This is a genomic window from Microbacterium sp. MYb54 (assembly GCF_002979515.1).
In the GTDB taxonomy this organism is placed as follows: Bacteria; Actinomycetota; Actinomycetes; order Actinomycetales; family Microbacteriaceae; genus Microbacterium.
In genome coordinates, this window is sequence record NZ_PCPA01000002.1 from 225,809 (window position 1) to 280,714 (window position 54,906).

General features: G+C 68.0%; 60 protein-coding genes (2 of these 60 only partly in view). 33 read left to right on the forward strand and 27 right to left on the reverse strand.

The window, feature by feature from the left end; genetic code table 11:
• Window positions 1-428: the 5' portion of a MerR family transcriptional regulator gene (locus CQ040_RS03875; protein ID WP_105526106.1), read on the reverse strand. It extends 319 nt beyond the left edge of the window; only the first 428 of its 747 coding nucleotides appear in the window; the start codon lies at window positions 426-428; the stop codon falls past the left edge of the window.
• Between the two features lie 67 nt (window positions 429-495).
• Here CQ040_RS03875 and CQ040_RS03880 point away from each other — a divergent pair, with 67 nt between their 5' ends.
• From CQ040_RS03880 to CQ040_RS03900, 5 genes are all read left to right on the forward strand, one after another.
• Entirely contained in the window at window positions 496-930 is a 435-nt protein-coding gene (locus tag CQ040_RS03880; protein ID WP_258131436.1) for a DUF6194 family protein, read from the forward strand.
• Between the two features lie 2 nt (window positions 931-932).
• Complete coding sequence (locus CQ040_RS03885; RefSeq protein WP_105526108.1) at window positions 933-1,466, forward strand: putative immunity protein; 534 nt, start codon at window positions 933-935, stop codon at window positions 1,464-1,466.
• Window positions 1,467-1,563: 97 nt separating this feature from the next.
• The gene (locus tag CQ040_RS03890; RefSeq protein ID WP_105526109.1) at window positions 1,564-2,241 is read left to right on the forward strand and encodes a response regulator transcription factor; all 678 of its coding nucleotides are present in this window, start codon (window positions 1,564-1,566) and stop codon (window positions 2,239-2,241) included.
• Complete coding sequence (locus tag CQ040_RS03895; protein ID WP_258131437.1) at window positions 2,234-3,550, forward strand: cell wall metabolism sensor histidine kinase WalK; 1,317 nt, start codon at window positions 2,234-2,236, stop codon at window positions 3,548-3,550. Before CQ040_RS03890 ends, CQ040_RS03895 begins: the two co-directional genes overlap by 8 nt.
• A 79-nt stretch (window positions 3,551-3,629) precedes the next feature.
• Window positions 3,630-4,463, forward strand: a complete 834-nt coding sequence (locus CQ040_RS03900; RefSeq protein WP_105526110.1) for a hypothetical protein — start codon at window positions 3,630-3,632, stop codon at window positions 4,461-4,463.
• Between the two features lie 68 nt (window positions 4,464-4,531).
• Here the strand turns inward: CQ040_RS03900 and CQ040_RS03905 are convergent, their stop codons facing one another.
• Both CQ040_RS03905 and dgoD read right to left on the reverse strand, forming a co-directional pair.
• A complete protein-coding gene (locus CQ040_RS03905; protein ID WP_105526111.1) occupies window positions 4,532-5,173 on the reverse strand; it encodes a bifunctional 4-hydroxy-2-oxoglutarate aldolase/2-dehydro-3-deoxy-phosphogluconate aldolase in 642 nt (213 codons plus the stop codon).
• Entirely contained in the window at window positions 5,167-6,309 is a 1,143-nt protein-coding gene (gene dgoD, locus CQ040_RS03910; protein WP_105526112.1) for a galactonate dehydratase, read from the reverse strand. Before dgoD ends, CQ040_RS03905 begins: the two co-directional genes overlap by 7 nt.
• A gap of 113 nt (window positions 6,310-6,422) precedes the next feature.
• Here dgoD and CQ040_RS03915 point away from each other — a divergent pair, with 113 nt between their 5' ends.
• The 3 genes from CQ040_RS03915 to CQ040_RS03925 are packed head-to-tail and all read left to right on the forward strand — an operon-like array spanning window position 6,423 to window position 8,694.
• Complete coding sequence (locus CQ040_RS03915; protein ID WP_219844673.1) at window positions 6,423-7,232, forward strand: SDR family NAD(P)-dependent oxidoreductase; 810 nt, start codon at window positions 6,423-6,425, stop codon at window positions 7,230-7,232.
• Entirely contained in the window at window positions 7,232-7,915 is a 684-nt protein-coding gene (locus CQ040_RS03920; protein WP_105526114.1) for a FadR/GntR family transcriptional regulator, read from the forward strand. Before CQ040_RS03915 ends, CQ040_RS03920 begins: the two co-directional genes overlap by 1 nt.
• Window positions 7,912-8,694: a hypothetical protein gene (locus CQ040_RS03925; protein ID WP_105526115.1), complete on the forward strand. Its 783-nt coding sequence runs from the start codon at window positions 7,912-7,914 to the stop codon at window positions 8,692-8,694. Before CQ040_RS03920 ends, CQ040_RS03925 begins: the two co-directional genes overlap by 4 nt.
• A 50-nt stretch (window positions 8,695-8,744) precedes the next feature.
• On the opposite strand, the gene CQ040_RS03930 is transcribed toward CQ040_RS03925, so the two are convergent.
• From CQ040_RS03930 to CQ040_RS03940, 3 genes are all read right to left on the reverse strand, one after another.
• Window positions 8,745-9,764 carry an ABC transporter permease gene (locus CQ040_RS03930; RefSeq protein ID WP_219844674.1) on the reverse strand — a complete coding sequence of 340 codons (1,020 nt, stop codon included), beginning with the start codon at window positions 9,762-9,764 and terminating at the stop codon, window positions 8,745-8,747.
• 29 nt (window positions 9,765-9,793) lie between these two features.
• Window positions 9,794-11,293, reverse strand: coding sequence for a sugar ABC transporter ATP-binding protein (locus CQ040_RS03935; RefSeq protein WP_105526117.1), 1,500 nt, complete (start codon window positions 11,291-11,293; stop codon window positions 9,794-9,796).
• A gap of 75 nt (window positions 11,294-11,368) precedes the next feature.
• A complete protein-coding gene (locus tag CQ040_RS03940; RefSeq protein WP_105526118.1) occupies window positions 11,369-12,406 on the reverse strand; it encodes a substrate-binding domain-containing protein in 1,038 nt (345 codons plus the stop codon).
• A gap of 201 nt (window positions 12,407-12,607) precedes the next feature.
• Here CQ040_RS03940 and CQ040_RS03945 point away from each other — a divergent pair, with 201 nt between their 5' ends.
• The 9 genes from CQ040_RS03945 to CQ040_RS03985 all read left to right on the forward strand — a co-directional run bounded on the left by CQ040_RS03945 (window position 12,608) and on the right by CQ040_RS03985 (window position 21,136).
• Complete coding sequence (locus CQ040_RS03945) at window positions 12,608-14,344, forward strand: IlvD/Edd family dehydratase (protein WP_105526119.1); 1,737 nt, start codon at window positions 12,608-12,610, stop codon at window positions 14,342-14,344.
• A gap of 23 nt (window positions 14,345-14,367) precedes the next feature.
• Complete coding sequence (locus tag CQ040_RS03950) at window positions 14,368-15,312, forward strand: dihydrodipicolinate synthase family protein (protein ID WP_219844675.1); 945 nt, start codon at window positions 14,368-14,370, stop codon at window positions 15,310-15,312.
• Window positions 15,309-15,536, forward strand: coding sequence for an RNA-binding S4 domain-containing protein (locus tag CQ040_RS03955; RefSeq protein ID WP_028501099.1), 228 nt, complete (start codon window positions 15,309-15,311; stop codon window positions 15,534-15,536). Before CQ040_RS03950 ends, CQ040_RS03955 begins: the two co-directional genes overlap by 4 nt.
• A 145-nt stretch (window positions 15,537-15,681) precedes the next feature.
• Complete coding sequence (locus CQ040_RS03960; protein ID WP_258131438.1) at window positions 15,682-15,903, forward strand: ferredoxin; 222 nt, start codon at window positions 15,682-15,684, stop codon at window positions 15,901-15,903.
• Complete coding sequence (locus CQ040_RS03965) at window positions 15,900-17,078, forward strand: NAD(P)/FAD-dependent oxidoreductase (RefSeq protein ID WP_105526121.1); 1,179 nt, start codon at window positions 15,900-15,902, stop codon at window positions 17,076-17,078. Before CQ040_RS03960 ends, CQ040_RS03965 begins: the two co-directional genes overlap by 4 nt.
• A gap of 12 nt (window positions 17,079-17,090) precedes the next feature.
• Complete coding sequence (locus tag CQ040_RS03970; RefSeq protein WP_105526122.1) at window positions 17,091-18,332, forward strand: cytochrome P450; 1,242 nt, start codon at window positions 17,091-17,093, stop codon at window positions 18,330-18,332.
• A gap of 114 nt (window positions 18,333-18,446) precedes the next feature.
• A complete protein-coding gene (locus CQ040_RS03975) occupies window positions 18,447-19,304 on the forward strand; it encodes a helix-turn-helix transcriptional regulator (RefSeq protein ID WP_181156953.1) in 858 nt (285 codons plus the stop codon).
• A gap of 132 nt (window positions 19,305-19,436) precedes the next feature.
• Window positions 19,437-20,417: an aldo/keto reductase gene (locus CQ040_RS03980; RefSeq protein WP_105526124.1), complete on the forward strand. Its 981-nt coding sequence runs from the start codon at window positions 19,437-19,439 to the stop codon at window positions 20,415-20,417.
• Window positions 20,414-21,136: a creatininase family protein gene (locus CQ040_RS03985; RefSeq protein WP_105526125.1), complete on the forward strand. Its 723-nt coding sequence runs from the start codon at window positions 20,414-20,416 to the stop codon at window positions 21,134-21,136. Before CQ040_RS03980 ends, CQ040_RS03985 begins: the two co-directional genes overlap by 4 nt.
• Window positions 21,137-21,197: 61 nt before the next feature.
• Here CQ040_RS03985 and rhaS read toward each other — a convergent pair whose 3' ends face one another.
• The 4 genes from rhaS to CQ040_RS04005 all read right to left on the reverse strand — a co-directional run bounded on the left by rhaS (window position 21,198) and on the right by CQ040_RS04005 (window position 25,915).
• Window positions 21,198-22,238 carry a rhamnose ABC transporter substrate-binding protein gene (rhaS, locus tag CQ040_RS03990; protein ID WP_105526126.1) on the reverse strand — a complete coding sequence of 347 codons (1,041 nt, stop codon included), beginning with the start codon at window positions 22,236-22,238 and terminating at the stop codon, window positions 21,198-21,200.
• Between the two features lie 61 nt (window positions 22,239-22,299).
• Entirely contained in the window at window positions 22,300-23,355 is a 1,056-nt protein-coding gene (locus CQ040_RS03995) for an ABC transporter permease (RefSeq protein WP_105526127.1), read from the reverse strand.
• Complete coding sequence (locus CQ040_RS04000; RefSeq protein WP_105526128.1) at window positions 23,352-24,377, reverse strand: ABC transporter permease; 1,026 nt, start codon at window positions 24,375-24,377, stop codon at window positions 23,352-23,354. Before CQ040_RS04000 ends, CQ040_RS03995 begins: the two co-directional genes overlap by 4 nt.
• Before the next feature lie 2 nt (window positions 24,378-24,379).
• Complete coding sequence (locus CQ040_RS04005; protein WP_105526129.1) at window positions 24,380-25,915, reverse strand: sugar ABC transporter ATP-binding protein; 1,536 nt, start codon at window positions 25,913-25,915, stop codon at window positions 24,380-24,382.
• A gap of 156 nt (window positions 25,916-26,071) precedes the next feature.
• Between CQ040_RS04005 and CQ040_RS04010 the strand changes: the two genes are divergently transcribed.
• Complete coding sequence (locus CQ040_RS04010; protein ID WP_105526130.1) at window positions 26,072-27,106, forward strand: LacI family DNA-binding transcriptional regulator; 1,035 nt, start codon at window positions 26,072-26,074, stop codon at window positions 27,104-27,106.
• 65 nt (window positions 27,107-27,171) lie between these two features.
• Window positions 27,172-27,516, forward strand: coding sequence for an L-rhamnose mutarotase (locus tag CQ040_RS04015; RefSeq protein WP_105526131.1), 345 nt, complete (start codon window positions 27,172-27,174; stop codon window positions 27,514-27,516).
• 3 nt (window positions 27,517-27,519) lie between these two features.
• On the opposite strand, the gene CQ040_RS04020 is transcribed toward CQ040_RS04015, so the two are convergent.
• On the reverse strand, window positions 27,520-27,987 hold the full coding sequence (locus tag CQ040_RS04020; RefSeq protein WP_219844676.1) for a hypothetical protein: 468 nt from the start codon (window positions 27,985-27,987) through the stop codon (window positions 27,520-27,522).
• A gap of 96 nt (window positions 27,988-28,083) precedes the next feature.
• Entirely contained in the window at window positions 28,084-28,707 is a 624-nt protein-coding gene (locus CQ040_RS04025; protein WP_105526133.1) for a LysE family translocator, read from the reverse strand.
• Between the two features lie 98 nt (window positions 28,708-28,805).
• On the opposite strand from CQ040_RS04025, the gene CQ040_RS04030 reads away from it, so the two are divergent.
• The 3 genes from CQ040_RS04030 (at window position 28,806) to CQ040_RS04040 (ending at window position 31,034) form a co-directional block, all read left to right on the forward strand.
• Window positions 28,806-29,261, forward strand: a complete 456-nt coding sequence (locus tag CQ040_RS04030) for an Lrp/AsnC family transcriptional regulator (protein ID WP_028501102.1) — start codon at window positions 28,806-28,808, stop codon at window positions 29,259-29,261.
• A gap of 133 nt (window positions 29,262-29,394) precedes the next feature.
• Window positions 29,395-29,607 (forward strand): helix-turn-helix transcriptional regulator, encoded by a 213-nt coding sequence (locus CQ040_RS04035; protein ID WP_181156951.1) that lies wholly within the window; start codon window positions 29,395-29,397, stop codon window positions 29,605-29,607.
• The gene (locus tag CQ040_RS04040) at window positions 29,604-31,034 is read left to right on the forward strand and encodes a type II toxin-antitoxin system HipA family toxin (protein ID WP_105526135.1); all 1,431 of its coding nucleotides are present in this window, start codon (window positions 29,604-29,606) and stop codon (window positions 31,032-31,034) included. The genes CQ040_RS04035 and CQ040_RS04040 overlap by 4 nt, the downstream gene beginning before the upstream one ends.
• Window positions 31,035-31,089: 55 nt before the next feature.
• On the opposite strand, the gene CQ040_RS04045 is transcribed toward CQ040_RS04040, so the two are convergent.
• From CQ040_RS04045 to CQ040_RS04085, 9 genes are read right to left on the reverse strand one after another with little or no spacing between them, the layout of a single operon-like run.
• Window positions 31,090-31,602: a gluconokinase gene (locus CQ040_RS04045; RefSeq protein ID WP_258131441.1), complete on the reverse strand. Its 513-nt coding sequence runs from the start codon at window positions 31,600-31,602 to the stop codon at window positions 31,090-31,092.
• Window positions 31,599-32,837 carry a D-mannonate dehydratase ManD gene (manD, locus tag CQ040_RS04050; RefSeq protein WP_105526136.1) on the reverse strand — a complete coding sequence of 413 codons (1,239 nt, stop codon included), beginning with the start codon at window positions 32,835-32,837 and terminating at the stop codon, window positions 31,599-31,601. Before manD ends, CQ040_RS04045 begins: the two co-directional genes overlap by 4 nt.
• Complete coding sequence (locus tag CQ040_RS04055; protein WP_105526137.1) at window positions 32,834-34,060, reverse strand: mannitol dehydrogenase family protein; 1,227 nt, start codon at window positions 34,058-34,060, stop codon at window positions 32,834-32,836. Before CQ040_RS04055 ends, manD begins: the two co-directional genes overlap by 4 nt.
• Window positions 34,057-34,923, reverse strand: coding sequence for a sugar phosphate isomerase/epimerase (locus CQ040_RS04060; RefSeq protein ID WP_105526138.1), 867 nt, complete (start codon window positions 34,921-34,923; stop codon window positions 34,057-34,059). The genes CQ040_RS04055 and CQ040_RS04060 overlap by 4 nt, the downstream gene beginning before the upstream one ends.
• Window positions 34,920-36,038 carry a Gfo/Idh/MocA family protein gene (locus CQ040_RS04065; protein WP_105526139.1) on the reverse strand — a complete coding sequence of 373 codons (1,119 nt, stop codon included), beginning with the start codon at window positions 36,036-36,038 and terminating at the stop codon, window positions 34,920-34,922. The genes CQ040_RS04060 and CQ040_RS04065 overlap by 4 nt, the downstream gene beginning before the upstream one ends.
• Window positions 36,035-36,868: a sugar phosphate isomerase/epimerase gene (locus CQ040_RS04070; RefSeq protein ID WP_105526140.1), complete on the reverse strand. Its 834-nt coding sequence runs from the start codon at window positions 36,866-36,868 to the stop codon at window positions 36,035-36,037. The genes CQ040_RS04065 and CQ040_RS04070 overlap by 4 nt, the downstream gene beginning before the upstream one ends.
• The gene (locus tag CQ040_RS04075; RefSeq protein WP_105526141.1) at window positions 36,865-37,776 is read right to left on the reverse strand and encodes a carbohydrate ABC transporter permease; all 912 of its coding nucleotides are present in this window, start codon (window positions 37,774-37,776) and stop codon (window positions 36,865-36,867) included. The genes CQ040_RS04070 and CQ040_RS04075 overlap by 4 nt, the downstream gene beginning before the upstream one ends.
• Window positions 37,773-38,702 (reverse strand): carbohydrate ABC transporter permease, encoded by a 930-nt coding sequence (locus CQ040_RS04080; RefSeq protein ID WP_105526142.1) that lies wholly within the window; start codon window positions 38,700-38,702, stop codon window positions 37,773-37,775. Before CQ040_RS04080 ends, CQ040_RS04075 begins: the two co-directional genes overlap by 4 nt.
• An 18-nt stretch (window positions 38,703-38,720) precedes the next feature.
• On the reverse strand, window positions 38,721-40,079 hold the full coding sequence (locus CQ040_RS04085; protein WP_105526143.1) for an ABC transporter substrate-binding protein: 1,359 nt from the start codon (window positions 40,077-40,079) through the stop codon (window positions 38,721-38,723).
• A 116-nt stretch (window positions 40,080-40,195) separates the two neighbouring features.
• On the opposite strand from CQ040_RS04085, the gene CQ040_RS04090 reads away from it, so the two are divergent.
• Window positions 40,196-41,242 carry a LacI family DNA-binding transcriptional regulator gene (locus CQ040_RS04090; RefSeq protein ID WP_105526144.1) on the forward strand — a complete coding sequence of 349 codons (1,047 nt, stop codon included), beginning with the start codon at window positions 40,196-40,198 and terminating at the stop codon, window positions 41,240-41,242.
• Window positions 41,239-42,657 carry a glucuronate isomerase gene (gene uxaC, locus CQ040_RS04095; protein WP_105526145.1) on the forward strand — a complete coding sequence of 473 codons (1,419 nt, stop codon included), beginning with the start codon at window positions 41,239-41,241 and terminating at the stop codon, window positions 42,655-42,657. Before CQ040_RS04090 ends, uxaC begins: the two co-directional genes overlap by 4 nt.
• 3 nt (window positions 42,658-42,660) lie before the next feature.
• Here uxaC and CQ040_RS04100 read toward each other — a convergent pair whose 3' ends face one another.
• Window positions 42,661-43,371, reverse strand: a complete 711-nt coding sequence (locus tag CQ040_RS04100; protein WP_219844677.1) for a YafY family protein — start codon at window positions 43,369-43,371, stop codon at window positions 42,661-42,663.
• Window positions 43,372-43,432: 61 nt separating this feature from the next.
• Between CQ040_RS04100 and CQ040_RS04105 the strand changes: the two genes are divergently transcribed.
• On the forward strand, window positions 43,433-44,569 hold the full coding sequence (locus CQ040_RS04105; RefSeq protein WP_105526182.1) for an epoxide hydrolase family protein: 1,137 nt from the start codon (window positions 43,433-43,435) through the stop codon (window positions 44,567-44,569).
• Window positions 44,570-44,665: 96 nt separating this feature from the next.
• Complete coding sequence (locus CQ040_RS04110) at window positions 44,666-45,148, forward strand: nuclear transport factor 2 family protein (RefSeq protein WP_105526146.1); 483 nt, start codon at window positions 44,666-44,668, stop codon at window positions 45,146-45,148.
• Between the two features lie 64 nt (window positions 45,149-45,212).
• On the opposite strand, the gene CQ040_RS04115 is transcribed toward CQ040_RS04110, so the two are convergent.
• From CQ040_RS04115 to CQ040_RS20625, 4 genes are all read right to left on the reverse strand, one after another.
• Window positions 45,213-46,688, reverse strand: a complete 1,476-nt coding sequence (locus CQ040_RS04115) for an aldehyde dehydrogenase family protein (RefSeq protein ID WP_219844678.1) — start codon at window positions 46,686-46,688, stop codon at window positions 45,213-45,215.
• Between the two features lie 77 nt (window positions 46,689-46,765).
• Entirely contained in the window at window positions 46,766-47,878 is a 1,113-nt protein-coding gene (locus CQ040_RS04120; protein WP_219844762.1) for a Gfo/Idh/MocA family protein, read from the reverse strand.
• 2 nt (window positions 47,879-47,880) lie between these two features.
• Window positions 47,881-48,591 (reverse strand): type 1 glutamine amidotransferase domain-containing protein, encoded by a 711-nt coding sequence (locus CQ040_RS04125; RefSeq protein ID WP_105526148.1) that lies wholly within the window; start codon window positions 48,589-48,591, stop codon window positions 47,881-47,883.
• Window positions 48,576-48,740, reverse strand: a complete 165-nt coding sequence (locus tag CQ040_RS20625) for a hypothetical protein (protein WP_181156949.1) — start codon at window positions 48,738-48,740, stop codon at window positions 48,576-48,578. Before CQ040_RS20625 ends, CQ040_RS04125 begins: the two co-directional genes overlap by 16 nt.
• Window positions 48,741-48,831: 91 nt before the next feature.
• Between CQ040_RS20625 and CQ040_RS04130 the strand changes: the two genes are divergently transcribed.
• The 3 genes from CQ040_RS04130 to CQ040_RS04140 are packed head-to-tail and all read left to right on the forward strand — an operon-like array spanning window position 48,832 to window position 51,151.
• Window positions 48,832-49,875 (forward strand): DNA topoisomerase IB, encoded by a 1,044-nt coding sequence (locus tag CQ040_RS04130; RefSeq protein WP_374954124.1) that lies wholly within the window; start codon window positions 48,832-48,834, stop codon window positions 49,873-49,875.
• 2 nt (window positions 49,876-49,877) lie between these two features.
• Window positions 49,878-50,759, forward strand: a complete 882-nt coding sequence (locus CQ040_RS04135) for a DUF5996 family protein (protein ID WP_105526150.1) — start codon at window positions 49,878-49,880, stop codon at window positions 50,757-50,759.
• A 44-nt stretch (window positions 50,760-50,803) separates the two neighbouring features.
• Entirely contained in the window at window positions 50,804-51,151 is a 348-nt protein-coding gene (locus CQ040_RS04140) for a UBP-type zinc finger domain-containing protein (RefSeq protein WP_105526151.1), read from the forward strand.
• 34 nt (window positions 51,152-51,185) lie between these two features.
• On the opposite strand, the gene CQ040_RS04145 is transcribed toward CQ040_RS04140, so the two are convergent.
• On the reverse strand, window positions 51,186-51,800 hold the full coding sequence (locus CQ040_RS04145; protein ID WP_105526184.1) for a class I SAM-dependent methyltransferase: 615 nt from the start codon (window positions 51,798-51,800) through the stop codon (window positions 51,186-51,188).
• Between the two features lie 100 nt (window positions 51,801-51,900).
• On the opposite strand from CQ040_RS04145, the gene CQ040_RS04150 reads away from it, so the two are divergent.
• The 4 genes in view from CQ040_RS04150 to CQ040_RS04165 are tightly spaced (at most 44 nt apart) and all read left to right on the forward strand, a layout consistent with a single transcriptional unit that may run on beyond the window.
• Window positions 51,901-52,428, forward strand: a complete 528-nt coding sequence (locus tag CQ040_RS04150; protein WP_105526152.1) for a Chromate resistance protein ChrB — start codon at window positions 51,901-51,903, stop codon at window positions 52,426-52,428.
• Window positions 52,425-53,630: an MFS transporter gene (locus CQ040_RS04155; RefSeq protein ID WP_105526153.1), complete on the forward strand. Its 1,206-nt coding sequence runs from the start codon at window positions 52,425-52,427 to the stop codon at window positions 53,628-53,630. The genes CQ040_RS04150 and CQ040_RS04155 overlap by 4 nt, the downstream gene beginning before the upstream one ends.
• A gap of 44 nt (window positions 53,631-53,674) precedes the next feature.
• Window positions 53,675-54,265 carry a DUF2165 domain-containing protein gene (locus CQ040_RS04160; protein WP_105526154.1) on the forward strand — a complete coding sequence of 197 codons (591 nt, stop codon included), beginning with the start codon at window positions 53,675-53,677 and terminating at the stop codon, window positions 54,263-54,265.
• Window positions 54,226-54,906 carry the 5' portion of an NAD(P)-dependent oxidoreductase gene (locus CQ040_RS04165; RefSeq protein WP_219844681.1) on the forward strand. It continues 141 nt past the right edge of the window, so the window shows 681 of its 822 coding nt (coding positions 1-681); its start codon is at window positions 54,226-54,228; the stop codon falls past the right edge of the window. Before CQ040_RS04160 ends, CQ040_RS04165 begins: the two co-directional genes overlap by 40 nt.

Below are 54,906 nucleotides of genomic sequence, written 5' to 3' on the forward strand. Positions count from 1 at the left end.
AGTGCCGAGGAGCGCACGCCGAGAGCCTGGGCGAGTTCGCCGATGGTCATCGCGTCGTCGGCGGCGAACACGTCGTCGGCCTCGGCCACGGCGACCTCGAGCCCCCTCAGCGCCTCGCGCACTCGGGAGCGCTCGCGGGCGAGCTCCGCATGCAGATCGTCGACCCGCTCGGCGGCATCCTCGACCGAGGCGCCGGTCAATACGGGCATCAAACGGCGAGCAGGTACCGGTCCGAGCGCGACCGCCATCGCGCGATAGGCCCGCAGCGCCGTGGCGTGCGGCATCCGATACCGGCGATAGCCGTTCACGCCACGCTCCGCGACAGGGATGACGCCGAGCCTCTCGAGGTCGCGCACCTGCTGCGTCGAGTATCCGACCAGCCGTCCGAGCTGCACCGTCGTGAATGTCGTGACTTGAGGGTTCTGCATCCGCTCCCCTGTCTTTTCGGCGCTCAAGTCCACATAAGCACTTCCGCTTCACCATTGAAGGATGGAAATGCAGAAGATCATCGACACGGTCCGCGGGCTCGACGGCGTCTTCGTCGTCGAACCCGAAGCCGGCAGTGACTTTCCGGAGCTGTCGTGGGGAGACACCTACCTCTACTACGCACCCGATGGGCGGATGCCCGAGCGCACCCAGCCGTACGGGACGATCATCACGAAGGACTACCCCGACGACACCTCGTCCGCCTTGGATACTCCAGGGCGCTTCCGGGTGAACATCCACGTCGGGCGCGAACAGACGGAGTCGATCGTGGATGCCGACGCCGACCCGACCGCGGCCGACGTGTTCCACCGGCATCCGCTCTACGGCTCCTCCGGCTGGGTGTGCGTGATCAACCCTGCGGAGCGCACGGCGGATGCGGTGCTCACCCTTCTTCGCGAAGCGCACGAGGCCGCACGATCACGCATCGAACGCCGAGCGCGGTGAGCATGACGACCCCACAGGGCATGACCGAGGCGGACCGCCGCACCGTCGCGGTGTGGGCGGCCGACTGCGCAGAGCGGGTGCTGCCCTTGTTCGAGGCCGAGGCGCCCGACGACGCTCGGGCTCGGGACGCCATCGCCAGGGCGCGGGCGTTCGCACGCGGTGAGCTCACGGCCGCGGACGAGATCCGTCGCCGCTTCGTCGCAGGCCGGGCTGCCCACAGCGCCACCTCCCCCGCCGGGGTCGCCGCGGCCCGGTCGGCAGCCCAGGCCGCAGGAGTCGCACACATGGGCGCGCACGCACTCGGAGCAGCCACCTACGCCGCGAAGGCCGCGGGGCTCGCGCATCCTGACACTCCGGATGCCCGTGCAATCGAGGTGCGCTGGCAGCTGGACGCCCTCTCGCCCGCCGCCGTGGTCGCGCTCCGGCGCCTGCCATCCCTCGGCACCGACGCTGCCGGTCCCCTCGGCCCCGGGCTCCTCGCCTCCGGCACCCTCGGCGAAGTGATCCGTGAGATCCAGGCGGCCCTCGCCGACTGACTCCTTCGAGCAGCCCTCACCGACTGACTCCTTCGAGTCGGAGGGGCGAGGCACCCGCTTCAGCCCGGATTCAGCGTCGACCGGCCACACTGGTGGAATGCGGATCCTGGTGGTTGACGACGAGGTGCGCCTCGCCGAGGGCGTGCGCCGCGGGCTCGAGGCCGAGGGCTTCGCCGTCGACGTCGCGCACAACGGCGTCGACGGACTCTGGCGTGCGCGCGAGACGCGGTACGACGCGATCGTGCTCGACCTGATGATGCCGGGCATGAGCGGGTGGAAGGTGTGCGAAGCGCTCAGGGCCGAGGAGAACTGGACGCCCGTGCTGATGCTCACCGCGAAGGACGGCGAGTGGGACCAGGTCGAGGCTCTCGAGACCGGGGCAGACGACTACGTCACCAAGCCGTTCTCGTTCGCGATCCTCGTCGCCCGCCTGCGTGCCCTCGTGCGCCGCGGGGCCGTCGCACGCCCGGCGATCCTCGAAGCGGGAGACCTTCGACTCGACCCCGCCGCGCACCGCGTCTGGCGCGGTGACACCCCGATAACGCTCACCGCGCGGGAGTTCTCGGTGCTCGAGTATCTGATGCGCCATCGCGGCCAGGTGCTCTCCAAGCGCGCCCTCATCGACGGGGTCTGGGACGACGACTTCGACGGCGACCCCAACATCGTCGAGGTCTACGTCGGGCATCTGCGCCGCAAGCTCGACAAGCCGTTCGGACGCGAGGCGATCGAGACCATCCGCGGTGCGGGCTACCGGCTGGCGGCGAACGGTGGCTAGCCGCGGCTGGCGCTCGGTGCGCGGCAGGACCACGCTCGGGGCGACCGTCGTCGTGGCCGTCGCACTGCTCGTCGGCGCCTTCTCGTTCTACGGCGTCCTCAGCGCCAGCATCCACGACAGCACGGAGCGTTCAGCGGAGCAGCGCCTGGAGGAGTTCGCCGAGCGCGCCGGAGGGCCGGGAAGCAAGGGTGTCGAGGGGCTCGACGACGAGATCCTGCAGATCATCGGACCGGACGGATCTGTGCGCGCGGCCAGCGAAGACGCCAGGGAGAAGTTGGGATCGACCCCGCTCCCGGTCGACGACGATCCGCAGACGATGACCGTCGACGGCGAATCGGTCCTGGTGGTCTCGGAAGACATCGACGGCGACCAGACCCTCGTGCTCGCCGTATCGATGGACGACGACGCGGAGACCCTGGCCACCGTCGCGACGCTGCTCGCCATCGCCGTCCCCCTGCTCCTGCTGCTCGTCGCCGTCACCACCTGGCTCGTCGTCGGCCGCGCACTCCGCCCGGTCGAGCGCATCCGCGAAGAGGTCGACGGCATCACAGCCGAGCGCCTCCATCAGCGCGTGCCGGTGCCCGAGACGGCCGATGAGATCGCCGCACTCGCGACCACCATGAACGGCATGCTCGACCGGCTCGACGCGTCCGCCACCGCACAACGCCGATTCGTGTCCGATGCCTCGCACGAGCTGCGCTCCCCGCTCGCGACCATCCGTCAGCACGCGGAGCTCGCCCAGGCTCACCCCGAGGTGACCAGCATCGGCGAGCTCGCCGAGGTCGTCTCGGAAGAAGGGCTCCGGCTGCAGGGCATCGTCGAATCGCTGCTGCTGCTCGCCCGCCTCGACGAGGGTGCGAGCACGCTCGACGAGGCGGTCGACCTCGACGACTTCGCGCTCAGCGAGGTGCGCCGACTCCGTGCGGCCGGGCTCGACGTCGACGGTTCCGGCATCCATGCCGCACGGGTGCACGGCGACCCGCGCCTGCTCGGCCAGCTGGTGCGCAACCTGGCAGACAATGCCGCCCGCCACAGTCAAGGCCGGGTGGCGATCGGGGTGACCCCCGCGGACGGCTACGTGTTCGTCACGGTCGAAGACGACGGTTCCGGTGTTCCCGTCGAGGAGCGGGAGCGCATCTTCGAGCGGTTCGTCCGGCTCGACGAGGCCCGCAGCCGCGATGCAGGAGGCAGCGGCCTCGGCCTCGCGATCGCCCGCGGCATCGCCGGCTCGACCCGCGGAACCCTCGTGGTCGACGACTCCCGCTGGGGCGGCGCACGCTTCGTCCTCACCCTGCCCCTCGCTGCCTGAGCGGCCTGATCGTCGGTTCCTGAAGAGGTCTTCAGGACGCTTCAGGATGGCTTCAGCGCCGGCGGGAGAGCATCGAGACATGAACGACAAGACACCCACTCCCGACCAGACGCCCGAGAGCACCCCGGATGCGCAGACCGTGCCGGTGACCCCGACTCCGGATGCGGCAGCCACGGCAGCTGGTTCCGGGCAGCACCCGACGTTCCCCGCCGCCGAACCCATTCCCGCGCCCGCTCCCGCGACATCCGCGCCTAAGCCCGGACGCAAGCGTGCTCTCCTCATCGGCGGTGGCATCGCGGCGGCCGTGGTCCTCGCAGGTGGCGGCATCGCCGTCGGTGCGGCGATCGGCGACGAGTTCGGCGACGACGACCGCTCCTCGATGTCCGACAGCCCCCGCCACGACGACGCAGACGACCAGGGTCAGCGCGGAGACGACCGCAGCGACGACAGCGACGACCGCGGGAACGCCGCCTCGAACGATCGCGGACCCGTGACCGGCATCGGCAGCGCATCCGCCGACGAGCTGATCAAGATCGCGACAGCCGCACGCGGAGCCGCCGACGGCGAGGTCACCTCGATCGACGCCAAGCGCGACGGCACGTGGGAGGTGCAGCTGACGACCTCCGCCGGCGACGAGACCGAGGTCCGGGTCGACAGCAGCCTCGCGGCATCCGTCATCTCGACCGATGTGGCCGACGGCGATGACACCGGTCCTGCGCTCACCCTCGACGACCAGACGATCCGCGCACTGGTGTCCGCGGCACTCGCCGAGGCTGAGGGCATGATCACCGACCTCGATGTGGACGGCGACGACGTGAGCCCCTACGACGCATCGGTCCTCACGACGGACAACCGGTCGATCGACATCGACTTCAGCGCCGACTTCGCGGTCGTCGGAACCGACATCGACTGATCCGAGCGGAGCCGGCCTGGCCGGGCAGATGAACAGCACCCTCGTTTCGCCGGGGGTGCTGTCGTCGTTCAGGCCGTGGCCTCGCGCACCGCGGCGAGCGCTGCCTCGGCTCGTACCCGGAGACCTCCGAGGTCACCGCTCGCGACGGCATCACCGAGCAGCGGCGACCCCATCCCCACGGCGAGCGCACCTGTGGCCAGGTAGTCGGCGATGTCGTCGATCCTGACGCCCCCTGTGGGGATCAGCGGGATGTCGTCGAGCGGCGCGCGCACCTCGCGGATGAAGCGCACACCCCCGAGGACGCCGGCCGGGAAGACCTTCACGGCCGTGGCGCCGGCGGTCCACGCTGTCTCGATCTCGGTCGGGGTGGCAGCGCCGGGGTACCAACGCAGACCCGCTTCCGCCGCGGCGAGACCGACCGGCAGCGAGACCGTGGGGGTGACGATGAAGGATGCTCCCGCGTCGGCGGCCAGACGCACGTGCTCGACGGTGCGCACCGTTCCCATGCCCACCTCGGTCGCGCCCGCAGCGATGAGGTCAGCCACGACCCCTGCGGCACCGGGGGTGTTGGTCGTCACCTCGAGCACGGACACCCCGGCTTCGAGGAGTGTGTCGCACGCCGCGCGGAGGTGCACCCCGGTGCGGTCGCGCACGATCGCCACGATCCGGGTGCTGCGGACGCCTTCGCCGGGTTCGAGTCTGGTCACCATTCGGCGAAGCTCCCGTCGTCGTGACGCCACAACGGCGAGCGCCAGAGTCCCACACCGGCAGCCCTGCGCACGGCGGCCTCATCGACCTCGATGCCCAGGCCCGGACGCGTCGGACGCTCGAACCAGCCGTCCCTCACCGTGAGCGGTTCGGGGTCGATGAGGTAGTCGAGCAGGTCGGCGCCCTCGTTGTAGTGGACGCCGAGACTGGATTCCTGCAGCACCGCGTTCGGGCTGGCGATATCGACCTGGAGGCAGGCGGCCAGGGCGATCGGTCCGAGCGGAGAGTGCGGTGCGAGCCCCACTCCGTGCAGCTCGGCGAGCGCGGCGATGCGTCGGGTCTCGGAGATGCCACCGGCGTGCGAGACATCGGGCTGCGCGAGCGCGATACCGGCTTCGAGCGCCGACCGGAAGTCCCACCGCGAATACAGGCGCTCTCCGGTCGCGATCGCCACCGACGTGCCGCCGCACAGCTCGTCGAGGCGGTAGGTCAGTTCCGGGACGAGCGGCTCTTCGAGGAACAGCGGTGCGACGTTGGCCTCGAGCGCCCGGCACATGGTCTTGGCGACGCTGACCGACCACCGACCGTGTGCGTCGATCGCGACATCGCCACCGTCCATGGCCGCCGTGGCCGACTCGACACGGTCGACCACGCCCTGCACCGAGGCGTGCGACTCGAGGTGGCGCATCCGACCGGAGGCATTCATCTTGACGGCGGTGTAGCCCTCGGCGGCGCGGGCGGCCGCCTGTTCGGCGACCTCGGCCGGATCGTCTCCGCCGACCCACACGTAGGCCCTGATCCGGTCGCGGACCGGCCCGCCGAGCAGGTCGTACACCGGCACGCCCAGCGCTTTGCCGCGGATGTCCCACAGCGCCTGGTCGATGCCGGAGATGGCGGAGGAGCGCTCAGGACCGCCGCGGTAGAAGCCGCCGCGGGTCATCGTCTGCCACAGATCTTCGATGCGGGTCGGGTCGGAACCGATCAGGATCTCGGACAGGGAATCGACCGCCGCAGCCACGACGTCGGCGCTTCCCTCCACGATAGGCTCGCCCCAACCGACCACTCCGTCGTCGGTCTCCATGCGAAGGAACTGCCAGCGCGGGGCCACGCTGAACGTCTCGATCCGACTGATGCGCATCCGGCTCCCTCGCTGAGATGTCTCCGGCGCCGGGCGATCGACGCTAGATAATACTATTATCATAGTATGCACACCGACGGGTGTCGGCGATGCGAGGAAGCAGAGGGTTGAGCATGACGACAGCGGCACCTTCCCGAGAAGGGGGCGGCGGCATGAGCGGTGCCGACCTTCTCCGAGGAGAAGTGATCCTCGTCACCGGGGGCGCCCAGGGGATCGGCAACGCCGTGGTCCGCACCGCGCGTGAGCAGGGAGCGGCCGTGTCGTTCTGCGACCTCGACCCCGCACGCGTCGAAGCCGCGGTCGCCGCCCTCGCCGCAGACGGCCTCGACGTGCACGGCGCCGTCGCCGACGTGACAGACGAAGCCGCGGTCGCCCGCTGGGTGGAGGAGGCGACGACGGCCCTCGGCGCACCGAGCGGTCTCGTGAACAACGCCGGCCGCAACGCCTACAGCGATCCCACGACCATGAGCGTCGCCGAATGGGACGACTTCTTCGACCTCGACCTGAAGGCGTCCTGGTTGTGTGCGCGGGCTGTCCTTCCGGCCATGCTCGCCGCCGAGCACGGATCCATCGTGTCGATCTCCAGCATCCACTCCAAGATGACGATGGCGGGGATGTTCCCCTACGCTGCGGCCAAGGCGGGGCAGCTGGGGTTCACCCGCTCGCTCGCCCTCGACGTCGCGGGCCGGGGCGTCCGCGTGAACGCCGTCTCCCCCGGACTCGTCTGGACCCCACTCTCCGAGACCCACTTCGCCGAGCGTCCGGAAGAGCTCGCCGCAACGCTCGCGGTCCAGCCGACCGGGCGTCCGGCGCAGCCGTCGGAGATCGCCGCCGTCGTGTGCTTCCTGCTCTCGAGAGCCGCGTCCTACGTCAACGGGGCCGACTGGGCCGTCGACGGCGCCTACAGCGCGAGGTTCGCGTGATGGCCGCCCGGCGTGGGCTGCACGGCGTGCTCGTCGACGACCTCGGCCGCCGCATCGTGCACCACGAGATCGCCCCCGGCGCGCAGCTGCCGCTCGATGAGCTCGGCGAGCAGTACGGGGTGTCGCGCACGGTGGTCAGGGAGACCATGCGCGTGCTCGAGGCGAAGGGGCTCATCGTCGCTCGACAGAACGTCGGCACACGCGTGCTCGCCGACGACTCCTGGCACGCCCTCGACGTCGACGTGCTCCGCTGGCGTCTCTCCGGGCCAGACGCCAAGGATGCCAGGCAGGACCTGCTGGAGCTGCGATCGGCTGTGGAGCCGACGGCCGCTCGGCTTGCGGCGCTTCGCCGGGATGAGCCGACCGCCGAACGTCTCGTCGCCGCCTCGCAGCGGATGCGCGATGCGCTCGAGCCGGAAGACGTCGACGCCTTCACGGCCGCGGATGTCGACTTCCACGCGACCCTGTTCGAAGCGGCGGGCAACCCCCTGATCGCCGAACTCCTCTCGCTGGTCGGCGCGGCACTCGACGACCGCATCCAGGTGGTCGCGAGTCACGGCATCTCGGCCGTCGCCGTCGATCTGCACTGCGAGCTCGCCGCAGCCGTCGCCGCGGGCGATGCCGAACAGGCCGCCCGCACCGCCGGTGACCTCATCGTCCGCTCCTACGAAGACTCTCTGTGACCGCACTCTCGTTCGGCGCCATCGACCTGGCGGACGGCGCGAGAGCGAACAGCCTGCGCGGCGTCGAGGAGTGGCTGCACCAGCCGATCGGCGAGCGCACACCCACGGATTTCACCGCCACCTCGCTGGGCGGTTGGGACGAGATGCTGCCGACCATCGACGCCTGCCGCGTCCCGCGAGGCACCGGCTTCGAGGAGTGGGGCGATCACGGCGAGGCGTGGAACCGGCGCTGGTCGGGCGACAGCGGATCTCACGCGGTCGAGATCGACGGGATGACGCTTCGCCGAAGCATCCACCACGACTCCACGGGTGTGCGCCTCGAGTATTCCCTCACGTCCGACGAGGTGCGCCCGGTGCAGTGGGCCGCGCATCCGCAGTTCATCTGGACCCCGGGCACGACCATCGAACTCGGTACGGCGGCTCCCTGGCGGCGCGTCTACCCGAAGCACGTGACGCGGGTCCTCGAGGCGGACAACGACCCCGCAGCGCTCCTCGACTCGCTCGCCGGAGCGAAGTGGTGGTCGACCGCCCCGATCGATCGCGTCGTGCTGCGGCGACCCAACGGAACCGGTCTGCGCGTCAGCTGGGACGCCGAGTCCCTCCCCTGCGTCGCCCTCTGGATCGACCCCGGCGCGTTCGCCTCCGGGCCGGTGATCGCGATCGAGCCGGCGTTGACGCCGTACGACTCTCTCGCCGATGCCGTCGAGGTGGGCTCGGCGCCGACTGTCGGCCCCGATCGGCCGCTCTCCTGGTGGCTGCATCTGGAGGAGATCGGCTGATCTCCCGAAGCCGTGGTGCGGAGCGGACTCGCCGCCCCGCACCACGCGCATCATCCGGGGATGCCGATGCGCCGCTCGCCGGAGCGGAGCTGTTGGATCACGACCGCGATCACGAGCAGTGCGCCCTGGGCGACGTTCTGCCAGAACGTGTTCACCCCGAGCAGGGTCATGCCGTTGGTCAGCACACCGAGGAGCACGACCGCGAGGATCGTCCCGGCGATGGTTCCCTTGCCGCCCTTCAGCGCGGCGCCACCGAGCGCTGCGGCCGTGATGGCCTGCAGCTCGAGTCCCTCGGAGCCGGAGATCGGCTGCCCTGAGCCCGTGCGCGCGGTGATCAGGATGCCGGCGACCGCGGCGATCGCGCCGGTGACCATGTAGACGCCGATGATGTAGCGGTTGATGTTGATGCCGGCCAGGCGGGAGGCGATGTTGTTGCCGCCGACCGCGTAGATGTTCCGGCCGATCGAGGTGTACCGCAGCACGATGTGCGCGAGCACCGCGACGATCACGAGCACCCAGATGAGGGTCGGGATGCCGATGATCGCCCCTCGCGCCAGGAAGATGAAGAACGGGTCGGCGCCTGTGTAACCCTGTGCGCGTCCGTCGGAGAGCAGCTGCGAGATCCCCTTGAAGGCCGCGAGCGTCGCCAGGGTCGCGATCACCGGGTTCACCCGGCCGAACACGATGATGCAACCGTTGATCAGACCGCAGAGCACGCCGATGGCGACGGCGCCGACCACCCCGATCGCGGGCCCTGCGACAGTGAAGATCATCGCCGAGGTGACGGAGGTGAGACCGGCGATCGACCCGACCGAGATGTCGAGCGCACCGAGGATGATCACGATGGTCTGCACCACGGCGAGCAGACCCATGATCGAGATCGCGGTGCCGATGACCTTGAGGTTCTGCACCCCGAAGAACAACGGGTTCTGGATGCCGATGATCGCGACGACGGCGGCGATCGCGAGGATGAGGGAGAGGTTCTGCACGCCGATCGCGGCGATGACGCGCCGGACCGGTGAGAGGGGCTGCGTCTCCACGGATGTGGTGTTCGCGGCGGTGGTGGTCACGGTCGATGTTTCCTTTCGGGAATCGATGCTCATGCGGCGGCCTCTTCGTCCATCGCGAGCGCCAGGATGTTCTCTTCGGTGGCCTCGGTGCGCGACAGCTCGCCACTGATGCGCCCACCCGCCATGACATAGATGCGGTCGGAGACGCCCAGAATCTCGGGGAGCTCGCTGGAGACGACGATCACGGCGACGCCCTCGTGGGCGAGGCGGTCGATGATCGCGTAGATCTCGGACTTCGCTCCGACGTCGATGCCACGGGTGGGCTCGTCGAGGAGGAGCAGCTTGGGCTTGGTCGCCAGCCAGCGCGCCAGCACCACCTTCTGCTGGTTGCCGCCGGAGAGCTTCCCGACGAGCTGGTCGGTGGAGGGTGTGCGGATGCGGAGCGCGTCCACGTACTCCTGCGCGAGGGCGCGCTCGGCGCGATCCTTCACGAAGATCCAGCGCGAGAGTTGGCGGAGCACGACGAGCGCCGCGTTGTCCCGCACCGAACGTTCGAGCAGCAGGGCCTCGGCCTTGCGCTCTTCCGGCGCGAATCCGATGCCGGCCCTGATGCTGTCGGCGGGCTGGCGGATGCGACGGCGCTTGCCCTGTACGCGGATCTCGCCCGCCTGCACGGCGAAGTCGCCCGCGATCGTCTTCATCAGCTCGCTGCGCCCCGCACCGACCAGCCCCGCGATGCCCACCACCTCGCCCGCACGGACGGTGAGGGAGATGTCGCTGACGTACTGGTTGGAGACACCGGCGAGTTCGAGGACGACATCGCCGAGGGCTGCGGGCTCGCGGTGGAAGAACTGGGTGAGGTCGCGCCCCACCATCATCCGCACGAGTTCGTCGTGGTCGGTCTCGCCGACCAGCTTCGTGCCGACGAACGCGCCGTCACGAAGGACGGTGATCCGGTCGGCGAGCTGGAAGATCTCGCCCATCCGGTGCGAGACGTAGGCGATCGCGACGCCCTCGCTCTGCAGCTTCTTGATCAGCGCGAACAGCAGCGACACCTCCTCGTCACCGAGGGAGGATGTGGGTTCGTCGAAGCACATGATCTTCGGGCGGGTGATCACCGCGCGCATGATCTCCACGATCTGCCGCTGTGCCGGCGAGAGCTCCGATCCGAGCGTCTCCGCCTTGATCACACGATGGAAGCCCCAGCGGGTCAGCTCTTCGCGCGCCCGCTTCAGCACGTCGCCACGACGATACGCGAGACCGCCGAGAGCTCCGACGTAGATGTTCTCGGCGACCGACACCCAGGGAATGATCTCCGGTTCCTGCGCGATGACGCGCAGACCGGCAGCACGCGCATCGGCCGGATCCGAGAAGTGCACGGCTTCCCCGTCGATGCGCAGCTCGCCCTCATCGGGGCGGTAATCCCCGTTGAGGATCTTGAGGAGGGTCGACTTGCCCGCCCCGTTCTCGCCCATCAGCGCGGTGACCTCACCCGCGCGCAGTTCCAGCTCGACGCCGCGGAGGGCCCGCACGACGCCGAAGTTCTTCGCGACACCCACGGCCTGCAAAACGATCGACTCTTCCGACACTTCCTCATCACCTTTCTGTCGTCACGGTCATGACGTGGGGGCGACCCGTCGGATCGCCCCCACGTGTTCAGACGATCAGGTGCAGACCACGCCCTTCGCCTCCCAGTTGCTCGCGTCGACGATCTCCGTGTTCGCGACCGTCTTGGGAGGAAGCTCGGTGCCGTCGCGCAGCAGCGCGATCATCGAGCCGACGGCAGCCTTGCCGACCTCGACGCCGGAGATGAACAGCGCCGACTTGTTGCCGGTCTCCTGTCCGGCGTTCCAGTCCTTGCAGGTCAGGTAGGCGCCGAGTCCGACGCCGGCGATGTCGGTGGATGCGACGCCCGAGTTCTGCAGCGCCGTCACGACGCCGGTCTCGTTCTCGTCGTTGCAGCCCCAGACGACCCAGTGCTTGACGCCGGCGTTCGCCGTGATCACGGCTCCGGCCTTGTCCTGGGCGTCGGTGGCCGAGTTGTCGGTGCCGATGTCGATGACCTCCGGACCGTCGGGGACGGCGTCGGCGAAGGCGGACGCGGCACCCTCGACGCGCTCGACGCAGTTCGGCTGGTCCTGACGGTAGGCCGAGAGGATGCGGGTGTCGGCGGCCGTCCATCCGGCCTCCTGGTACAGACGCGCGGCTTCGGCGCCGACCTTCTCGCCCATCGATGTGCCGTCGAACCCGGTGAACGCGGCGGCGACCCCGGCAGCGTCCTCGATCGGGTCGTCGGCCGCCATGATCGGGATGCCGGCCTCGTTCGCGAGCTGGATCACCTGCGGGCCGATCTTGCCGTCGGGGACGACGATGATGATGCCGTCGACCTGCTGTGCGATCGCGGCCTCGACCTCGGAGATGGCCTTGTTGGCATCGGTGCCGAGATCGACGACGTTGACCGTGACGTCGCCGGCGTCCTTCGCCGCGTCCTTCGCGCCGGTGGCTTCGTCGATGAAGTACTGCTGGTCGCCCTGCTTCTGCAACAGGGCGATCGTGAGAGTGCCGTCCTTCGTGCCGCCCGATTCTGCGGGTCCAGCTGTCTCCTGGCCGGAGGAACAGGCGGCGAGTGCCGCGATGGTGAGTGCCGTGACCCCGACGGCGGCGAGCCGGAACCAAGTGGGGCGAGCTGCATGCTGCTTCATCAGCGATCCTTATCTTCTTCGATACTCCGGCGACTGTGCCGAGGGATGTGATCCGCTCTCGGGCGGGTAAACATATAATATGCCTAATCAACGACAACGCAACGAATGTTGCGTATTCGAGATTCGAGATGGTGCCAGGCAGACGCCAGCACCCCGGCATCGATCGATGGAGAACGACGTGCGGCCGAGACGAGACACAGCATGAGCGCCGAGAACGTCGGACGCAGCCCCCTGCGCTCTCGCGCCTGGCTGGGCGAGAGCGGCAAGAACGGCTTCATCGCCCGCCATCACCTCCGCCAGTCCGGGCTCTCCGGACGACAGTTCGACGGTCGCCCTGTCATCGGCATCGCGAACACGTGGTCCGAGCTCACGCCCTGCAACATCCACCTGAAGGGGCTCGCCGACGCCGCCCGCCGCGGCATCCAGCAGGCCGGCGGCACGGCACTCGAGTTTCCCGTCCTCTCCCTCGGCGAACCGTTCATGCGCCCCTCGTCGATGATCTACCGCAACATGATGGCGATGGAGCTCGAAGAGCTCTGCCGCGCGAACCCCCTCGACGCCGTCGTGGTCCTCACCGGCTGCGACAAGACGACCCCGGCAGCCCTGATGGCGCTCGCGAGCGTCGACATCCCCTCGATCGTCCTGACCGGCGGCCCGATGCTGAACGGCCGGTTCCGCGGACGCCCGGTCGGCAGCGGCACCGACATCTGGCGGATGACCGAGGCGCTGCGTGCCGGGGAGGTGACGCAGGAGGAGTTCACCGAGTTCGAGAGCTGCCTGAATCGCTCGGCCGGCCACTGCATGACCATGGGCACGGCCTCGACGATGGCGAGCATCACCGAGGCGCTGGGGATGCAGCTGCCGGGTGGAGCCGCCCTTCCCGCCGTCGACTCGCGTCGGCTCGTCCTCGCCGAGGACACCGGAGCCCGTGCCGTCGAACTCGCACTCGAAGGCCTGCGTCCCTCGACGATCATGACCCGGGAGGCGATCGAGAACGCCCTCGTCGTGAACGCCGCCTGCGGTGGATCGACGAACGCCGTGCTGCACCTGCTGGCCATCGCCGGACGACTCGGAGTGCCGCTCTCGCTCGACGACATCGACGAGTTCAGCCGTGCCATCCCGCTGCTGGTCGACCTGATGCCGAGCGGGCGATTCCTGATGGAGGAGTTCGCGTACGCCGGCGGAGTCCCCGCGTTGATGAAGGAGCTGGGCGACCTGCTCCACACCGGCGCCCCCTCGGTGACGGGTCGGACTCTGGGCGAGAACGTCGCCTCAGCCCGCAATGACGACCCCGAGGTCATCCGTCCGCTGTCGAACCCGGCGCAGCCCGCGGGATCGGGCACCGCCGTGCTGCGGGGCAACCTCGCCCCCGACGGCGCCGTGATCAAGGTGAGCGCCGCCGAGCCGCACCTTCTCGACCACACGGGCCCTGCCCTCGTCTTCGACGACCTCGAGTCCTACCTCGCCGTGGCGGGAGACCCCGACCTCGACGTCACCGCCGACACCGTGCTCGTCGTGCGCGGCTGCGGCCCCCGCGGCTACCCCGGCATGCCCGAGGTCGGCAACCTTCCCCTCCCGAAGAAGCTGCTCGACCAGGGAGTGCGTGATCTCGTGCGGATCTCGGATGCGCGCATGAGCGGCACGGCCTACGGCGCGTGCGTGCTGCACGTCGCGCCCGAGTCGGCAGCCGGCGGCCCGCTCGCGCTGATCCGCACCGGAGACCTCGTGCGGCTGGACGTCGCAGCGAGATCGCTCGACATGCTCGTCGACCACGCCGAACTCGATCGGCGGCGTGCCGAGCTGCCGGCACCGGTGGTCGCGAGCACACGCGGCTGGACCCGGCTCTACACCGACCACGTGCTGCAGGCCGATCAGGGCGTCGACCTCGACTTCCTCGTCGGCTCCAGCGGCGACGAGCCCGCACGCAGCCCGTTCTGACCTCACCCAAGGAGTCGATCCCCGTGCCCAGCACCCCCATCCGCATCCACGGCGTCTGCCCCGTCGTGGAGACACCGTTCACCGCCGAGGGGCACATCGACGTGGCGGCGTTCCGCGGCCTCGTGCGATCCCTCGCCGATGCGGGCGTGCAGAGCGTGATGTATCCCGGCTTCGCGAGCGAGTTCTACAAGCTGACCGACCTCGAGCGCGATGAGCTCACCGCAGCACTCCTCGACGAGGCGCACCGGCACGGCATCGTCGTGGTGGTCTCGGTGCCCGACCACGCCACAGTGGTCGCGGTGGAGCGTGCGCGCCGGGCCGTCGAGCAGGGCGCCGACATGATCAACATCCTCCCCCCTCACGCCCAGGGGCCGAGCGGTGTCGCCGTGCGCACGCACATCCGCGCCGTGCTCGACGCGATCGGCTCGACCCCCGCGATCCTCCAGTACGCACCGGCGCAGACCGGCACGGCACTGGACGCATCGATCATCGCCGAGCTGGCAGCGGCGAACCCGAACCTCGCGCAGGTCAAGGTCGAATCCGTCCCGCCAGGGCAGCTCATCTCGGCCCTTCGCGAAGCGGCGCCCGCGCTCTCGTGCGTCGTCGGCTACGCGGGGGTGCAGCTCATCGACGCCCTGCGCCGTGGGGCCGTCGGCGTGCAGCCCGGCTCATCGTTCCCCGAGATCTACCTCGCCATCTGGCAGGCCTGGAGTCGGGGCGACCAGGAGCAGGCGGCCGCCATCCACGCGCGGCTCCTCCCCTACATCTCCTACTGGATGCAGTCGGTCGAGCTGATCATCGCGGCCGAGAAGGAGATCTCCGCGCGCCGCGGCATCCTGCCCACCGCGACCTGTCGCGCTCCCGCCCGCGAGCTCGATGCCGAGGAGCACGAGATGATCACCCGCTTCCTCGCCGCATTCGACGATCTCCTCCGGCCTACCTCGAAGGCGATTAGCATTCAAGGATGACGAACACCGATCCGATCGACGACATCTCCATCGGCGGCGAGGTGATCCGCCTCGGACAGTTCCTGAAGTTCGCCGGCCTCCTCGACTCGGGCGGCAACGCCAAAGAGGTCATCATCGACGGATACGTGACCGTCAACGACGAGGTCGACCGCCGCCGCGGACGCCAGCTGCACGACGGCGACCTGGTGTCGTTCGAGGGGCGCACGGTTCGCGTCCGCCCCTGACGCCTCACCTCCTCTGACACCACGCGGCCTTCGAGTCGCGACTCCGAGCGCGCCATGGGCGTGGGGGCACGAGTGACCGTCCAGTCCATGTTCTGACGGCGCTGAGCATAGGAATCACGGGCTTCAGCGACTTGAATCGACCGTATTGCCCCGAGCGTACAGAGGAGTACCGATGAGCATTGTGGTCCAATCAGACGCCTGCGTCGGTGCCGGTCAGTGCGCCCTGGTCGCACCCGACGTGTTCGATCAGGACGACGACGGCATCGTCGTGCTCCTCGACGCCGACCCCGAGGGCGCGCAGCGCGATGCCGCCGTGCGCGCAGCCCGCCTGTGCCCTGCCCGCGCGATCACCGTGGCCTCGCGATGATCCCTCCGAGGGTCGTCGTCGTCGGGGCGTCGATCGGCGGATTGACCGCATCCGAGACGCTGCGCCAAGAAGGCTTCGACGGCGAGATCCTCATCCTGGGCGACGAGTCGCACCTCCCGTACACCCGCCCACCGCTGTCGAAGCAGATCCTGCTGGGCGACTGGGAGGCCGAGCAGGCAGCGATCCGCACGACAGCGGAACTCGACGACCTCGAGGTCCAGGTACGCACCGGATGCACCGCGACCGGGCTCGACCTCGATGCGCGCACCGTGCAGACCACGCAGGGCGCCGTGCCTTTCGACGAGCTCATCATCGCGACGGGCACAGAACCCCGCCAGCATCCGCTCCTGCCGTGGGCGCCGACGCTGCGGACGATGGATGACGCGCTGCGCCTGCGCGACCGCGTCCGCACCGCCGCGCGCATCGCGGTCGTCGGCACCGGCATCCTCGGGTCGGAGATCGCCAGCGCTGCCCGTGCACACGATGCCGAGACGCTGCTGATCGGGCGCTCGGGCTCTCTCGGGTTCGGGGGCGTCGGCACGCAGCTCACGGATGAACTCGCCCGACTCCATGAGGACAACGGCGTCGAGCTCGCCCTGAGCACCGACATCGCCTCTTCCATGCCGCTGCCCGACGGGGGGTCCGAGATCACCCTCGGCGACGGCACGGTGCACCGCGTCGATCTCGCCGTCGCCATGATCGGCGGTACGCCCCGCACCGGATGGCTCGCCTCGTCCGGGCTGTCCGTCGCCGACGGGATCGCGTGCGACAGCGACGGCATCGCCGCACCGGGGATCTCGGCTGTCGGCGACGTCGCCGCCTGGGCCGACCCCGAGACCGGACGACATGTAAGGGTCGAGCACCAGAGCAATGCGATCGAGCAGGCTGTCGCGGTCGCCATGCGCCTCGCCAACGGCACGCCGGCCGCGCGCCCTGTCCCGCTGTTCTGGTCCGAGATCCACCACACCCGCATCCATGCGTACGGCTGGTTCGATCCCCGGCGTCCCTTCGTGGAGCTGACAGCGGATGCCGGGGCGCGCGGCACCGTGTACGGCAGCCGCGACGACCATGGTCGCGTACACGGCGTGGTCGGCTGGAACGCCTCCCCGCGCGACTTCCGCACCGCTCGCGCCGCGGTTCTCCGCTCCCTTCCCACCCTCATCTCGCAACCCTGAAGGAGTCGGTCGATGACGATCCCCGCCCAGTGCCCTTTCCACGCCCGCTCGCTCCCCGGTGACGGCACCCCGCTCACACCCTCGCCGCAGCTCGCGGAATGGCGGGATCAGGGCGCCCTCGTCGCTCTGGACTTCCAGGACGGACACGAGGGCCTGGTCGCCACCCACTACGAGGCCGCGATCAGCGTGCTGCAAGACCCTCGGTTCAGCATGCGGCCGGGACGGATGCCGGTCGGCCCGGGTGACTCCGCTCACGGCGGCGACGCGGAAAGCGCGGCCGTGCCACTGGAAGCCGCCGGCGCGCTCGACGAATCCGGGCAGCGCTCCGACGACCTCAACCTGTTGAACCTCGACGGCGAAGAGCATTCGAAGCTGCGCCGCGCCGTCACCGGACGCTTCTCGGTGCGCCAGGCACGCGGACGCGAACCGTGGATCCGCGAGATGATCGCCGAGCAGATCGAGCAGCTGAAGGCGAAGGGACCGGTCGTCGACCTGTGGCGCGACTACGCGCAGCCCATCTCGGCGCGCACGCACTGCCACGTGATCGGTATCCCCGACCACCACTACCCCCGTTTCGTCGAGCTGTTCGTCGAGGAGTCGACCGCGCAGCAGAAGTACGACTTCATCCGGGCACTCCTCGAGGAGCGTCGGGAGACCCCTGGCGAAGACGTCATCACCGACCTGCTGGGCAACGCCGACCTCGACCGGGTCGAGATCGAGGGACTGCTCCGACTGCTGATGGGCGCCGGCCGCGACTCGGTCGCCTACCTCATCGCCACGGCATCCGTCGCCCTGCTCACCGACCCCGCACAGTTGGCCGTGCTCCGCGACGATCCCGAGAAGATCCGTGCCGCCGTGGAGGAGTTCATGCGCGTCGGGGCGATGTTCGTGACGCTGTTCGCCCGGACCGCGACGGAGGACGTCGTGATCGAGGGGATCCCGGTTGCCGCCGGCACGTCGGTCGCGGTGTCTCCGGTCGCCGCCAACCGCGACCCCGCTCGGTGGGAGCGGCCGGAGGAGTTCGACGTCACCCGCGACGCTTTCGGGCATCTCGGCTTCGGCTACGGCATCCACGGCTGCATCGGTCAACAGGTGGCTCGGGTGGAGATCCGCGAGGCGATCACCGCCCTCGTGGAGAGCTTCCCCGACCTCACGCTCGTCGAGGCCGAGCAGCTCACCCCGCAGCCGTTCGCGCATCCGGTCGCGGTGTACGAGGCCGGAACCGTGAGCGTTCGCCTCGACGGGCGCGGGTAGCCGGCGGAACGTGCTCGTCGCGGCACCTCGCGGACTGCCATCATCGAAGGAGCATGACCGCTCCGCCCGTGCGACGCACGAGGCATGGTTCGCCGGATGATCAGGGAGGCAGCGATGGAATCCGCTGAAGACCCGGTCGTCGTGGGGGCGAACTGGTACCGCTTCACCTCCGGCGAGCGCATCGTGAACCCGCATGTGATGAGCATGTCGTTCATCTGGATCATCAGCGGAGCCGGCGAGATCCACGCAGACGGCCAGCGTTTCTCGGTCGATGCGCAGCACGTGATCCGGCTGCCCTGGCGGCATCACGTCGAGTATCGCGCCCACCGTCGCGGCCCGTTCCACATCGGCACGCTGCACATCGTTCCCCGGTACGACCGCTCCGCGCCGGTTGTGCCTCGGGTCGCCCATCTCCCCGGCGACCCGTTACTCGACGACCGAGCCCGCAGCGGCGACCCGTCTGCATTCCGGGCAGGACTCTCGACGATGCAGAACGGCGCAGCGCGGCGCATCACGGAGTTCGGCACGATCGCGATCGAGCGACTGGGCGAAGGCGCCTTCGACGAGGAGTACTTCCGCGCGCTGGGTCGGCTGATCCTGCTGGAGAACACCTCATGGGCCGATGCGCACTCGCAGCAGACGAACCTGCCCGGAGCGCTCGAGCTGATGATGACGTTCATCCGTCACCACATCGCCGACCCGCTCACGGTCGCGAGGGTCGCCGAGGCCGCAAGGTGCAGCGAGACGACGGCGCAGAGGCTGTTCACCCGGCACACCGGCGAGTCCATGCAGTCGTGGATCCGGCACACGCGGTTGCGGGAGGCGGCGAGCCTGCTGCGCAGCACAGGGCTGCGCGTGAGCGAGGTCGCCCAGCTGGTCGGCTACCCCGATCCGCTCTACTTCTCGCGGGCGTTCCGCACAGCGTACGGCGTACCACCCAGCCGCTTCGCGCAGGCGACCCTGCGGCCCTGATCCCGCTCGACTGCTGCTCGTCCAGTCCATGTTTTCGGTGCTTCGGCGACCTCTCCGCCGTGCCCGTTCTCCGTATTTTGGACAGAGAGTCGCGCAGTCTCTGCGCCCGAGCGTGAAGGAGCGCATCCGCATATGGCCACGAACCGTCGACCTTTCGGACGCACAGGTTGGAACATCAGCGAAGTGTCGTTCGGCGCATGGCAGCTGGGCGGACAGTGGGGGCCCGTCGATGACGATGCCTCGGTGCGCACGCTGATCGACGCCTACGAGCAGGGCATCAACTTCGTCGACACCGCCGAGATGTACGGCTCGGGGCACAGCGAAGAGGTCGTCGGCCGCTCGCTGCGCGAATGGAAGGGCGAGCGCGTGTACGTCGCCACGAAGGTCCAGCCCACGCAGTGGCCGCACCCCTCGGTCGACGACCCCGACATCGCCGCCGCGTACCCGCGCGAGTACATCCGCGAACAGGCGGAGCAGTCGCTGCGTCGACTCGGCGTCGAACGGATCGACCTGCTGCAGCTGCACTGCTGGATGCCGGGCGGGATGCACGACCGGGGCTGGCTCGACGCCCTGCACGAGCTTCAGGCGGAGGGCAAGGTCGATCGCATCGGCGTCTCGCTGCGTGACTACCGCGCCGACGAAGGTGTGGCCCTGGCCGAGTCGGGCCTGGTCGACTCGATCCAGGTCATCCACAACATCTTCGAGCAGAAGCCGGAGCACGCGCTGTTCCCTGCGGCCGCCACGTCGAAGACGGCGATCATCGCCAGAGTGGTGCTCGACTCCGGTTCGCTGAGCGGCGCCTGGACCCCAGACTCGTACGACCGCTGGGCCGACGATTCGGTGCTCAAGACGATGTTCCGCGACGAGCGGTTCGCCGAGACGCTGGAGCGCATCGACGCGATGAAGAAGGTCACCGAGCCCTATTACGACGGCCTCGACGAGGCTGCCGTCCGCTTCGTGCTCGATCGCCCGGAGGTGTCGACCGCGATCGTCGGCATGACCTCGCAGAAGCGCATCGCCCGCAACGTGTCGTTCGCGGACGGGCAAGGTCTGGCCGAGGGCCTGCGCGACCGCCTCGCCGGCTTCGAGTGGGAGAGGAACTTCTACGTATGAGCATCCCGACCGTCGCCGCCGACCGGCTGAGCCCTCAGCAGATCGAGGAGCGCCTCGCCGCGGCATCCGTCGTCTACATCCCGCTCGGCTCGCTCGAGTTCCACGGGCCGCATCTGCCGATCGGGCTCGACGCCCTGACGGCGTACGGGCTGTGTCTGCGTGCCGCTGCGGCGGGAGGAGGCATCGTGCTGCCGGTCGTGCACCACGCTGTCGGGGGCGAGCACAGCCGCTATCCATGGACCATCATGAGCGACTCGCCCGTCGCCATCGAGACACTGCTGACGGAGACCCTGACCCGCCTCTCCGACTTCGGCGTGCAGCGCGCGGTACTGCTCAGCGGTCATTTCGCCGACGAGCAGCGCGACCTCATCACACGCGTCGCTGACCGGTGGAACGCCACGGATGCGCCACTGCGCGCCGTGGCCCGTACCCTCGGACAGGCGCCGGAACCGCCGGTCGCGCCCGACCACGCCGGCCGCTTCGAGTCGCTGGTGCTCTACGCCCTGGCGCCGGAACTCGTCAACGTCGAGGCGCTCCCCGACCCCGAGGTGTTCCCGGTCCCTGTGGATGAGGACCCGTTCGGCCAGGACCGCCACCGGGCGGATCATCCGCTGCACGGGGTGTTCGGCCCCGACCCGCGTCGGCTCGACGTCGACGCCGCAGCCGGGCTCCGCGACCACCTGGTCTCCTGGATCGCCGGCCTCGCCACCGTCGACTGACCTCAGGCACACGGAAGGGCCCGACCGGAATGATCCGGTCGGGCCCTTCTGTCGATGCGACTCAGAAGTCGAAGTCGCCGATGTTGTCCTTGTCGAACACGTACGGGTCGCCCAGCAGCACGGTCGAGTCCTTGCCGACGGTGTATTCGCCGAGGTCGCCCGCGTCGAACTTGTCGCCTTCCTTGCCGGTGATGTCGCCCTTGATGAGCGCGGCTGCGGCGAATGCCGACAGGTAGCCCAGGTCTTCCGGGTTCCACAGTGCGAACGCGGTCACGGTGCCGTCCTCGACGTACTCGCGCATCTGGTTCGGGGTGCCGAGACCGGTCAGGGCCACCTTGCCCTTGTAGTCGGAGGTGGAGAGGTAGCGAGCAGCGGCCGAGATGCCGATCGTGGTGGGCGAGACGATGCCCTTCAGGTTCGGGTGCGACTGCAGCAGCGCTGCGGTCTTGTCGAACGAGATCTGCTCGTCGTCGTCGCCGTACACGACATCCACCAGCTGGATGTTCGGGTGGTCAGCGGCGAGCATCTCCTTCATCTTGTCGATCCAGGCGTTCTGGTTCGTCGCGTTCGCGGTCGAGGACACGATCGCGATCTCCCCGGCATCCCCGATCTGCTCGGCGATGAGGTCGACCTGCACCTTCGCGATGCCGTCGGCGGTGGCCTGATTGATGAACAGGTCACGGCACTCGGGGTTGGTGTCGGAGTCGAACGTGACGACCTTGACGCCGGCGCTGCGCGCCTCGTCGAGGGCATCGCAGATCGCCTTCGGGTCGTTCGCCGAGACGACGAGTGCGCCCACGCCCTGCTGGGTGGCGGTGTTGATGTAGCTCACCTGCGCGTCCGGGCCCGACTCCGCGGGGCCGACCTCCGCGAACGTGCCGCCGATCTCCTTGACGGCTGCCTCGCCGCCCTTGCTCGACGTGTCGAAGTACGGGTTCCCGAGGCTCTTGGGCAGGAACGTGATCGCCAGGTTGTCGCTGCCGCCCGACCCTTCGGTCGAACCGCCACCCGAGCCGCCGGTGTCGGCGCAGCCGGTGAGGACGAGGGCCGTGGCCACCGCGACCGCGGCCAGGGCCGCGACACGCTTACGTGCAAACATCATTGTTTTCTTCCTTTCGTGCGGGCGACCGAGGCGGATGTCTCGGTCGAAGGACGCAGCATCGTCACGACGCTGCGGACGCTGCGGTTCGCGGGGGACGACTCGGACGCTGTCGACGTCTCTGCAGCCAGGTCAGCGCGCTCGCTCCGACGACCGACAGCACGAGGAGCACCCCGGTGATGACGTTGATGACGTCGGACGTGACGTTCGCGAGACGTAGAGCGCTGGAGAGCACCCCGATCAGCAGCACGGCGGCGACGACTCCGTAGAGCTGCCCCCGGCCGCCGAAGACCGACACTCCGCCGAGGACGACGGCCGCGATCACCTGCAGTTCGAGCCCCGTGGCGTTGTCGCCTCGGGCGCTGCCGAAGCGCAGGGTGTAGTAGATACCGGCGAACGCCGAGACCAGGCCGGCGAGCACGAAGAGGAGGAACTTGGTCCGCTCGACGTGCACTCCGGAGAACCGGGCGGCTTCCTTCGACATGCCGATCGCGTAGATGCCGCGACCGAACGGGGTGAACTGCAGCACGATCACGAAGATCACGAGCAGGATCAGGAACGGCACCATGATGTACGGGATCGTCGTGCCGGAGATCTTCGCCTTGGCGAGCGCGCTCCACGCCTCGGGGAAGTCCGTGACGGCGGTGGTGCCGAGAAGCCCGACGGCGAGGCCGCGGAACAGGGCGAGCGTGCCGATCGTGACGGCGAGGGAGGGGAGTCCGACGACGGTGACGAGGAACCCGTTGAAGGCGCCTCCGACCGCTCCGACCAGCAGCGCGAGCAGGGCAGCGACCTCGAACGGGAGCCCTGCGTTGACCCCCGCGCCGGTGACGACGCTCGCCAGACCCACCATGCTCCCGACGGAGAGATCGATCTCGCCCGTGATCATGATCAGCGTCATCGGGAGCGCGATGAGGAGGATGGGCGCGACATCGAGCAGCAGATAGTTCACGGTGATCGGCTGCCCGAATCCGCGGACGGCGACCATCGAGTAGATGACGACGACGAGGAGCAGGGCGACGACCCCGGTCTCGCGACTCACCAGGACCCGACGCCACAGGGGCTTCTCGAAGTCCCGCGTGACGCGGTTGCTGCTCGTGGTGGCGGTTGCCGTGGTCATGACTCGTCCCTCGCTTCGATGAGTCGCCGTCTCTGCCGTACGGCGAGCCAGCGGTCCAGCACGATCGCACCGATGATGAGCACGCCGACGACGGCGCGTTGCCAGAAGTCCGGGATGCCGAGGATCGGGAGTGCGCGGTTGATGGTCATCAGGAGCATCGCGCCGATGGCCGCGCCCCAGACCGTGCCGACGCCGCCGGTGATGGCGATGCCGCCGATGACCGCGGCGCCCACGGCGTCGAGCTCCCACCCGGCACCGGCCTGCGAACTCACCGAACCGTAGCGGGCGGCGTAGAACACCCCGGCGAGACCGGCGAGAGCTCCGGAGAGGAGGAACGCCGTGAGCACCCGGCGGGTGACCCGAAGACCGTACAGCTCCGCTGCCGCGGGGTCGGAGCCGATCGCGTAGTACTCGCGTCCGCCGCGAGTGTTGCGCATGTACCAGGCCGCGGCGGCCAGGACCACGAGGGCGACGATCGCGAGGATCGGGATCGTGAGGATCTGCCCCGTGCCGATCGCGAGGAAGTCCTTCGGCATATCCGACGCGTTGACGCGGGTGGACCCTGCCCAGATCACATTTATGCCGCGGTAGGCATACAGCGTTCCGAGCGTGATCACCATCGCGGGCACGCGCGCGAACGCCACCAGAGCGCCGTTGATCAGACCGAGGGCGGAGCCGAACAACACCGCGCACACCACCACCACCGGAATCGGGATGCCGGGGAAGTCGATGAACATCCGCCCCGTCAGGTAGGCCGAGAGCCCCATCACCGAACCGACCGACAGATCGACGTTGCGGGTGATGATCACGAACGCCTGGCCGATCGCGACCAGCACGAGGATCGACGGGGTCAGCAGCAGGTCGCGCCAGCCGTCGGCGCTGAACAGGAATGCCGGGTTCTTCGCCGTCGCAGCCGTGACCACGAGTGCGAGGGCGATCAAGATGCCGACCTCGCGCGCCTTGCCCAGCGCGCCGATGTGCTTGGTGAGCCCCGACACCGGGATGCGGGTGGTGCTGGTCATGGTCACGAGTTCTCTCCCGCGTCGATGGTGGTGCGCGGCGAGGCGTGCGTGGCGGCGAACATGACGTTCTCCGATGTGGCTTCCGCGCGGTCGAGTTCGGCGGTGATCCGTCCTTCTCGCATGACGAGCACCCGGTCGGCCATCCCCAGCACTTCGGGGAGCTCGGACGAGATCATGAGGATTCCCTTGCCCTCGACGGCGAGCTGGGAGAGGAGTCGGTGCACCTCGGACTTCGTGCCGACGTCGATTCCCCGGGTGGGTTCGTCGATGATGAGCACGTCCGGCTGCGTGGCCAACCATTTGGCGAGCACGACCTTCTGCTGGTTGCCGCCGGAGAGGGTCGCAGCGACGGTGTCGAGCGCATGCGCCTTCACCTCGAGTCGACTGGCCCACTCCCGTGCCGCGCGGTTCTCGACGCCGGTGGTGATGAGCCCGAACCTCGAGAGGCGGCGGCGGATCGCGGTGGTGATGTTGCGACCCACGCCGGCATCGATCACGAGGCCCTGCTTGCGGCGGTCTTCGGGGACGAGGGCGAGCCCGGCGCGCATCGCTTCGGTCGGACGCGACCGCGGGATGCGTCGACCCTTCATCGTGACGGTGCCCTCGCGGTAGTCGTCGACACCGAAGACGGCGCGTGCCACCTCACTGCGGCCGGCGCCGACGAGGCCCGCGAGTCCGACGATCTCCCCCGCCCGCACCGTGAAGGAGATGTCGTGGAAGACGCCGGGGCTGGTGAGGTTCTCGACCTCGAGCAACGGCTCCCCGATCGTCGATTCCAGCTTGGGGAAGAGTTCGGTGACATCGCGGCCGACCATCTGGCGCACGAGCTCCGCCGGGGTGGTCTCGGCGATGGGCGTCGTGGCGATGTAGGCGCCGTCGCGCATGACGGTCACCGTGTCGCAGAGCGCGAAGACCTCGTCGAAGCGGTGCGAGATGAAGATCAGGCCTCGCCCTTCGTCGCGCAGGCTGCGGGCGATGACGAAGAGACGCTCCACCTCGACACCCGACAGGGCGGCGGTGGGCTCGTCCATGATCAGCACCTTGGCGTCGAGCGAGACGGCCTTGGCGATCTCGATCACCTGCTGGTCGGCGATCGAGAGACCTTCCGCTGGACGGTCGGGATCGATCGTCACTCCGAGCCGGGTGAACAGTCGCTCGACCTCGTGCCGCATGGCCTTGCGGTCGATCCGTCCGAAGCGCCCCACCGGCTGCCGGCCCATGAAGATGTTCTCGGTGACCGTCAGGTCGGGAAACAGCGTCGGCTCCTGGTAGATCACGGCGATTCCTGCGGCCTTGGACTGCGCGGTCGACACGAAGTCGACGTCTTCACCGTCGAGCTGGAACGCGCCGCCGTCGCGGCGGTACAGACCGGCGACGATCTTGACGAGCGTCGACTTTCCGGCGCCGTTCTCTCCGATCAGCGCGTGAATCGAACCGGCCGACAGACGCAGACTGCCCGAGCGCAATGCCACCACTGCGCCGAACGACTTCACGACCTTGGAGAGCTCGAGGACCACGGGTGCGGCATCGCTGGGCACGGGTGCCTCCTCATCGAGGTTGATATCGGGATGAATCGATTCATTTACGATTCAGGGATACTGTAGGCATCGAAATCCTCGCCGGTCAAGTCACAGTCCGGCCACATGCGTCACAGTCCGCCCACGAGTCGACGCCATGCCAACGAAGGAGCGCCCATGGTGGTGAGTATCAGAGACGTCGCCCAGGTGGCCCGCGTCTCGGTCGGCACCGTGTCGAACGTGCTCAACCGCCCGGAGACCGTGTCGCCCGATTCCGCCGACCGCGTGCTCAAGGCGATCGAGGAACTCGGATACGTGCGCAACGACGCGGCCCGCAAGCTCCGCGCCGGGGTGAGCACCACCGTCGGATTCGTCATCCTCAACGGCCAGAACCCGTTCTTCAACGACGTGGTGCGCGGCGCCGAAGATGAGGCCTCCCGCCACAACATCGCAGTCCTCTACGGCAACACCGACGAGGACTCCGACCGCGAGCGCATGTATCTCGACCTCTTCGAGGAGCAGCAGGTGCGGGGCGTGCTGATCTCGCCCTACGGCGACATCCATCCGCGGCTCGAGCGCCTGCGCTCGCGCGGCATCCGCGCCGTTCTCGTCGATCGGTTCGGCGGCAACAGCAGATTCAGCTCGGTGTCCGTCGACTCGGTCGCAGGCGGCCGCATGGCCGTGGAGCACCTCATCGCCACGGGACGACGGCGCATCGCGTTCATCGGGGGCCCGATGGACATGCGCCAGGTCACCGACCGACTGGCCGGGGCACGCGTCGCCGCGGACAACGCGCTCGTCCCCGTCGAGATCGAGGTGTTCGCCACCGACGCCATGACCGTCGAGGCTGGTGTGGCGGCGGGCGAACGGATCCTGAGTCGCCCGCGACGGGAGTGGCCCGATGCGATGTTCGCTGCGAACGACCTCATGGCACTCGGACTCCTGCAGTCACTGACCGTCGGCGGACGCACGCTCGTGCCGGACGAGATCGCACTCATCGGCTTCGACGACATCTCGTTCGCCGCAGCGGCCGCTGTGCCGATCACCTCGATCCGCCAGCCCAGCGGGATGATCGGCCGCACCGCGCTGCGCGTGCTGCTGGAGGAGTGCGACGATCCGGAGCTCATCCCACGCCAGACCGTGTTCCAACCGGAGCTCGTCGTACGCCGCTCGACCGCAGCGTCTTCCGCGGTACCTGCCCGCGTTCCTTGACGACAGGCGGCGATCTGCGTTAGCGTCTGAATCGTTTCATCGCCCCGACCCGTGAAGGAGGAAGGATGACCGAGCGCGTCGCCTTCCAGCTGCAGATCGCCCCCGGCATGATCGCCGAGTACATCGCACGCCATAGCCCGGTCTGGCCGGAGATGCTCGCGGAGATCGCCGCATCCGGGCGCCGTGACTACTCCATCTTCCTGGGCGACGAGGGCCGCCTGTTCGGCTACTACGAGACCGACGACGACGCCGCCGCACGGGCCTATCTCGCAGCCTCACCGGTCGCGGCCCGGTGGGAGGCTTCGATGTCGGAGTTCTTCGTCGGGCTCGAAGGCCGTGCCGATCAGGCAGCCGCGCCCCTCGTCGAGGTGTTCAACCTGCACGACCAGCTCACGGCATCGGCGCCCTGAGCGTCAGAGCGCTCGTGCGCCTGCCGGCAGGGCCGACCGCGAAGTGACCACGATCAGCGCGACCAGCAGCCCGACGTTGGAAACGTCCGCGACGATGTACGCGTAGTGCGCCCAGTTCGTCCCCGGCGATTCAGCGCCTGCGATCACCAGGTCGCTGCGCTGATTGAGCACCGGCCGGATGACAGCGACCTCGACGAGATACACGACCCAGATCGAGCCGAGGATGCCCAGTGCCGCACGGCCGGCCCTCGCGCGCACGTTCACGACCGTGAGCACGAGCAGCACGACGCCGGCGAGCACGTTCAACGCCGTGAAGACGAGCCGTCCGATACCGAGCCCGATCGGGATCGTGACACCGGGGGCGAGGAACTTCAGCGGCGCCTCCAGGAACGAGATCGCGATGATCGCGCCGAGCAGGAAGGCCGGCAGCAGCAGCCGAAGGGCAGTGGTCGTACGCACCATGGAAGTCACGCAGTCCTCATCTCCCGCCGATCGCCGTCCGCCCCTTCGACGCTACCTCGACGGTGCGGGGTAGCGGCCTGCATCGACCGGGGAAAAGCGCACGGCTCACAGCCACTCGATCACCTGCTCGACGAGGATCCCCACCCCGATGACAGTCATGGCGATGCCGGCGATCCTGGTGACCACAGAGCTCGCACGCGGTCGGGTTCGCAGCAGTCGGCGGGCGAGCAGCCCGACGGTCGTGTAGACGACCGCGATGTTGAGCAGGTGCAGCCCGCCCAGTGCGAGCATCTGCGTCGTCGACGACCAGCCATCAGGGCTCGTGAACTGCGGAAGCAGGGCGAGCAGGAGCAGCAGCCCCTTGGGGTTGATGCCGCTCACCCCGGACCCGCGCAGGAACTGCGCCCACCCGCCGGTCGCGATCGGCTCGCCGCTCTCGGCGATCGGCGCCGGACGGCTGGCCAGAGTCGTGGCTCCGAGGAAGATCAGGTAGAGCGCACCGACGACCGTGAGCGTGGTGAGGGTGACCGGGTAGGCGGTGACCAGCGCTCCGAGACCCAGCGCGACGGCCACGATCACGACGGTGTACCCCGCGATCATGCCGAGGATGGACGGCGCGATCGAGCGGGCACGCAGACCCGCGGAGATCGCGTACGCCCAGTCCGCCCCAGGGGTCAGCGCGAGCATGGCGGCGACCACCCAGAACTGCATGACCAGAGCGATATCCATCGGTCCTCCTCAATCCGAGGAAGAGACTACGAAGGATCACGCGAAAGGTGCTCCGATTCTTCGAGCAACCGCGCCCATCACCTGCAAGAATTGTCACCATGGACGCACTTGACCGGGAGATTCTCTCGCTGCTGCAGGATGACGGCCGGATGAGTGCCACGAACCTCGCCTCTCAGGTCGGGTTGAGCCTGTCCGCCTGCCATCGCCGACTCAAGGAGCTGGAGCAGTCCGGCGCGATCGAACGGTACCGCGCGGTGGTCGCCCCGGCGGCCGTCGGCCTGACGTTCGAGGCCATCGTGTTCGTGACGATCGGGCGCACCGACAAGGACACGATCGTCGCGTTCGAGGAGGCCGTCGTGGCGATCCCCGCGGTCGTCGAAGCGCAGCGCCTGTTCGGCGACCCCGACTACATGCTGCGCATCCTCACCCGCGACATGAGCGCCTACCAGGAGCTCTACGACAACACGCTCGGCGCCCTGCCCGGAGTGCAGCGCCTCACCTCGACCATGGTCATGAAGCGCCTCGGAGCGGATCGCGCGGTGCCGATCCCCTGAGGCGGGTGCGGGGCTTCCCATCTGCGACGAGCGGTGACTCCAAAGCTGTCAGGCTTGACGGACATCGATGTAAATGTCAGGCTTGACGGACACATCACGGGCTGTCAGGCTTGACGGACATCTAGGGAGAATCATGCTGGTAGCCACCGCCACCGACTGGAGCAACGTCGTCCGCGACCGCCGTCTCGATCTCGGTATGTCCCAGAGCGCCCTCGGAGCGAAGATCGGGATGAGCCGTCAATGGGTCGTCCGATTCGAGAACGGCAACGCCGCCGTTGCGACCATCGACCACGTCACCCGCATCGCTGACGCACTCGATCTGGAGATCGACGTGGTCGGCGTATGAGTTCGCAACTGACCGCATACATCGACGGTTGCAGGGTCGGAAGGTTCACGCGTGACGGCACCGGAGCGGTCACTCTGTCGTTCGACGAGGACTGGCGGCATGCCGCCCGCAGAATGGAACTGTCCCTGTCGATGCCCAAATCGCGTCGCGTACACACCGGCGCTGCGCCACTGAACTACCTGTGGAATCTGCTCCCCGACAGCGAAGCCGTGCTCCAACGCTGGGGCTCGAAGTTCGGCGTCAGCCCCCGAAACCCCATGGCCCTGCTCGCACACGTAGGGATGGACACTGCCGGCGCCGTACAACTCGCCGACACCGATGTGGAGATGCTCACTGGCCCGAGCGGCAACGAGCCGATCAGCGCCGCCGAGATCGCCGCACACATCCGGCAACTGCGTTCGGACCCTGAAGGGTGGCTGATCCCCGGCCATGACGGCGGCTACTTCTCGCTCGCCGGAGCGCAGTCGAAGTTCGCGCTTGCTCGCACCGCGGACACGCGATGGTCAGTGCCGACCGGACGGGCGGCATCCACTCACATCCTCAAACCCGGGATCCGCGGGCTCGATCACAGCGACTTGAACGAGCACCTTTCGCTCGCTGCAGCATCCCAACTCGGGCTCGACACTGCTGACAGCTCGATCGAACACTTCGAGGACGAATCCGTCATCGTCGTCCGTCGGTACGACCGCGTCCTCGCTGAAGACGGCACCGTGACGCGTCTGCATCAGGAAGACATCGCCCAGGCCACCGGAACTCACCCCGCCGGGAAGTATCAGACCGAGGGCGGTCCCGGAATCGAGATGATTGTGAACCTCATCCGTGGCGCTCACGGAAGGGATGGCGGCAGTGCCGACCGACTCTTCGACGCCGCGATGTTCAACTGGGCCGCACTCGGCACTGATGCGCATGCGAAGAACTATTCGCTCTTGCACAGCGCCGCCGAAGGCCCCCGACTCGCACCGCTCTACGACGTCGCCACCGCGCTTCCGTACACCGACATCAACAACCGAAACACGAAGCTGGCCATGTCATTCAGCCGCCACTACCGGCAGCGCGAGATCGAAGCCCGCCATGTCATCGCCGATGCGATCGCACTCAGCTTTGATGTGGAGTGGGCCCACGATCGTGCCGTTGCCATCGTCGACGGCCTCGCCGACGCATACTCCGCCGCCGCGCGAGAGGCTAAACTCGATGGCACGGATGCTGTGTTCGCCGCAAGGATCGTCGACGAAGCTGCCACGCGAACAGCACGGCTGCGACGCGAACTCCAGGCCGCCGCCCCTCCGTCAGCGGCGCCGATCCCTCGGGCACCCACCGGCAGCGCACGGCCCGGGACTCAACCGCGAACCCCTACCGGCCGGTTCGACCGCAATACCGACACCACGTCGGGCCCGTCCCTCACAGAGCGCCCCTCCTCAGAGCCGTAGGGCCGAGTCCGTGCGGAGTGATGCAGCAGACAGCGTCTCCTCGGACCTCGAACCCTCATTCGACCGCCGAAGCCTCGCCGATGCCCCGCCGGATGCGTTCCGCCAACTCCTCGGGCGCAGCATCCACCACCACCGTGGCGCCGCCCTCGTCGGCGCCGAGTCGTTCGAGTGCCGCCAGCTGCGACGCGAGCAGCGCGGGCGGCATGAAGTGACCTCGACGGGCAGTCGCCTGCTCTGCGACGCGTTCTTCCGGCGCATCGAGGTGCACGAAGACGACCGTCGGGGCCGCCGCCCGCAGCCGATCACGGTGGGTGCGCTTCAACGCCGAGCAGGCGACGACGACACCGGGGTCCGCGGCGAGCGCCGCCCCCACCCGGTCGAGCCACGGCCATCGGTCGTCGTCGTCGAGTGGGGTTCCGGCTGCCATCTTCGCGATGTTGGCCGGCCCGTGCAGGTCATCCGCATCGATGAACGCGACACCGATCCGGCGGGCGAGCTCCCGACCCACCCTGGTCTTGCCCACCCCGGACACCCCCATCACGACGATCGACCGTGACTCGGCGGTCACCAGTCGTGCACCGTTCCGTCCGCCAGCCGGTTGTACGGCAGATAGGCGCGCTCATACGGGTACTTGCCCGCCTCGTCGACGTCGAGGTCGACGCCCAGACCCGGCTTGTCACCGGGGTGCAGCAGTCCGTCGCGCCAGGTGAAGGACTGCTGGAACACCTGGTCGGTGCGCGAGCCGTGCTGCATGTACTCCTGGATGCCGAAGTTGTGGATGGCGAGACCGAGGTGCATCGCCGCCGCCATGCCGACCGGCGAGATGTCGGTCGGTCCGTGCATGCCGGACTTGATCTGGTACATCGCCGCGTAGTCGAGGGTCTTCTTCAGTGGGCTGATGCCGCCCATGTGGGTGACCGCGCCGCGGACGTAGTCGATGAGCTGGTCGCGGATGATGTCCTTGAAGTCCCAGACGGTGTTGAAGATCTCCCCGATCGCGAGGGGCGTGGTCGTGTGCTGGCGCACCAGTCGCAGCGCCTCCTGGTTCTCGGCGGGGGTGCAGTCTTCGAGCCAGAACAGGTCGTACGGTTCGAGCGCCTTGCCGAGCTTCGCCGCCTGGATGGGTGTCATCCGGTGGTGCCCGTCGTGCAGCAGCGGGATGTCGGGTCCGAACTCGTTGCGCACCGCCTCGAAGACGCCCGGCAGGTGGTTCAAGTAGGCGCGGGTGTCCCAGTCCTCTTCGACCGGCTTCGCACCTCGGCGGGCCGGCTCGTGGTCGTAGCGGGCCTCCCCTCCTCCGGTGTCGGCTGCCTGCGAGGCGATGCCGTAGATGGCCTTGAGCCCGGGAACACCCGTCTGGATGCGGATCGCCCGATACCCCTGATCGAGGTGCGCGCGCACGGAGTCGAACAGTTCCGGCAGCTCCTTGCCCGACGCATGGCCGTAGGCGAGCAGGCCGGTACGCGATGCGCCGCCCAGCAGCTGGTAGACGGGCATCCCCGCCTTCTTGCCCTTGATGTCCCACAGAGCCATGTCGACCGCGGCGACGGCGGCCATCGTGACGGGTCCCCGCCTCCAGTACGCGCTCCGGTAGAGGAACTGCCAGGTGTCTTCGATGCGGTCCTCGTCGGCGCCGATCAGCAGCGGCACGACGTGCTCGGTGAGGTACGCGACGACGGCGAGCTCGCGCCCGTTGAGGGTCGCGTCGCCGAGGCCGGAGATGCCGTCGGCAGTCGTGAGCTTGAGGGTGACGAAGTTCCGGTCGGGGCTTGTGACGATGACCTCAGCCTTGTCGATGCTCATGCGAGGGTCCCTTCGGGAGTGAGGTGGTCGATGATGGTGCGTGCGCGGTCGGCCGCGGGTGCGGCGGAGATCGTTCGGGCGAGGGCGGCCGTCGCGGCGTCGGTCGGGTCGAGTTCGATGAGCGAGCGGATCCAGGTCTCCACGGCATGCAGCTGTGCCACGTCGACGGCAGTGCCGGCCTCTCGGCGTCGACGCAGCGGAGCCACGAGCCGCAGCGCCACCTTGATCGGGCTGTCCCGGCGGATCTGGTCGAGTCGATGGGCGATGCGCGGGTTCGCGAAGCGGATGCGCAGGTCGTCGAGCCAGGCGTCGAGTTCTGCGGCGGGCAGATCGACCGCCGTGCGCTGGGCGGCCCACAGCGCCTCGGTGTCGGCGCGCAGATCGGCGTCGTCGAAGGCTTCCGCGATCGTCTCGTATCCGCTCAGCCTCCCGGCCGCGGCGAGGAAGCTGTGCCCGGCGTTGAGCAGGTAGAGCTTGCGCTCTTCATAGGGCCCGACGTCGGCCACGAATCGCGCACCGGCCTGCGCCCAGTCCGGCGCGCCACCCGGGAACTCGCCCGCGAGCACCCATTCGCTGAAGGGCTCAGTCACCACTGCGGCGGGGTCGTCGTACCCGGTGATGTCCCGCACGACGGCTACATCCTCCGCGGTGACGGAGGGGGTGATCCGGTCGACCACCGTGTCGACGAATGACGCGACATCCGAGACGCGTGCCGCTTCCGCACCGGCGGCGGTCAGCACGGCATCGCGCAGCATCCGGCCGTTGCGGGGCAGGTTGTCGCAGCTCACGACGGCGATCGGTCCGGCCCCGACAGCGGCGCGTCCGGCGAGCGCGGCCGCGATACGACCGGGCACCGAGGAGTTCGCGGAGTACGCCGCCTCCGTCACCGTGACGGTGAGCACCCTCACTTCCGGATCCGCGATCGTGTCGAACCACGACCGTTCGTCGGCACCGGGAACCGCTCGCACGATCGACTGCACTGTGGTCACCCGGTCGCCCTCGGCGGAGCGCTCCAGCACCGTGTACACCCCGTCGTTCCGCGACAGCAGCGCGGCGGCCTCAGGAGTGCGTCCGGTGAAGGCGGCGATGCCCCACCCCTCCTCCGCGCGCGCCTGGTCATTGGCCTGCTGGGTGTACCAGGCCTGATGTGCGCGGTGGAAGGCACCGAGGCCCAGGTGGGCAGCGCGGACCGGCGGATGCTGCGTGCGCGCCGGTCCGTTCACGACCCGATGCCCGCGGCGGCGGCCGATGCCCGGAGGAACGCGAGATCGTCGGTCAGTCGGTCCTCGAGGGGAGCTTCGGTAGAGAAGTCCTCCAGCGTCACCCAGCCGTCGTACCCGACCTCGGCGAGCACGCAGAAGTAGTCGGGAACGCTGGCGATGCCCTCGCGGAGCGTCGCCCAGGCCGACTCCCAGCGCACATCGCCGTCAAGGCCGAGCTCGCCGGTGCGCCGCCAGGTCGCGTTCTTCACGTGCACGTGCGCGAGGTACTCGCCGAGGAGCTGAAGCCCCGCACGCGTATCCTCCTGCCCCTCGATCACGAGGTTGCCGAGGTCGTGGATCACGCCGATGGTGCGCGGATCCATGCCGTCGACCAGTCGACGCGCAGCCGAGGCGGACGAGGTGATCGTCTGGTGGTGGAGCTCGATGAGCACCTTCACGCCGAGCCGCCCCGCCTCCGCAGCCGCCCATTCCAGGTCTGCTCTGGTCCGATCGAACACCGCCTGATAGCCCTCGTGGAGGAGGTCGGTGGACGGGATGCGCATGCGCACCTGTCGCGCTCCGAGCTCGGCGGTCGCGCGGAGCATCTGGAGCGCGTCGTCGCGGTCGGACGCGGGCGCGTAGCCGCCGATGCCGCTGAACTCGAGCCCCGCCTCGCGAGTGACGCGGGCGATCTCCGGGACCGCCTGCGCGAGACCCGTGAGCGGCCAGGTCGCCCGGTTCCCGGCCCAGAATCCCGGCGGCTCGGCCTCCTCCTGGTCGGTGATGCGCCACTCGATGCCGTCGTACCCGATCGCCGCGATGCGGCGAGCCGCCTCTGCGGGCTCCCAGTCCGGCACTGACGCCGTGAACACGGAGAATTTCATGCGATGCCTCCCGTCCGCACTTCACTGTCGTCGACGGTGCCGTCGACGAGGTCGGCGATACGCACCGGAGAGCCGGTGGTCGCCGAGACGTAGATGCCGCGCACCACGGCGAGCGCCAGGAGCGCCTCCGGCACCCCGACGCGCGAGGCTCGACCGACACGGATGCTGTCGACGATGTCGGCGTACTGACGGGCGTGGCCCTCGGCGAACGACTGCGGGTTCCGTTCGTCGCCGAGCCGATGCCCCTCCGGCACCCGGTCGACGCTGCGGTCGGTCGGCTCGCCGTCGACCCACAGTCGGGCCAGCTGATCGTTCTCGATGATGCCGGTCCCCTGCGCACCGTGCACGGCCACCCGCACCGGTTGCTCGGGGAAGGCCGCGGTCGTGGCGTGCAGCACGGCGAGCGCGCCCGACTCGAAGCGCACCGTGACCACCGCGACGTCTTCGACCTCGACCCGCTCGTGTGCGAGCAGCGCGGTGTGAGCGAAGACCTCCACCGGCGTGCCGAGGAACCACAGCAGCAGATCGACGGTGTGCACGCCCTGGTTCATCACGGCACCTCCACCGTCGAGCTCCCACGTGCCCCGCCAGGCGCCCGAGTCGTAGTACTCCTGCGAGCGCCACCAGGGCACGGTGGCGACCGCGCTGGTGATCCGCCCCAGCCGTCCTGCGTGCGCCGCCTCCGCGACCGCCACCGCTGCGGGGTCGAAGCGGTGCTGGCTGATCACCGAGATCCGGATGCCCCGAGCATCGGCGTCCCGTGCGATCTCCGCCAGGCGGCGCCCGCGTGCCATCGACACGTCGAGGGGCTTCTCGAGCACGACGTGCATGCCGCGCGCGACCGCCCGTTCGGCGAGCTCGACGTGGGAGCCGCTCGGCGTGCAGATGACGACCACGTCGACGTCGTCGGGGAGCGATTCGATCTCGGCGTGCGTCGATGGACGCTCTCCACCGAGTTCATCGACGACGAAGTCCGCCAGCCGCTCGGTGGCGGCCGGAACCTCATCGACGACGGCGACGATGCGCAGGCCCGGAGTGACCGCGATCGCTCTGGCATGGTTGACGCCGATGATGCCGCATCCGACGATGGCGACGTCGAGGATTGCGTCGGTCATGAGAGGGTGACTCCGATCTCGTCTGTGAGTGTGCGCAGGGCCCGTCCGGCACGCCCGAAGGCCTCCGGCCCCGAGAAGCCGCCGAGCGCGTTGACGTCGGCGAGGTGTGGTTCGAGTGAGGCGAACCCCGCGTAGCCGTCGTCGCGCAGGGCGGTGAGGGTCTCGCGCAGTTCGCCGTCTCCCTCGCCCACCGGGACGACCTCACCCGTCTCGGTGAGAGCGTCCTTCAACTGCAGGTACTCAAGGTGCGGTCGCAGCATGGCGTAGCCGTCGGTGAACGGCCGGACGCCGACCTGCACGAAGTTGGCGTTGTCCCAGGCGACCCGCAGCCGATCCGAGCCGACCGACTCGATCACGTCGAGCACGCGCGAGGGGATGTCGCCGTAGATGTCCTTCTCGTTCTCGTGCACGAGGGTGACCCCGGCCGCCTCGGCGGTGCGCGCGAGCGCTGCCATGCGCACGAGCACGTCGTCGCGGATGTCGTCCGCTGCGAGATGCTCCGCGCGGAAGAACGAGAAGATGCGGATGTACGGGGTCTCGAGCACCTCGGCCGCTCGGATGGCCCGCTGCAGTCGACCGACCTCGTGCTCGATCGGCAGGGACACGTCGACCTTGCCGATCGGCGAGGCGATCGCCGAGACCGCCATGCCGCGCTCGCGCACCACGGCCGCGAGCCGGGCGAGCGGGGACTCGTCGAGGTCGACGATGTTCACCCCCCACGCGCTGCGCACCTCGATGTGTTGCGCGCCGAGCGCCTGGAGCACGGCGATCTGCACGACCGGATCCGGATCGATCTCGTCACCGAATCCGGAAAGCTTCCACGGGGTCATTTCACTCCTCCTGCGGTGAGACCGCCTACGAGATAACGCTGGAACACGAGGTACAACACGACGACGGGGATGGCGCAGATGAGCGAGGCCGCCATCATCTGCCCGTACAAGGGCACAGCGCCCGTCTCCTGCGTCGCACCGAAGATCTGCAGAGCCACCGCGGCGGTGCGACTGTCGCGATTGGTCATGACCGAGGCGAACAGCACGTCGTTCCACCCCTGCAGGAACGCGAAGATCGCGGAGACCACGATCCCGGGCCAGCTCAGCGGCAGCACGATGCGGGTGAGGACGCGCAGGTTGGAGGCGCCGTCCATGCGGGCCGCCTCTTCGAGCTCGCGCGGCAGGCCGCGGATGTAGGTCACCATCACCCAGGTCGAGAACGGCAGTGCGAAGGTGAGGTAGGTGATGAAGACCGACCAGTGCGTGCCGATGGTGGGGATACGCAGCACCGACGAGAGCGTCGAGAACATCACGAACACCGGCAGCAGCATGAGGGTGCCTGGAACCGACTGCAGGCCGAGCAGACCCCGGAGGATCGTGACGCGTCCGATGAAGGTGAACCGCACCAGCACCCACGCCATCGAGACGGCCACGGCCGCGCAGACGACGGCGACCGCCCCGCAGATCAGGAGGCTGTTGGCCAGACCCCCGGCGAGATCGACGCTGCCCCAGACCTTGATGTAGTTGTCGAGACGTAGCTCGGTCGGCCAGTACGCGCCGCCGGCGACCGCGACATCGGCATTGATCGAGGCGAACAGCATGTACGAGACGGGCCCGAAGACGACCAGGCACAGGACGACGTTCGCGGCCACGAGGAGTGGACGCGGCAGGAGGCGGTCGACCTGACTGTGACCGCCCGGACGGCTCCGGCGCGGGTTGACCTGCGCGATCGTGGTGGTGACGCTCATCGCTTCGCGTCCTCTCCGGTGTCGAGGCGCACAGCGCGCAGGTAGACGAACAGGGGGATGGCGACGATCGCGAGAGAGGCGACGGCCATGGCCGCCGAGAGCCCGAACCGGAAGCTCTGGAACGCCGTGACGTAGGTGAGGACCGGCAGGACCTCGACGTCGACGGGTGCCGGGATGCCGAAGAGCACGAACGGCATCGTGAAGGCGTTCACACTGTGCAGGAAGGTGAGGATGAAGGCCAGCAGGATCGATCCGCGCAGGTACGGGAGGATGACCTTGCGCAGCTTGATCCCCCAGCCGGCGCCGTCGAGCGCCGCGGCCTCATGCACCTCCGCATCCACCGCCTGCAAGCCGGCCAGCGTCAGCAGATACACGAACGGCCAGCTCACCCAGAGCTGCGTGATCACCAGGGTCCAGTAGCTCTGCGGGCCGTTCAGCCACAGCCCCGGATCGACACCGAACACGCCGAAGGCCTCATCCACCACGCCCTCGGGCTGGAACATCGCCCGGAAGACGGTCGCCACGACGAACGCGGGGAGGATGTACGGGATCAGGTAGACCGAGCGCACCAGCCCGCGACCGCGGAAGGCGTTCTGCGTGGCCAACGCCGCGGTGACGCCGATCGGGATCGACGCCAGCGACACGATCAGCGCGTAGCTGACGCTCAGCCAGATCCCGCGCAGCAGCGGGGAGGAGGAGAACGCCTCGATGAAGTTGCCCAACCCGACGAACGGCGCCTGCAGCCACTGCCTGATCGTGTACTGGTCGAGATCGAGCATCGAGATCCAGAACGCCAGCAGCAGCGGAACCAGGATCAGCAGTGTCATCAGCACCCCGCCGGGGAGCAGCATCCACAGCGGGCGAGGCCGCTCGCTCGGCGGGGTGTCGTCGGAGCGTTTCCGACGTGTATCGGTGGCGATCGCCATGTGCGGGTCCTCGCGTCGTTACTTGGACTTGTCGAGCGCCGACTGCGAGCTCGCCTGGGCTTCGGCGATCGCTGCGGCGATGTCGCTCTGGCTGAGGCTTCCGCCCTGAAGCGCGGGCAGCGACTGCACGACGACGTTGGTCAGCGCGAGCTGCGTGTCACCCCAGGCACCCGTGAACGGAGTGGCGACCGACTGCGAGGCGGCCTTCACGTTGGCGCTCAGGTCGGGGTTGTCCTTCTCGACCTGCGCGGCGGCCTCCACTCCGGTCGGCAGCTCGCCGAAGGTGTCGAAGTAGTCGAGCTGCGACTCGGTGCTGGTGAGCATCTCGATGAACGCGAACGCGAGGTCCTGGTTCGGCGAGTACTGGGCGACGACGAGGTTGTCGCCGGAGAGGATGCTCGCCGCCTCCTCGCCGCCCTTGGGGAGTTCGGTCTCTCCCGGCGGGATGGTCGGAAGGAGCGCGTAGGAGTACGAGTCGGCAACGGGCGAGCCCTCGAACGTGGGCTTGGAGTTCGCCGAGGTCATCGGCAGGAAGCCGGCCTTGCCCTCGGCGAAGGCGGCGACGGCCTGAGCGTTCTTCCACCCGACGGATGCCGGATCGACGAGCCCGTCCTGGTACCAGCCGAAGTAGGTGTCATAGGCGGCGGCCACGGCCGGGTCGTCGATCTCCGCCTTCTTGGCGTCGACGTCGATCAGCGGATTGCCCGCCTGCACGCTCATGCCCCAGACGAACTTCCAGGGATCGAAGCTGTCGGCATAGCCGACTGCAAGGCCGTGCACATCGCCGGATTCGATCTTCGCGGCCGCGGCCGTCAGCTCGTCCCACGTCGTCGGCGGCTCGTCGATGCCCGCAGCGGCGAGCAGCTCGGTGTTGTAGGCCATCACGAACGGACGGCTCACGAACGGAACGGCGATCTCATCCTTCTCACTCGGGCCGGAGATGCCCAGGGTCGACGGCACGAAGCGGTCGCGGCCGCCCACCTTGTCCCAGTCGGCGTCGGTGAGCTTCACGAAGGCGCCGGTGGCATACGCGGTCGGGGTGAAGGTGGTGCCGAGGCCGTAGACGTCGGGACCCTGGCCGGAGAGCACCGACGTCTGGATCTTCGTCAGCTCGTCGTTTGCGCTCGCGAAGGTCTCGAACTCGACCTTGGCTCCGGTCTTCTTCTCGAAGGCGTCGGAGACGGTCTGGAACCACTCCTTCTGCTGCTCGGGGTAGAGGCCGTTCGCGGCCATCATCACGGTGAGCGTCTGGCCTGTCCCATCGACAGTGCCACCGGCGTCGCCGTCATCCGTACCGGCGGTGGATCCCGAGCATGCGGTCAGTGCGATCGCTGCTGCGGCCATCGCCCCGAGGGCGATCAGGGGTCGAGACTTCATTGAACTCTCCTTCGAGACAGTGAGTGGACGTGACTGCGTCTTCGCCAAGGTAGGCAAGCATGGCAATTGTTAGCAATCCATTGCCAGTAATTGCCATCCTGTGATTCTGTTGCCCCATGTCGTCCCCCACACCACCTCCGCACCGGCCGACGCTCGCCGATGTGGCCGAGGCCGCCGGCGTCGCGATCTCCACGGCCTCGCGCGCGCTCGCCGTTCCCGGCCGCGGCAACGCCGAGACCCGCGAGCACATCATCCGCATCGCGAAGGATCTCGGCTACACGCCCACCACCGCCTCTGGCACGGCATCGACACCGTCGACCCGCATGGTCGCGGTGCTCGTGTCCGACGTCACGAACCCCTTCTACTTCGGCATCATCCGCGGCACGCAGCAGGCGCTGAGAGTCGCCGGCTACTCGCAGATCCTGGTGCATACCGAGGAGTCGCCCGAGATGGAGGAGAGCACCCTCGAAGAGCTGCGCAGCTCCTACGACGGCGCGATCCTGACCGCATCCCGACTGTCCGACGAACGCCTGACCGAACTCAGCGCCGAGCTTCCCCTCGTCGCCCTGAACCGGGCGGTGCCAGGGGTGCCGTCGGTGTTCATCGACACACCGCTCGGGTTCGACCAGGCGGTCGAGCACCTCGCCTCGCTCGGCCATCGACGCATCTGCTACGTGGCCGGCCCCCCGACCAGCTGGGCGAGCAACCTCCGCTGGCGCGCCGTGGCCGCCGCGTGCGAACGCCTCGGGATCGAGCACACGAAGGTGGGGCCGTACCAGCCGCGCACCAAGGCAGGCGCTGCGGCGGCGGATGCAGCGCTGAACACCGGCGCCACCGCCTGCGTGGCGTTCAACGACCTCCTCGCGATCGGCATGCTCATCCGGCTCAAGGAACGGGGAGTACGCGTTCCGGAGGACATGAGCATCGTCGGCTGCGACGACATCTTCGGCGCCGACTTCTGCAACCCGCCGCTGACGACCCTCACCGCTCCGATCGAGCAGGCCGCACGCCTGTCGGTGTCGATGCTGCTCGACCGGCTGCAGAGCGAGCGCATCGGCGCGAGCGCCCTCAACCGACGGCACATCGCCGCGCTGCCCACCCACCTGACCGTGCGGGAGTCGACCGGCTCCGCACCGCGCCGTACCCCTGGAGGAGAATCATGAGCACTCCGCTCAGCCCGCACGCCGACCGACTCCTCCCCGCCGATCCCGGCGTGCGCGAGCTCTCGCGAAAGCTGTACGACACCGTCGCCGCGGCGCCGATCCTCTCCCCGCACGGGCACGTCGACGCCGCGCTGCTCGCCGATGACCAGCCCTTCCCCGATCCCGCGACGCTGCTGATCACGCCCGACCACTACGTGCTGCGTCTGCTTCACGCGGTCGGCGTCCCGCTCGGCACACTGGGGCGCGGAGCTGCGCCGGCCGATCCGCAGGAGGTGTGGCGGGCGTTCTGCGCGAACTGGGACGTGTTCCTCGGAACTCCGGTGCGCTACTGGTTCGAGACGTCGCTGTCCGAGGTGTTCGGCGTGACCGAGCAGCCGAGTGCGGGCAATGCCGACGAGCTGTACGCGCACATCGACGCGCAACTGCGAACCCCCGCCTTCCACCCGCGGGCCCTGTTCGAGCGCTTCCGCATCGAGGTGCTCGCGACGACCGACGACCCCGCCGACGACCTCGCCGCGCACGCACGACTGCGCGACGATCCGTCCTTCCGCGGGCACGTGCTGCCGACGTTCCGCGCCGACCGCTACATGGATCCCTCTGCCGCGGGGTGGGCCGCGGCGATCGCCGAGCTGTCGGAAGCTGCCGGCACGGATGCCGGGAGCTACGCCGGGCTGCTCGACGCCCTGCGCCGCCGCCGTGCCGCGTTCAAGGAAGCGGGCGGAACCGCGACCGACACCGGGGTGCTCGACGCCGGATCTCAGCCGCTCACGAGCGCAGACGCGGAGCGCATCCATGCCGCCGGCCTCCGCGGTGAGGTCGCCGCCGACGACGCTGTCGCCTACCGCCGCAACATGCTCTATCGACTGGCCGAGATGTCGTCTGAGGACGGACTCGTCATGCAGCTGCACCCCGGCGTCATCCGCAACCACCACCGCGACACGCTCGCGCAGTTCGGCCCGGACAGCGGGCACGACCTGCCCGATGTCGCCGCCTTCACGCGGCCACTCACCCCGATCCTCAACGACTTCGGCACGAACGAGACCTTCCGCCTGGTGCTGTTCACGGTCGACGAGACCGCGTTCAGCCGGGAGATCGGACCACTGGCCGGCTTCTATCCGTCTGTCTACGCCGGTGCGCCGTGGTGGTTCCTCGACACCCCCGACGCCATCTCCCGCTACCGGAGGTCGGTGACGGACAGCGCCGGGTTCACCAAGACGAGCGGTTTCGTCGACGACACCAGAGCCTTCTGCTCGATCCCCGCACGCCACGACATGTCCCGACGGCTCGACGCCGGCTACCTGGCGACGCTCGTCGCCGAACACCGTCTCACCGAGGAGCAGGCCTTCGCGCTCGCACACCGCTTCGTGGACGACATCCCGCGGACGACGTTCCGCCTTCCCGGGGGTACCGCCTGAGCTTCATGAGGTGGATGCCTTCGTGACCCGACGCACGACGTACTCGACGACGTCGCCCTCCGGGATCGCGCGTGGGCGGAAGCGCACGCCGGTCGGTGCCCGCGGGACCATGCGATCGACGCGGAAGATGCGCCAGTCGTCTCGGTCGAGGTCCCACGCGAGCAGGTACCAGACCGACCCCCAGCTCACCAGCCGCTGCGGTTCGGTGTGCCGCGGCTCTTCGGCGCCCCCGGGTTTGGTGTAGCCGAAGCGGAGCCGTTCGTGGCCGCGGATCGCAAAGGCGACCGTGCTGAGCGCCGCGAGATCGAGCGGTGGTTCGGCTCCGGGGACCACGCTCGTCGCCCCGCGGATCGCGTCGACGCGTCGGCGGAGGCGGGACGGCATCACCTGCTCCAGTTTCGCGAGGGCGGTGAGGGAAGTCTCCTCGACTCCGAGCCGCCAGGTTGCGGCCACCCCCAGCCCGACCGCGACTGCGACCGCCTCGTCATCGTCGAGCAGCAGCGGAGGCATCGCCGTCCCCGCGGCCAACCGGTACCCGCCGGCGACGCCGGGTCGCGCGTCCACGGGATAGCCGAGCGAGCGGAGCTTGCCGATGTCGGCGCGCACGGTTCTCGTGCTCACACCCAGTCGGTCGGCGAGTGCGGAACTCGTCCAGTCACGTCTGAGCTGAAGCAACGACAGCAGTTCCAGCAGACGGGCCGAGGTCTCGAGCATGTCTGATCCTCTCAGCAAATGCGGAAGCTCATCTTCCGCATTGCCTGAGAGCGTGAACGACATGACCCAGAACACCTCCCTCACCCCTTTCCGCATCGACATCCCGCAGGACGCCGTCGATGACCTTCACGATCGTCTGACCCGTACACGGTGGCCGCTGGCCGTGCCCGGTCGAGACGACAGCGCCGACTTCCGACGCGGTGTTCCGCTCCCCTACCTGAAGGAGCTCGCCGAGTACTGGCGCGAGGGCTTCGACTGGCGCGCGCAGGAGGCTGCCCTCAACGCGCATGAGCAGTTCACGACGGTCGTCGACGGCCAGACGTTCCATGTGCTCCATGTGCGGTCGGCGAACCCGGGGGCCACGCCTCTGCTTCTCAGCGACAGCTGGCCGGCGTCGTTCATCGAGTACCAGCGACTGATCCCGTTGCTGACCGACGATTTCCACGTGATCATCCCGTCACTGCCCGGCCTCGGCTTCTCGAACCCGCTGTCCGGGACGGGGTGGGATCTCGCGCGGACGGCGGAGGCCTATGCCGAGATCATGACGCGTCTCGGCTACGACCGGTTCGCGACGCACGGCACCGACGTCGGCACCGGCATCACCGGACGACTTGCCGGGATCCACCCCGACCGCGTCATCGGCACCCACTTCGGCAGCGACCGCGTCTGGCTCGGGCTGGTCGGCACCATGTTCCCCGCCCCCGATGGCCTGTCCGAGGAGGAGCTCGCCCAGCTCGAGGCCGCACATGCCGCGAGCGCTGCGGAACGCGGCTACATCGGCATGCACAACCATCGACCGGACACGATCGGTCCGGCACTCACCGACTCGCCCGTCGGCCAGCTCGCGTGGATCGTCGAGAAGTTCACGCGCAGGATCGATGGCGGTAACCGGGCGCCGGAAGTCGATCGCGACCAACTCCTGGCGAACGTCAGCCTGTACTGGTTCACCCGCAGTGGCGCTTCCGTCGCTCAGTTCTTCTACGAGTCGGAGCACGCCCAGCTCGACTTCGTCATGCCCTCCGGGGTGCCCGCCGGCTGGGCCGTCTTCGACACCCATCCGCTGATCCGGCGCACGATGGATCCGGCCGGTGCGATCAGCCACTGGAGCGAGTTCACCGAGGGTGGACACTTCCCGGCGATGGAGGAGCCGGAGCTTCTCGCCGACGACATCCGCAGGTTCTTCCGCAGTCTCGCCTGATCGACACCGGCACGAGGTCGATGCCCTCGGCGTGATCAGATCTCGTGTACGCTCAGATACTTTCCATGGAAAGCATCTGACGGAAGTAGGTTGAATATGGATCTGAATCTCAGCGCACAGGACCGGTTCGAGATCTTCGAACAGCTCACTCTGCACCAGAGATACATCGATAACGACGCGAGCCGAGAATCTGCAGAGAAGTACGTGAGCCTGTATTGGCCTGATTCTCAGTTCACGGTAAACGATCTGCGCACCCAGACATTCAATGGCCCTGCGGAGCTGAAGAATCTGTACGACTATGCACATAGCGTGTTCCCACTGAACAAATGGTTCCATGAAGTTGTGTGGTTCGAGATAACGGGTTCCGGAGACCAGGCCTCTGTGGCTTGGAGATGGAGAGTGAACTGGAAAGAAGGCGGTCAGGGAGTCGTTTCAACAGGCACCTATGATGACGTCTTCGAACGGCGAGATGGCCTGTGGAAACCACTGACCCGCGTATCGAACATCGATCCGAACTGGCCAGCAGAGCTCTTCAAGCCTTTTGTCGACAGGCAGGACGAACTGTTCAAGGCTTCTTGATCTCAGACGGCGGTCTTGCTGATCGACGCGTGCAGGCGTCGATCAGCAAGACCGGTTCACCGCTTCATCCTCGTGTCAGGTCTGTGTGTCCTGGACGAAGAGCGATGTGCTTGTACTCGATGAAATCGTCGATTACCGCAAGGCCGCGCATCCGGCCTTGACCGCTCGACTTGAAACCACCCTCTTCGGACTGGTCGTACAGCACCGCCCAATCATTGACCCACACGGTTCCGGACTCGAGCTGCAGCGCGACTCGCAACGGAAGGTCGACGTCGGTGGAGAACACCGCTGCGGAGAGACCGTATTCAGAGTCGTTGGCCATTGCGATCGCTTCGGACTCGCTCTCGAACACCTGCATCGTAAGCACGGGGCCGAAGACTTCCTGCTGAACGATGTCCATCTGAGAATCGGTCACCTCCAGCAACGTCGGTCGATAGAAGGCACCCTTGGCGAGTTCCCCTTCCGTAACAGGCCCCCCACGCACGATAACGGTCGCACCAGCCGAGATCGCGTTCTCGACGACGGCATCGATGCGCGACACATTGGGCTTGTCGATGATGGCGCCCATCTCGCTGGAGGGGTCCGCCGCCGGCCCGACCTTGACCGCTCGGAGTGCAGCAGCGAGCCGCTCACGTACCGCGGAGGCGATCGCGGAAGCAACGAGTACACGAGAACCCGTCATGCAGAATTGACCTGCAAAGGTCGTGAGAGCGCGAACGATAATCGGAATAGCTTCGTCCAGGTCCGCGTCTTCGAAGACGAGCATGGGGGTCTTACCCCCGAGCTCCAGTCCCATCCGTTTCAGATGCACAGCCGCGTCAGCCGATATCGACTTACCGGTCTTGGTGCTCCCGGTGAAGCTGATGATGGGCACGTCCGGGGACTTGATGATCGCGCCGGCGCTCTCGCGCCCGCCGATCAGGAAGTTGACGACTCCAGCAGGGAGGCCCGGTGTCTGAGCGACAATCTCCGCGATGAGCGCATTGGTCTGCGCCGTGGCCGTGGGGAGATTGACCACCACCGTCGTTCCAGCGGCAAGCGCGGGAGCAAGCGAACGGAGCACAAGCGCCACTGGCGAGTTCCAAGGTGCGATTACCCCGGAAACGCCGGCAGCCTGCCGGACGACCATCGTCATGCGACCCTTCACCGCTTCAGCAGCCCTTCCCGTGTCGGTCAGGGCGAGTGCGGCGTTGAAGCGGAGCGTTGGTCCGGACAGCCCCACCTCGAATCGCGCTTCCGGCTTGATCTTGCCATTTTCGAGGGCGAGGATCTCGACGAGTTCTTCGCTCCTGGCCTCGAACGCATCGGCCATCGAGTTGAGCACTCGAGCTCGCAGTTTCCTGTCGAACCGCCAGTCCGTGTTGTCGAACACATCTTTTGCAGCTGCAATCGCACGATTGGCCTCATCAGCACCCGCCTTGACGTATTCGCCGATGACTTCACCGGTAGCGGGATTGAAGCTGCTCTCACGCACCCCACCGTCGTCCCATTCACCATTGATCAGGTGACGAGCGAATCGCGTTTCCATCAACTTAGACATCTACTTTCCTTGCTTTCTTCATCTGCCAACTCGCGTGACTGAAAGGACCCACGACCAGGAGTCGAACGTTGACGGCGTCACCGGTCGTAGCTCGGTTCGAAACCGACGGACGCCCCGGTGACCGCAGACGCTTCAATCGCCGCGATGAGTTCGTGACGGACCACGGCATCGCTGAAATCAGCGGTCAGTCTTGTTCCTTCCTCAAGGTCAGAGGCATAGGAGGCGTAGGTTCGGCCGACATTGTAGGCCGGTGTTCCTACCAGGCTGTCGAGTTCTGGAGTCGCTTGCGCATAGGACCTCGGTATCTCGATTTTCTCGATCGGAGCCTGCCCCTTGGATGCAGAGAGCGACAGGGGGAAGATCTCCGGAAGAGCCCACTCCGCACTGAGCACCATGGTTCCTTCGGTTCCATCGATCTCCCAGTAGAACCCGCGGCCGCCAGCCGACCCTTCATGGATGTGAACGCTCACCACCGCACCGGAGGCGAGCCGCCCCACTATGGCGACTTGGTCAGCAGATGTCCTGGCAACTCTCCTCGTCGGCGTGCGGACAGTCGGACGTCGGGTAGCAGTCGCAACCGATACCGTCTCGAACTCGCCCAGCACGCGTACCAATGCATCCACGCTGTGCCCGACGCTGACAGTCAGGAGATTCGCGCCATTCGCCTCGTCCATCATGTAAGCATTCGCCTCTTCGATCAGATCGCCCGTGGACTGCAATCCCACGATCTTCGTAGAGAGAACTTCGCCGATGAAGCCATCGCGTATCAGATCGCGGGCATATTGGATCTGCGGGGCCTGCCGCGCCTGAAGACCGATAATCGTTCGCACATCATGCTTCCGCGCGAGGTTGGCCATCGCTCGTGCTTCATCCAGGTCGACCCCGAGCGGCCACTCGCAATAGACCGCCTTCCCGGCCTTTATGGCTGCGCTCACGAGCTCGCGATGTCGTGGGGCCCTCACCGTCACCACGACGAGATCCACGTCGGGGTGCCGCACGAGTTCGTGATGGTCCACAAGCGTGGTCTCAACGCCGAACGCGTGCCCCGCAGCCTCAGCAGCCTCAGCGTTGGACGCGCTGATCGCCCGAACTTCGAATTGCGGAAGCGCTGACAGCGCCGGGATGTGCGCGGTCTTCGCCCAGCCGCGGTCAGCATTCACGCCGATGATCCCGACGCCGATCCTCTGCATCGTCAAGCGAGTTCCCGCAGCTTGTCGAGCACGGCGGCCGCCGTGTCTTCCACCGACACCTGCTGCTGCCCGGTGATCAGATTCCCGTCGACGACGACGTTGGGCGCCCAGGCCGGAAGGGCGACGTATTCGGCACCGGCCAGACGCAGGCGATCTTCCAGCAGCCACGGAGCATTGCCGGCGAAGGTCGCACCCGTCTCTTCTTCGTTGCTGAACCCGGTCAGCTTCCAGCCCTTGAACAGCCAGCTCCCGTCGGAGCGATGCGCAGACAAGAAGCCTGCCGGTCCGTGACAGACGGCTGACACGATCTTCTTCGGGTCATCCAGGATTGCGGCGAGAATCCCTCCGATCGTGGGGTCGACCGCCATGTCCTGCATGGGCCCGTGCCCTCCCACGAGGAAGACGACGTCGAAGTCTGCCGGATCGACATCCGCCAACGACAGCGGGGATTCGAAGGTCGACGCAAGATCGCTCAGATACGCCTTCTGCGCATCCACATCCGCCTGATCCTTGTTGTAGTCGAGCGAGAAGCTCAGCTCATCGACGACGGGGATGACACCCGCCGGTGTCGCGATCCGCACCGCAAGTCCCGCGTTCGTGAACGCCTTGTGGGCTTCGACGAACTCGCGCGACCAGAAGCCGGTGGGGTGTGGGGTGCCGTCCTTCATCGTCCAGGTCTTCGCTCCGGTGAGAACCATCAGTACTGCAGGCATTCGAGGTTTCCTCTGCTCTTGGGCCGATCGCGGCTGTCCTGCTCGGCGATCGACGCTTCCAGATACTTTCCATGGAAAGTATCACGCTGCGCGCCACTCGGTCGTCGAATCTCGTGTACGCTCAATTTCTTCCAGGCGATCCATTCCATGGAAAGTATTGTGAAGCCACGGCAGTGCCGTGCTCGACAGGCGGCAGGAGCTCGATCCCGGGTGAACGACACTGGAGGGTCTGTGCAGGCCATGCGGCACGTAGTCCGCCCGCCGGGACTCCACCGGCTGAGCACCCGGCCACCCGGCTGGGCGGACAGTCAGGGTGTGCCTGTTGTCGACGAGGCGGTTCTCGCCAGGCTGGGAGCGCTGCGCATTCCTCCCGGATGGACGCATGTGTGGGCGTCCGCCGACGCGACTAGCCCCATCCAGGCGACGGGAATCGATGCCCGCGGCCGGACCCAGTACCGCTACTCCGCTGCGGCACTGGAGCGATCACGCGCGAACAAGTTCTCGCATCTGCTCGAGTTCGCCTCGTCACTCCCCACACTCCGCCACCAGGTCGAGAACGACCTCACCCGCGCCTCCCCCGATGAGCCGCCGGAGGGACCCGTTGTCGCCGCCGCCGCCGTGCGTCTGCTCGATAGGGGGTTGTTCCGCGTCGGCAATGAGCGCTACGCACGGGACAACGACACCTACGGTCTCACCACACTCCGTCGCGCCCACCTGACCCTGGAACGCGACACCGCGGTGTTCGACTTCATCGGCAAGGAGCACATCTCCCACCACAAGGTCGTCAACGACAGCACGGTCGCGCCTGTGCTGCGCGCTCTGCTCGCCCAGGACTGCGCGCCGACGCAGCGACTGTTCGCGACATCGGCACCACCCTCCTGGCGGCGAGTCGACAGCGCGACGGTGAACTCCTACATCCACACCCACGGCGCCGTATCCGCGTCGGCGAAGGCATTCCGCACCTGGGGTGCGACCGTTGCGGCGGCTGCGGTCGCAGCAGGAGCCGTGTTCTCGACCACGGCGCACAGCCGACAGGAACGCCTCAAGCCGTACGATGCGGCCGCCCAGCTGTTGGGCAACACCCCGACGGTGGCACGAGCCGCCTACGTGCATCCCGACGCGGTTTCCGTCGGCGGGGACGAAGAGGTCGTGGCGGCCCTCGAGACGGCGATCGCCCGGCAGGGATCGCCGCTCGTGGAAGAGGTCATGCACGACCCGGGGCTTCAAGCCGCTGTCCACACGGCTCTGGTTCGATCCGCCGATGGTTCCTCAGACTGGAGTTGAGAATGTCGCCACGCGCTGCTTGGCCCGCCCTCGCTGTCGATGCGTGGCAGCCGACACGGGAAACGCTGCACATGTTCATGCAGGTCGTGGGCAAGATGAAGATGGTGTTGAGCCCACCGCTCAACCACTGGTGGCATGTCACCCTGCTGGTCGATTCGCGAGGCCTGACCACGGGTGCGATTCCGGTCGATGACCGCGTGCTGGAGATGTCCTTCGACTTCATCGATCATGTCTTCGTGGCCCGCACCAGCGACGGCGGATACGAGTCGCTGGATCTTGCTGATCTGTGTGTCGCGGACTTCTATCGCGAAAGTCTTGAAGCACTTTCACGGCTCCGCGTCGAGGTGGAGATCCATCCGCGGCCGAACGAAGTCGCGGTTGCGATCCCGTTCCCGGATGACGTCGAGCACTGCGTGTACGTCCCGGAGCATGCGCGACTGTTCTGGGAGCAACTGGTGTCGGCCAATCGCGTGTTGCATCGCTTCCGTTCGGAGTTCCGCGGGAAGGCGAGCCCCGTGCATTTCTTCTGGGGCGCGATGGATCTGGCCGTGACACGGTTCTCCGGGCGACCGGCACCCGCTCATCCCGGCGGAGCACCCAACTGCCCGGACAGCGTGATGATCGAGGGCTACTCCGACGAGTTGTCGAGCGCGGGCTTCTGGCCCGGCGGTGGGACCGAAGGCGCGTTCTACGCCTACGCCTACCCCACCCTCGAAGGCTTCGCAGAGACCCAGGTGCCCGAAGGCGCGTTCTACGATTCGGATCTCGGCGAGTTCATCTTGCCTTACGAAGTCGCCCGAGCTGCGGCCGACCCCGACGCTCTGATCCTTCAATTCCTACGAACGACCGCAGAAGCGGCATCCCGGTTGGCAAGATGGCACTGATCTCCGCTGTCAGTGCCACACCTGAATCAGATGAGGAGTAAGAGATGACCGATGGTATAGATCCGAGCGTCGCACCTTCCGGGTCGGGGTGCGTGGAGTGCGACCAGACCGGCGGATGGTGGGTGCACCTTCGTCGGTGCGCGGAGTGCGGACACGTGGGCTGCTGCGACGACTCCCTTTCTCGCCATTCGAGCGCACATGCACGATCGACGGGGCATCCCATCATTCAGTCGTATGAACCGGGTGAAGACTGGTTCTTCGACTTTCGGACCGGCGCTCTCATAGCCGGGCCGACGCTCGCCCCTCCGAGCAGCCACCCTGTCGAACAGGGGGCGCCCGGCCCTGTCGATCGCGTGCCGACGAACTGGCAAGAGATTCTCAGCACGCGCTGAGGAGGCCGCAGCGACTACCCCTCCCCCGCGAAGATCAGACCGCGACCGCGCTGATCGACGCGTGCGGGCGCCGTCCGTCCTGCACCCGCGCATCGCTGTCGATCACAGAGAAGCCGGCACGCTCCAGCAGCGCCGACATCCCCTCGATCGTCCAATAGTGCGCGGTCGTGACGGCGTGCGGGAACGGTTCGCCGTCCGGCCCGTCGAAGAACCCGACCAGCAGGCGCCCGCCCTCGCGGAGCGCGCGTCGGGCGGCCGCGAGCAGAGACGGCAGCTCATCCGGACTCGCGTGGATCAGCGAGTACCAGGCGAGCACGCCGCCGAATGAGGCCGGCGAGATGTCGGCCTCGTCCAGCGATGCCACCCGAAATGGCACGTGTGGGAACCGCGCTGACGCACCGACGATGAACTCCGGCACGAGGTCGATGCCCGAGGCCTCGACGCCTCGATCGACGAGGAACGCGGTCCAGTGTCCAGGGCCGCATCCGGCATCGAGGATTCGGCCCTCGACTCCTTCAGCCCATCGCCCGATGCGCGCCCGGTCGACAGCATCCATCTGCCCGATGTCGCCGAGCAGCTCGGTGTACTCGACGGCACGCGCGGCGTATCCGTCTCGGATGCGCGCATCGCTCCCGGAGTCGTTCGACATGAAACCCTCACCGTCCACTCGCGATCATCGACCTCCACAGTATCCGGCAGCTGGCGCCGGTCTGGATGTAACAACTGTTACAGTTCTGAATGTGACGAAGATGGATGGCTGGCTCGTGCTCCTGGTTCAAGTGCCGGCGGCACCTTCGAGACACCGCGTCGCCGTCTGGCGGGAACTGCGCCAATTCGGCGCGGTGCCTGCAGGACAGGGCACCTGGGTCGCCCCAGAAGTACCGGCGTGCGTCGCGGGCGTCGAGCGGGCACGGGCGCTCGCGCAGCGCGGCGACGGCGACATCCTCGTGCTCCGCACCCAGGCCGACGGCGGCGACACGGCCGCCCTCAGAGCGCTGTTCGACGCCGCGCGCGCCGATGACTGGTCGGAGTTCATCGCCGACTGCGAGAAGTATCGGGCCGAGATCGCTCGCGAGATCGCGAAGAAGAAGTTCACCCTGGCAGAGCTCGAAGAGGAGGAGCAAAGCCTCGACCGCCTGCAGCGCTGGCATCGGACGATCCGCAGCCGCGATGTGTTCGATTCCGCGTCGTCGAAGGACGCAGACCGCGAGCTCGCCGCCTCCGTCGCCGACCTCGCCCGCTTCGCGGACCTCGTCTATCAAGCGGTCCACGCGTGAGTGACCCGGCGGCCTCGGCACGGACGAGAGTTTCGATCGCCCCGCTCTACGCCGCCGGTTTCGTCACCGCCTTCGGTGCCCACAGCATCGCAGCGGGCATCGGCGCGACCGGGGAGAGTATCGGCCTCGATCTCCTCCGGATGGGCGCCCTCCTGGCGATCTACGACCTCGCCGAGGTGTTCCTCAAGCCGGTGTTCGGCTCGCTGGCCGACCGCATCGGCGCCAAGCCGGTGATCGTCTTCGGGCTTCTCGCGTTCGGCATCGTGTCGCTCATCGGGCTGTGGTCGTCGAACACCATCGCCCTCGCAGTCGCACGACTCGGGCAGGGTGCAGCCGCCTCGGCGTTCTCACCCGCCTCCTCCGCGACGGTCGCACGGCTCGCAGCTCCGGGCACGAAGGGGCGATACTTCGGCAGATACGGATCCTGGAAGGGACTCGGCTACACGCTGGGTCCGCTCATCGGCGCCGCGCTGATCTTCACTGGCGGCTTCGCGCTGCTCTTCGTCTGCCTGAGCGCGGTCGCGGTCCTGACCGCGGTCTGGGTGGCGATCGCCCTCCCGCGCATCGACCCGCTTCCTCGACCCCGCTATACGGTCGCCGACCTCGTCCGCCAGACGACCGAGCGCGGCTTCCTCATCCCGACCCTGGTCCTCGCCGCCTCCACCGGCGCGCTCGGCGCGGCCATCGGGTTCCTTCCCGCCATGGCGAGCAGTGAGGAGGCGCCCTTGTTCGCGAGCATCGCGCTCGCGTCCGTTCTGGCGCTGAGCTCGACGCTCACTCAACCGTGGGCGGGAAGACTGCGTGACAGCGGCCGTGTCAGCGATCGTGCCGCGATGGCGCTGGGCCTCGCGATCATCACCGCCGGCATCCTCGTCGCCGCCGGACTGCCCACGCTGCCGGGCCTCTACGTCGCCGCCGGACTGCTCGGCATCGGAATCGGACTCGCCACCCCCTTCGCATTCGCGCACCTCGCCGACGCGACACCGCCCGAGCGGATGGGTCGCACGATGGGTACCGCTGAACTCGGCCGTGAACTCGGAGACGCCGGAGGGCCCTTGCTGGTCGGCGGCGTCGCCGTGGTGGCGACGCTGCCGATCGGGCTCACTGCGATCGCACTCGTCGTCGCGCTGACGGGATCGGCCACGCGGATGCTGCCACGCATCCCGGCCGAGAGCACGAAGGCCACCGGTCCGAACGCGTGATGCATCCCTCGACGCCAGGATGCGGCGACCGATACTGTCTGGTCATGACTACGACCGACGAGCCGGTGCGCTCACCCCGTTGGCACCTTCTCGGTTCGCTGCCCTTCGCGGCGGCCGCGCTCGTTCTCGTGAACGCGCTCTACATCTTCCTCGTCGCGCTCGGAAACATCACCGACTACGGCACCAACTTCGACTTCGTGCAGCATGTGCTGGCGATGGACACCACGAACTTCGGCCAGGAGGCCGGCAAGGGGCTCGACCCCGACGTGATGTGGCGGGCGATCGACAATCCCGTGCTGTGGAACCTCGCGTACATCGGCGTGATCATCTGGGAGTCGCTGAGCGCGATCGTGCTGATCGTGGCCCTCGTCTTCTTCATCCGCGGGTTCCTCGGCCACGGCTTCCACGCCGCTCGCGTCTGGTCGTCGATCGGACTGGTGATGATCATCCTGCTTTTCGTCGGCGGATTCATCTCGATCGGCGGCGAGTGGTTCCAGATGTGGCGCTCCACCTCGTGGAACGGACTCGACCCCGCGTTCCGCAACTCGGTGATCGCCGGCATCGGCCTGGTGCTGCTGCATCTCCCCTCGCCGCGGTGGGACGACACCACGCCTCGCCGCGACGCCACATCGTGATGGCGGGAAGCCGCTGGGTCGTCACGGGTGCTGCCGGGACCATCGGATCCGCGCTCCGCGCCGCCCTCGTGGAAGAGGGCGTCGCGCTGGTGTCCACCGACATCCGCCCGGCGAGCCCCATCGGCCCCGGGGACTCGGTCGTGACGGCGGATCTCGGTGATCTCGAATCCCTGGTGGAGCTGTTCGCGGGCGCCGACGGCGTGATCCATCTGGGCGGGATCGCCGACGAGGCAGACTTCCACGACCTCGCCGAGGTCAACATCGTCGGCACCTACCACGTGCTCGAGGCCGCCCGTCGGGCCGGTGTGCCACGAGTCGTCTACGCCAGCAGCAACCGGCTGACGGGCATGTACTCCGCCGGCGAGCACGTCACGCCGGATCTGCCTCCGCGGCCTGACGGCTTCTACGGGGTGTCGAAGGTGGCGGGCGAAGCCCTGTGCCGACTGTATGCCGACAAGTTCGGCCTCAGCACCGTCTCGGTGCGGATCGGCACCTACGAGCAGCAGCCCGGATCCGCACGCGAGCAGCGCACCTGGCTCAGTCCCGCCGACGCGGTGCGGGCGTTCCTGGCCGCCATGACCACCACCGAGCACACCGCCGTGTTCTATGCGGTGTCGGCGAACACGAACCGCTGGTGGGAT

What these genes read in the sequence shown, in the direction of transcription:
- CQ040_RS03880 (WP_258131436.1), top strand. Translation starts at nt 496, where the DNA reads ATGCAGAAGATCATCGACACGGTCCGCGGGCTCGACGGCGTCTTCGTC.
- CQ040_RS03885 (WP_105526108.1), top strand. Translation starts at nt 933, where the DNA reads ATGACGACCCCACAGGGCATGACCGAGGCGGACCGCCGCACCGTCGCG.
- CQ040_RS03890 (WP_105526109.1), top strand. Translation starts at nt 1,564, where the DNA reads ATGCGGATCCTGGTGGTTGACGACGAGGTGCGCCTCGCCGAGGGCGTG.
- CQ040_RS03900 (WP_105526110.1), top strand. Translation starts at nt 3,630, where the DNA reads ATGAACGACAAGACACCCACTCCCGACCAGACGCCCGAGAGCACCCCG.
- CQ040_RS03905 (WP_105526111.1), bottom strand. Translation starts at nt 5,173, where the DNA reads ATGGTGACCAGACTCGAACCCGGCGAAGGCGTCCGCAGCACCCGGATC.
- dgoD (WP_105526112.1), bottom strand. Translation starts at nt 6,309, where the DNA reads ATGCGCATCAGTCGGATCGAGACGTTCAGCGTGGCCCCGCGCTGGCAG.
- CQ040_RS03915 (WP_219844673.1), top strand. Translation starts at nt 6,423, where the DNA reads ATGACGACAGCGGCACCTTCCCGAGAAGGGGGCGGCGGCATGAGCGGT.
- CQ040_RS03920 (WP_105526114.1), top strand. Translation starts at nt 7,232, where the DNA reads ATGGCCGCCCGGCGTGGGCTGCACGGCGTGCTCGTCGACGACCTCGGC.
- CQ040_RS03940 (WP_105526118.1), bottom strand. Translation starts at nt 12,406, where the DNA reads ATGAAGCAGCATGCAGCTCGCCCCACTTGGTTCCGGCTCGCCGCCGTC.
- CQ040_RS03945 (WP_105526119.1), top strand. Translation starts at nt 12,608, where the DNA reads ATGAGCGCCGAGAACGTCGGACGCAGCCCCCTGCGCTCTCGCGCCTGG.
- CQ040_RS03955 (WP_028501099.1), top strand. Translation starts at nt 15,309, where the DNA reads ATGACGAACACCGATCCGATCGACGACATCTCCATCGGCGGCGAGGTG.
- CQ040_RS03965 (WP_105526121.1), top strand. Translation starts at nt 15,900, where the DNA reads ATGATCCCTCCGAGGGTCGTCGTCGTCGGGGCGTCGATCGGCGGATTG.
- CQ040_RS03970 (WP_105526122.1), top strand. Translation starts at nt 17,091, where the DNA reads ATGACGATCCCCGCCCAGTGCCCTTTCCACGCCCGCTCGCTCCCCGGT.
- CQ040_RS03975 (WP_181156953.1), top strand. Translation starts at nt 18,447, where the DNA reads ATGGAATCCGCTGAAGACCCGGTCGTCGTGGGGGCGAACTGGTACCGC.
- CQ040_RS03980 (WP_105526124.1), top strand. Translation starts at nt 19,437, where the DNA reads ATGGCCACGAACCGTCGACCTTTCGGACGCACAGGTTGGAACATCAGC.
- CQ040_RS03985 (WP_105526125.1), top strand. Translation starts at nt 20,414, where the DNA reads ATGAGCATCCCGACCGTCGCCGCCGACCGGCTGAGCCCTCAGCAGATC.
- rhaS (WP_105526126.1), bottom strand. Translation starts at nt 22,238, where the DNA reads ATGATGTTTGCACGTAAGCGTGTCGCGGCCCTGGCCGCGGTCGCGGTG.
- CQ040_RS03995 (WP_105526127.1), bottom strand. Translation starts at nt 23,355, where the DNA reads ATGACCACGGCAACCGCCACCACGAGCAGCAACCGCGTCACGCGGGAC.
- CQ040_RS04000 (WP_105526128.1), bottom strand. Translation starts at nt 24,377, where the DNA reads ATGACCAGCACCACCCGCATCCCGGTGTCGGGGCTCACCAAGCACATC.
- CQ040_RS04010 (WP_105526130.1), top strand. Translation starts at nt 26,072, where the DNA reads ATGGTGGTGAGTATCAGAGACGTCGCCCAGGTGGCCCGCGTCTCGGTC.
- CQ040_RS04015 (WP_105526131.1), top strand. Translation starts at nt 27,172, where the DNA reads ATGACCGAGCGCGTCGCCTTCCAGCTGCAGATCGCCCCCGGCATGATC.
- CQ040_RS04025 (WP_105526133.1), bottom strand. Translation starts at nt 28,707, where the DNA reads ATGGATATCGCTCTGGTCATGCAGTTCTGGGTGGTCGCCGCCATGCTC.
- CQ040_RS04030 (WP_028501102.1), top strand. Translation starts at nt 28,806, where the DNA reads ATGGACGCACTTGACCGGGAGATTCTCTCGCTGCTGCAGGATGACGGC.
- CQ040_RS04035 (WP_181156951.1), top strand. Translation starts at nt 29,395, where the DNA reads ATGCTGGTAGCCACCGCCACCGACTGGAGCAACGTCGTCCGCGACCGC.
- CQ040_RS04040 (WP_105526135.1), top strand. Translation starts at nt 29,604, where the DNA reads ATGAGTTCGCAACTGACCGCATACATCGACGGTTGCAGGGTCGGAAGG.
- manD (WP_105526136.1), bottom strand. Translation starts at nt 32,837, where the DNA reads ATGAGCATCGACAAGGCTGAGGTCATCGTCACAAGCCCCGACCGGAAC.
- CQ040_RS04060 (WP_105526138.1), bottom strand. Translation starts at nt 34,923, where the DNA reads ATGAAATTCTCCGTGTTCACGGCGTCAGTGCCGGACTGGGAGCCCGCA.
- CQ040_RS04065 (WP_105526139.1), bottom strand. Translation starts at nt 36,038, where the DNA reads ATGACCGACGCAATCCTCGACGTCGCCATCGTCGGATGCGGCATCATC.
- CQ040_RS04070 (WP_105526140.1), bottom strand. Translation starts at nt 36,868, where the DNA reads ATGACCCCGTGGAAGCTTTCCGGATTCGGTGACGAGATCGATCCGGAT.
- CQ040_RS04075 (WP_105526141.1), bottom strand. Translation starts at nt 37,776, where the DNA reads ATGAGCGTCACCACCACGATCGCGCAGGTCAACCCGCGCCGGAGCCGT.
- CQ040_RS04080 (WP_105526142.1), bottom strand. Translation starts at nt 38,702, where the DNA reads ATGGCGATCGCCACCGATACACGTCGGAAACGCTCCGACGACACCCCG.
- CQ040_RS04085 (WP_105526143.1), bottom strand. Translation starts at nt 40,079, where the DNA reads ATGAAGTCTCGACCCCTGATCGCCCTCGGGGCGATGGCCGCAGCAGCG.
- CQ040_RS04090 (WP_105526144.1), top strand. Translation starts at nt 40,196, where the DNA reads ATGTCGTCCCCCACACCACCTCCGCACCGGCCGACGCTCGCCGATGTG.
- uxaC (WP_105526145.1), top strand. Translation starts at nt 41,239, where the DNA reads ATGAGCACTCCGCTCAGCCCGCACGCCGACCGACTCCTCCCCGCCGAT.
- CQ040_RS04100 (WP_219844677.1), bottom strand. Translation starts at nt 43,371, where the DNA reads ATGCTCGAGACCTCGGCCCGTCTGCTGGAACTGCTGTCGTTGCTTCAG.
- CQ040_RS04105 (WP_105526182.1), top strand. Translation starts at nt 43,433, where the DNA reads ATGACCCAGAACACCTCCCTCACCCCTTTCCGCATCGACATCCCGCAG.
- CQ040_RS04110 (WP_105526146.1), top strand. Translation starts at nt 44,666, where the DNA reads ATGGATCTGAATCTCAGCGCACAGGACCGGTTCGAGATCTTCGAACAG.
- CQ040_RS04115 (WP_219844678.1), bottom strand. Translation starts at nt 46,688, where the DNA reads ATGTCTAAGTTGATGGAAACGCGATTCGCTCGTCACCTGATCAATGGT.
- CQ040_RS04120 (WP_219844762.1), bottom strand. Translation starts at nt 47,878, where the DNA reads ATGCAGAGGATCGGCGTCGGGATCATCGGCGTGAATGCTGACCGCGGC.
- CQ040_RS04125 (WP_105526148.1), bottom strand. Translation starts at nt 48,591, where the DNA reads ATGCCTGCAGTACTGATGGTTCTCACCGGAGCGAAGACCTGGACGATG.
- CQ040_RS20625 (WP_181156949.1), bottom strand. Translation starts at nt 48,740, where the DNA reads ATGGAATGGATCGCCTGGAAGAAATTGAGCGTACACGAGATTCGACGA.
- CQ040_RS04130 (WP_374954124.1), top strand. Translation starts at nt 48,832, where the DNA reads ATGCGGCACGTAGTCCGCCCGCCGGGACTCCACCGGCTGAGCACCCGG.
- CQ040_RS04135 (WP_105526150.1), top strand. Translation starts at nt 49,878, where the DNA reads ATGTCGCCACGCGCTGCTTGGCCCGCCCTCGCTGTCGATGCGTGGCAG.
- CQ040_RS04140 (WP_105526151.1), top strand. Translation starts at nt 50,804, where the DNA reads ATGACCGATGGTATAGATCCGAGCGTCGCACCTTCCGGGTCGGGGTGC.
- CQ040_RS04145 (WP_105526184.1), bottom strand. Translation starts at nt 51,800, where the DNA reads ATGTCGAACGACTCCGGGAGCGATGCGCGCATCCGAGACGGATACGCC.
- CQ040_RS04150 (WP_105526152.1), top strand. Translation starts at nt 51,901, where the DNA reads ATGGATGGCTGGCTCGTGCTCCTGGTTCAAGTGCCGGCGGCACCTTCG.
- CQ040_RS04160 (WP_105526154.1), top strand. Translation starts at nt 53,675, where the DNA reads ATGACTACGACCGACGAGCCGGTGCGCTCACCCCGTTGGCACCTTCTC.